This window comes from Furfurilactobacillus rossiae (genome assembly GCF_013394005.1).
GTDB lineage: Bacteria > Bacillota > Bacilli > Lactobacillales > Lactobacillaceae > Furfurilactobacillus > Furfurilactobacillus rossiae.
Genome location: NZ_CP040586.1, coordinates 1,786,432 through 1,844,102 on the forward strand (window position 1 = coordinate 1,786,432; position 57,671 = coordinate 1,844,102).

Consider the following 57,671-nt stretch of genomic DNA (forward strand, 5'->3'; position numbering starts at 1 on the left):
GCCGGTTGCGTCAATCACCTGCTCATTATCCTTAGGCGTTAAATGCTGATCAATCGCTTTAAAAACACCGTCTTCAATTCGAACATCTTGTAAATCGCTCTGATTGTTGATGTGAACCTGCTGAATAAGCATTAGTTGTAACCTCCATGTGTCAGTAATATGTAAACGTCTTCAATCTCGGTTTAGCGTAATGCTAATAAGTTTTGAATGCAAGCAAAACTATGATACAAACGGATTTGAAGCACTTTTCGAAAACGGTTTGAAACCTTTTTTCAAAAATTATCTTGATATTTGTAAATGATTTTCATATAATCAACATGTGCAACAGACAATTTATTTTAAAAGAGGAGCTTTCTAATGAAATTAGGGTTAATCGGTTTAGGCAAAATGGGTCTGAACTTAGCAGAAAACATGATGGATCATGAAAACGAAGTTGTTGGTTTTGACTTAAACAAAGACTTTGTTAACCAAGCAGTAACCGCTGGTGCTGAAGGTGCCGACTCACTTGCTGACATGGTCGCTAAATTACCATCACCAAAAATCGTATGGGTTATGGTTCCAGCCGGCAAGCCAACTGAATCAACGATTGACCAATTGTTAGACTTACTTGACGAAGGTGACTTCATCATCGACGGTGGTAACTCCTTCTGGAAAGACTCTGTTGCAGATGCTCAAAAGGCTGAAGAAAAAGGGATCAAGTTCTTCGACTGTGGTACTTCTGGTGGTCAATCTGGTGCCCGCCACGACGGTAACTTCATGATTGGTGGAAACGATGCCGCTGCCTTTAAGACACTTGAACCTTTGTATGAAGGTATCGCCCAAAAAGATGGTTACCTTTACACGGGTAAAGCTGGTTCAGGCCACTACCTCAAGATGGTTCATAACGGGATTGAATACGGTATGATGGAAGCTATCGGTGAAGGTTTCGATGTGCTTGAACACAGTGCATTTGACTACGATAACGAATCCGTTGCCCGTCTTTGGAACAGCGGTTCAGTTGTTCGTTCATGGCTGATGGAATTGGCTCAAGACGCTTTTGCTAACGATGCCAAGTTAGATAACATCAAGGGTACTATGCACTCATCTGGTGAAGGTAAGTGGACTCTTGAAGAAGCTATGAACCAACAAGTGGCAACCCCTGTTATTGCTATGTCACTATTGATGCGTTACCGCTCAATGGAAAACGATACCTTTACTGGTAAAGTGGTTTCTTCATTGCGTAACGGCTTCGGTGGTCACGCGGTTGATAAAGCTTAATTCAATAATTTTTCTATCGGATGATGCCCTCTTGGGTGTCATCCTTTTTCTTTACTTATATCAAACTGATTTAACTTCCTCGAGTATGTCAAATCAGCATACAGCATACTGCCGTTGCGCTGAGCAGAAATGCCGTTCCATGAGGACCGGTCTCAGCCTCCCAAAACCTGGAGTCTTCTACCTTGATTATGAGCCGAAAAGTTCATCGTCTCATAAGTCATCCCGCAACACTAAGCGGCAAAATTCCTGCCGCCAAGTGTTGCCGACACGAAACTCTATTTCTATTCAGCTCCACTTCTATGACAAACAGTTTGTAAATCAACATTTTTCAAGTATTATAAGCCTGCTCTCGTAATGATAATCACTATGTTAGCTGAAGGGCGTCAATAGTGATACCGAGTCGTGAAAGTGGTGGTAATGAGGTGGTTTTCCGAATTTACACCACGGACGGTCACACAGACGCGGCTTTTGCGAGACTGTATGCCGAGGTGAAAGACTCCGGTTTTTAGGTCCGGTCCCACGACGAGCGTGTCACTATTGACAACCGTAAGCGCCATTCACAGCTCTACATTAATGCCTTAGCCGAAATAAAAAAGCTGTACCTCATTTTGGAGGTACAGCAAAACAAAATTGAATTTAATTATCGAACCACCAACACAGACACTGGTGAATATTTGGCCACATAAGCTGCCTGGCTACCAAAGTACTTAGCAACCCCTTGACGCGACAATGAGCCGACAATTACAAGGTCTGGATCAACTTGTGGGATTACCTGCTTGACAATTGTTTCACCAGGATCACCTTCAGCAATCAACGTTTTAACGGACTTAACCCCTGAATTTTCGGCAACCCGACGATATTTGTCTAATCGTTCTTGAATCGTCTTTCGTTGTTGATCCAACATTTCCTTGCTTAACGCAGTAAAAACATTAACATCCTGCTCTTCAAGGATGCTAACAATAACCAGCTCGGATTTATCTTCCTTCGCCTGTTTGACCGCGTACTGATAGGCTAGTTGTGCATCCGGAGAATCATCAACACCAACAAGCACACGCTTGTAGTCGTAGACCTTCCCCTTTATGATGTCATCCTCACTTGGTACTTTCTTATTTTCACTTTTTGCCATGTTAAACAACTCCTTCACAGATAATTGTAACCGCTGACACTGCAATAAAGCTAGTCTAAACGACTAATGATTTTCAATCGGCTTAATATAATCTTGAGCTGTTGCCAAAGTATTCGCCGCTGCCTGTTTCATTGATACGGTCGCTTTGTTCTTTAATCCAGTCAACCGCTTGTGTTTTACATCAACTCGGTATTGCAAAGGCTGCCCATCTTTCGCAAAGATAAGTTGGCTCTTAAAGGCCTCGCCGCTGCGGTGATAGTTGGACGCAGTATGCTTCTTGTAGTCCGCCTCAGTCTTATAAACAGCAGTTGCCGTCGACTTTGGCACTAGAGTTAACACGTTGCCCTTTTGTGTTACTTCCCCATCTGTCACTTGTTCTTGAATACCGTTCATACTTAACGAAGTAGTGACACGCTGCCTAAATTGATGGTCTTTCGTAAAGACGACCAACAGCGTATTATTCAACATCTGCTTTTTACCTAGTGTACTTTGACGTTTGTAAGACCCCTGATAACCAAGATCTTGCCAAAAATTAGACTGTGTTTTAGTACTCTGCTTTTTTGTGGCCATCTTTGCGACTGATTGATGATGCGCTTCTGCCTTCGCGGGTTGACTGACGACACTGATAGTCATCAAACTGACTATCACTGCTAATGCGACGACCTTCATTTTACTAATGTAACGTTTTCCCCCACTTGGTGCAGATTGGTGCTGTGTACTCATACGTTATTCGTCCCTCATTTCAAAGTTTTGATGGCAATTAGGCACTATGCGCTGACCAGTTGTCATCCCCTTAACTGATTATCGAGTACTATTATCGCAAACATTTGTGCAAATTTCAGAAAAATTTAAAGAATTTAACCTCTGAATGGCTTGTACGATGTTCCTGACAATATAGAGAATTCAATGCAGTCAACGCATCTACCGTTTTCGAAACAAGAAATTACAAAATCATAACAATTTGTTCCTATTTGTGCAAAAAAACCGTTCAATTCAATTATTGAGCGGTCTTTTCTTGCATATATTTAACGGCGTCAGCCAATTTTGTAAATTGTTTAGTTTGACCAGCATTTAATTTATGAGCCCGCTGGTACACCCGTTTGGTTGGCGTAAAGTGTGTATGTGTTTTTACTTTGCGACTCGCACTCGCATACGCATTTTCTAATTTTTGATACGTCGCTTGATTGCTCGTTGCATCAATGTTAAGTCGTTTTTGGTCACTAGCCTGCAAATGATCGATGTAAACGCCCGCCTGCGGTTTAACAACCTTCATCGTCTGATTAATCGCAGTAACATTGTCCTGCTTGTTGGTCGCCAGTTGCTTAGCATACGTGCGTTCAAATTCACTAAGTGGTAGCTGATAGATAGCTAACGCAATATTGTTAGGCTTAGCCTTCTTCTTATCGCTACTGTCAAACTGATAATGAGCCACTGTTACCACCACTGCAGAACGACCAAAACTCATTGAAGTAATGGTCGCCTGCTTGTGCGAGAACGAAGCCACCCCGTGTGCCGTGACCGTCTTGCCCTTATATGTCAACGGCTGGGCCGCATCAACCAACTCATAATTCGTTGTTGTCATATTTTTATACAACACAGTGCCACCAACTGCTGCAATTGCGATCACAACAGCAACGACAATGGCACTAATCAACCATATGAGGCCCCGATTATGAACCGGAGCGTTTGTCTCTGTTTGCTTCATTACCCAAGGTCCCCTTTATTGCGCTATTTTATTCTAGAAAGCCCGCATAATGTGAAGAACTCCCTCAATGAAGAAGTAGATGCCAATCAGTGTCGCTAAGGTTAGTGCAGCCACCACTGGTTTTAGTAACAATAAAATACCAACGATAAGACCAAGCACATCTAAGCCGATGCTGACCCAGAAATACCGTTTGTCAAACGAACGCAGTAACCCCGAGGTAATTAAACCAGTCAATGAATCGACGATGAACCATATTGCAAAGAAAATTGGTAATAAGCGCATCCCGATGCCTAGATGAAAGATTAAAAATGCACCAATTACAATGTCTAAAATCCCCATAAGCAACAGCCACACAGGAGAGCGTCCCAGAAGCCGACGGACGTCATCGTGGAACCATACCTCATAAATACCTCTAAGTAATGCAACGGCCCCAAAAATGGCCACCAATGCCATTAAACTCGATGCAGGATCCACAAAAGCAATTCCCGCTGCAATGATAAATAATACGCCAAGAATGAAACTATACCAGTCAAAGGACCGACGGGTGGAATTCCAATTCATGTCATCATCCCTATCTTTACAAAATTTTGATTCACGTTCATTACGCTATCTGTGTTCAGTCTAACACTCGTATCATGACCGACCAACAGTTGCGCCCCATTCATCAACAAAAATTAGTTAATGTCCTATCAGCGTCATTTTCCGAGGAAGTATAAACGAAAAAGCATCCCATCCCCGGACAGGGAAATAGAATGCTTTCAGAATAAGGATTGCTCTCACGACTTTAAACGACGATACCAGTCCGCATTGTTCTCACCCAAAGCCGTAATGAAATCACTGCCATCTGTCCTTAAAATTTAAATTAACGGTGGTCAGTTTTACGAGCCCACAAATCACCCAAGATTTGGATGATAAACACGATGGCTAAGATAATAATCATCGCCATGATGGTGATATCATTTTCAAAACGGTCATACCCGATACTAATCGCTGTATTCCCAAGACCACCACCACCAATGGCACCAGCCATTGCAGTAAGTCCGATCAAACTGATAACCGTGACAACCGATGTCCGAATTAAATCAGGGAGCGCTTCACGTAGATAAACACGAAAAATAATTTGCATCGGTGACGCACCGACTGCTTCCGCAGCTTCAATAATGCCGCGATCAACATCGACTAAGGCATTTTGAACCTGACGTGCATAAAATGGCGCTGTACCGATGGTCAAAGGAACTAAGGCTGCGGTAGTGCCAATTGAGGTGCCCACAAGTAGCCGCGTGAAGGGCGCGATTACGGCCAACAGGATGATAAAAGGAATGGACCGGAAGATATTTACCAGTTTATCCAAAATCCAGTATGTTGTCCGATTCGCCAGAATGCCACCTGGTGCTGTAACTACTAACGCAATTCCGATAATAATTCCAAGAATGCCGGCAATTATTCCGGAGACCAGCGTCATGTAAATTGTTTCCCACGTTGATTGGATGAAGACATCCTTGTTAGCCACAACGTTTGGCATAATGGATGTCCAAAAATCTGTTGCTAAAATAGTTGTCATGCTTATGCCTCCCCTTCGGCGTTTGTGTCTGCCTCAGCAGCCTTGCGTGCGAGTTCTGCCTGATATTCTGCGACATTGATTTGCCGGACAGTCACGCCCTGTTCCTTTACGTAGGCCAATGCCTTATCTACTGCGTCGCCTTCACCGCTTAATACCAAGCCCAAATTACCAACTGGCGTATTTTGTAGAATCTCGACGTTCCCGAACAAAATATTTGGCGTAACTTTAAATTGCTCATACAGTTGTGCAATCAAGGGATCATCAGTCGATGCACCCGCATAGGACAGTACTACCAGCCTCTCATTTGCTTGTAAGTGCTGGATACTTGGCTGGGCAACAACGTTTGCCAAGGCGGCATCAATCTGAGAAGACGTTTCGATGAATTCTTTCGTCAATTGCTGAGTTGGCTTGGAGAATATCGTCAGCAGGTCGCCTCGTTCAACGATTTCTCCACTCTGCATAACGGCCACCTTGTTACAGATAGATTTAACTGCCTGCATTTCGTGAGTGATCAACACGACCGTCAACCCTAACTTTTCATTCAAGTTTTTTAACAAATCAAGAATTGACGACGTCGTTTTAGGGTCTAGTGCTGACGTCGCTTCGTCGGAGATTAAAATCTCCGGATCATTTGCCAATGCCCGGGCGATTGCCACCCGCTGCTTTTGCCCACCAGATAATTGTGCCGGATAATCATTTTTCTTTTCCGATAAGCCAACTAAGTCGAGAAGTTCATCTACCTTAGCCTGCTTATCATGCCGACTCAGTTTTGAACCCAACAATAGTGGAAACATGACGTTGTCACCGATGGTCCGCTCATTCATTAAGTTGAAGTGCTGGAAGATCATGCCAATCTTAGTTCGTGCTTGACGCAACGCCTTTCCTTTTAAAGCGCCCATGTTTTGACCACTAACGGTTACCTTCCCGGATGTTTGTCGCTGCAACTGATTAATCACCCGAACCAGCGTACTTTTACCCGCGCCTGAATAGCCAACGATACCGTAAATGTCACCCTTGGCAACTTCCAAGTCAACATTCTTGACGGCTCGCACAGTGCGGTCAGCCTCTTTAAACGTTACATCAATGCCCTTCAAATCAATAATCGGTGCGTTTGCTGCCATAATGGTTGTTCCTTTCCTAATTCGAATTCAATGCGGTTAACTAAAAATGTTCTATGTATGCAAACGTGAACTGCGAAACCAGTTCATGTTTGTCTAAATAATACAAAGGAAATTATTTAATGTCCAAGTTCCATGCTGGCTTTTCAGTGCCTTTGAAGTCCTTGTTGATGATGTCAGCAATCTTCTTGGTTTGATATGCCTTAACAATTTCTTTAATGGCTTTCTTGTTTTTGTCAGCCTTACGGGACACGATAATGTTGATGTAGGGTTTAACATTCTTGTCGATTTTTTCTGCATAAACGGCGTGTTTGATGTTCAACTTAGCGTCAACAGCGTAAGTATTGTTGACAACTGCGGCCGTGGCAGAGTCGAGCGAACGTGGTGTTTGGTCAGCAGCCACCGCCGTAATCTTCAAATGCTTTGGATTTGAGGTAACGTCCTTCGGCGTTGGTAACTTAGCATTGTCTAATTTAATCAAACCAGCGTTCTTTAATAAGTTTAAGGCACGACCTTCATTAGTTGCATCGTTAGGGATTACAATCTGATCACCCTTCTTAAACTCAGAAACCTTCTTAAGCTTTTTTGAGAATAATCCAAGTGGTGCAACAGCCGTTTTACCAACCGGTGTCAAATCTGCTTTGTGTGCCTTGTTCCACTGGTCAAGAAAGTAATAATGCTGAAAGGCGTTTAGGTCAATCTGCTTATCATTCAACGCTTGGTTGGGCTGAGTGTAATCAGTGAAGGTCACAATTTTTAAGTTAATGCCCTTCTTCTTAACATCCTGAGCAATTGGCTTCCAGATTTTTTCATCGTCGGTCCCGACAATACCAACTTTAACCGTTGTCGTCTTAGCCGAACTTGACTTACCACAACCCGCTAATACCAAACCTAACGCAAGGACTGATGCAGTGCCTAATAAAATACGACGAATTCTTTTATTCATATTAATTTACCCCTTTTTTCATCCAATTAGATGTCATTAATATCGACTCATTTTTAATTTGCCGACTTCACATAACCGCTAACTGACAAGACTGAACTTCGACAACGAAAAAAGCCCGCCTCTAATAAAAATTAGAAGCGAGCTTATCGCGTTACCATTCTAGTTCGAACTGAATTTACATTCAGTTCCTCATCAACCGACACCTAGAAAGGGTCTAGAATTCCTAAGTAGCGGTGTGCGCGGTAATGGGCGCCAAGTCATTATCACCTTACTGACAGTAGTTGCCGGTTCGACGATACCAATCGCAGGCCATTTTCATCCCAATTTAACTACCTGCTCTCAGCAAACGCAGGTTTTCTGTACAGTCTTGTTAGAACTACTTTCCTGTTCAAATTGTTTTTCGGTCATGTGAAATTGTTATTAGATTACCGCACAAAAAATCGCTTGTCAACGATTATTGTAAGAAAATAATGAGATTCGCCACGCCGTTCTCATAATTATTTTTATATAACCCAATGAGAGCACGTCAAATCCCTTTAACGGTTTAAAATACTTTCAATTCGTTCAAGTTCATCTGTCGTGAAGGTCAGGTTGTTAACCGCCTTGATGTTGCCCAACAAATGGTCAACATGTGAGGCACCAATGACAACACTTGTCACCACGTCATCATGTAATAACCAAGCCAAGGCCATTTGAGCCAAGGTTTGTCCACGATCAGACGCCAAACTATTCAGATCATTTAACTTGCTAACTACTTTATCAGTACCTTGTTTCAAAGACAGCTTATTGCTCCAGTGAATTGGCATATCTTCGGGGATACCCTGTAGATAACGATCAGTTAGCAGACCTTCTGCCAGTGGTCCGTATGCCACTAATCCTAATTTGTTTTCCTTCAGTACGTTTAGCAAACCATCATCTTCCACAGCACGATTAATCATGTTGTAGCTACTTTGGTTAACAACAAATGGCGTATGGTGTTCCTTAAACAGCTTAGTGATCGCCGCTGTTTGATCCGCAGTGAAGTTTGACACACCAACATATAAGGCCTTTCCCTGCTTAACCATCAGGTCCAACGTTTCAACTTGTTCTTCGAGTGAGGTATGTGGGTCGAAGCGGTGCATATAAAAGACATCGACATAATCCAGGTGCATCCGGGTTAGTGATAACTCCAGTGCATTCATCAATGTTTTACGCGATGAAAACTCGCCGTAGGGCCCAGGCCACATGTGAAAGCCAGCCTTTGTCGTTATAACCAATTCATTACGATATGGCTTCAGGTCCTGCTCGTAAACCTTACCGAATGTCTCTTCGGCACTCCCGTTGCTAGGGCCATAATTTGACGCGTTATCGAAACTGAAAATGCCGTTGTCAAACGCCTTCAGCATTACCTCACGGCTATTTGCGTAAGGTTGTTCGTCTCCTAGATTCCGCCACAGGCCAAAACTGACCGCTGGCAACATAAAGCCAGTGTCAGCAACCCTGCGAACGGGCATGTTTGCGTACCGTTCTTCGTTTGCTTGATACATATCAATTAGCTCCTCTCAATCTATGCTTACAGGCCTTATTTTAACGTAAAATACTGTCAAAAACGAACTTGTCTTGCTTGCGGCGCGGGGTCGGCGCCGGTTTTTGTTAGTGGTATATAAGTTAAAGTAAGAATTTGTTTATAAAAATTAAAAGCAATTCCTGTTTAGGACGTATGTGATTGTCCCTATTTTGTGGGCACAAAAAAATCGTGTATTCTGTTCGAATACCACGATTTTTTGATTTATCTTTTAAAAAACATCAATTGGTCTATCTTAATTTAACGTCCGGATTTTGTTTGCTAATAAACAATTCATCGACCGGCTGATTGTTGTGAATCCGTAAAATAGCCTCGCCAATTAAATCAGCTACCGAAATGACCGCCAACTTATCAAACTGCTTTTCGGCAGGGACTGCAATTGAATCCGTTACAATCACCTTAGTTAACTTTGATTGTTCCAACGATTCGGCCGCACGACCAGAAAAGACTGCGTGAGTCGCAACCGCATATACATCCTTGGCCCCACTGGCTTTAAGAATATCTGCCGAGACCGTCATCCGGTCCGCTGTATCAATCATGTCATCAATAATAACGGCAGTTTTACCCTTTACATCACCAATCACTGAGTCTGGCTCCGGATCAAATTCATCTTCTGAGCGGTTATCAATGATTGCAATCGGTGCCTTTAATAACTCAGCAAAGTTGCGGGCCCGTGAAACACCAGCGTGATCAGGGGCAACCACAACAATGTTATCCAGTAAGTCGTTGGTGTAAAAGTATTTCGCCAATAACGGTGCACCCAACAAATGATCAACAGGTATGTTGAAGAACCCCTGAACTTGATCGGCATGCAAATCTAACGTCAAAACACGGTCGACACCGTCAATTTGAAGAAAGTTAGCCACTAACTTGGCTGTAATTGGTTCACGGGGACGCGCTTTGCGGTCTGCCCGTGCATACCCATAGTAAGGCAGCACCACATTGATTTCACCGGCACTAGCACGCCGCAATGCGTCAACCATAATCATCACTTGCATGAACGAACTGTTCACGGGATCACTAATGGATTGGATGACATAAACTTCATCTCCACGAACGCTTTCATCAATGGTAATCGCAATTTCACCATCAGCAAACGTACTGATGGTAGTTGGACTCAGCGGAATATTAATAGACGCTGCGATTTTTTCTGCCAACGGCCGATTGGTGTTCAGTGAAAACAACTTAATGTTGCCGTTAGACTTTTCTTCACTCATGACTGCCTCCACAAATTCATTTCAATAGTCCTATTATCGCAAGTAAGCCTGCGAATGACAAGGAAAACCCGGTTAAAACCGGTTAACTTGCGAACATTTATCACACCGCCAACACTGCCGCAATCTTTTACTTGATCGGCGCTTGCTCACGGCTAGCTAAAGTGTGGTTAAACCACCAAGCAATCCCAACCAGCAAGATGCCTGTAATCATAAATAACCACTTGATTGCCACCACATCCGCTAACGGACCAAAGAACAACATTGCAATCGGATAAATTCCCGTCGAAACAATCTGAAAAATGGAAAAGACGCGGCCCATCATGTTTGACGGCACGGTTTCTTGAATCAAGATATTACTCGTCGCCTGAATAATCGGCATTGCAATGCCACTGACAAACATGAAGAACAAGTACACCGCAAATGGCTCGGGAATGCCCATCGCAAAGAACGCTACCCCGCTAACGGCCAGCGCCACCGCGATAACAGGCACTTTATGATTAATTTGTTGATGGCTACTGATCCAAATGCCGCCAATGGTAGCACCTGCCGTCCACAACAATTCGTTGAGTGTCAATAACATCACCCGGCTGCCAAACGTTTGTTTAACGAATAATGTTGATAACTGTGAACTGGGTGCCACCATGATAAACGCTAACGCAATGAGGATCATAAACCAGCGCATAAAACTGTGGTTGAAGGTAAATTTCAACCCACCGCCAATTTGGCTCAATGTCGACGTAACCGCACCTGCTGTTGCCTTCTGCTGGTCAAGAACAACCGGATCGACCTTGATTAAGGCTAGTAACAATAGCCCAACTCCGGCCGTCACCACATCCACAACAAAAATGGAAATGATTCCGAGTTTCCCTAAAATTAAACCAGAGACAATCGGCGTGATAAGCAATAATATCGCATTGATCAGCTGGTTCAGTCCATTCATACGCGTTAACTGTTTGCGCGGCGTCAATTGCGGTAATAATGCATTGCCGACGGGCATTTCCACCCCTGTTCCCATCGAGCGAACAGCGGCGATTAGTAATAAGAGCCATAAATCACGCCAGCCAAAATAAAACATCAGTGCAATGCCTAACGTCACAACGGTGACCATCCCCGTTGCCCACATAAGCAGGTTCCGGCGGTTAGACCGGTCAGCCCACACACCAGCCCATAGTGACACTAAAATTTGGGGCAAACTTTGTGCCAGCGTTGCCAACATCATCCATGTTCCAGACGACGTTTTAAGCGCAATGTACCATAAGATCGCAAAAAAGACTGAAGAAGAACCGAACAAGAAAAAATTCTGAGCGGCTAAAAACAGCCCTGTATTCCGCTGCCAGTGTTTTTCAATCGCAGCATTTACAAGACCATTCGACACATTTGAAGCAACATTTGATGAAGCCATCATTCTCCCCCGCTTACCTTAACTTTAGGCTAACCCTTTCCTGGCGCAAAATCTTGGGGCGTCAACTTACCCATTCCAATCAATGGATCGATATTGCCGCTCAGGATTAAGGCCGTCGTCAACCTTGGCTCACCTAGTGTACCGCTTTCTTCGTCAAGCGTGGTTGCAGACGACTTTTCCACATTACTGAACGCTTCTTTTGCTTTCGTTGAGGGCTGTCCTAATTCAGATATAGCTGGATCCGAGACACTTTTGTTTGCAATCGGTGCCTCTGAGTCGATTGTTGCTGCCGCACTAGAATCGGTAACAGTATCATCACGGGTTGGACTTGGTGCCGTCTGTTCTTCAACAGTGTCGTCACCCTCATGTTTGAACACCTGCCGCAACCGAGCCTGCAGAGTCGTTTGCCGGTTGGCGGATTTATTGGCAGCGGCTTCAGCAAAGGACTGTGCGTCACCAACCAGAATCAGCCATTGTTGTGCTCGGGTTACCGCTGTATAAAGCAGGTTACGTTGTAGCATCCGACGAAACTGGGGTACCAAGGGCAAAATTACTAGTTTGAACTGCGACCCCTGCGCTTTATGAATGGAGACACAGTAAGCCAACGTCACCCTGTCAAACTGGGCACGTCCATACGTAACCTCTGTTTGATCAAAGGCAATGGTTAACTTGTCAACCTTGTCTTCGTTGGTCTTATCGGTGGCTAAATCAATCCCGACGATCTCACCCATGTCGCCATTAAACACATTATTTTCCGGGCTGTTGACTAGGTGCAACACCTTGTCACCGATCCGAAAATGCTCATTGTGAGCCTCGACTTCTTTCGTCCGCGCACTCGTTTTCGGATTCAAGGTATCCTGAAGGGCCGTGTTTAACGCATTGATTCCGGCAGCCCCCCGGTACATAGGTGCGAGTACCTGAATATCCGTTTTAGCAAAGCCACGTGACTTCGCACGGGCGACGACCTGGTTAACTAACGGCACAACTTGGTAAGGCCGAGCTGCAAAAAAACTGCGGTCCGTTTGATTAACCGTAAAATCGGCTGGCAATTCACCGTGCTTGATAGCATGTGCCAAAGGAATAATCGAAGAACTGTCGTCTTGGCGATAGATCGTTGTCAATTCGGTAGACGGCAGACAGTCTGACTTCAACAAATCAGCAAACACCTGCCCCGGGCCCACGGAAGGCAATTGATCCTGATCCCCAACCAAAATCACCTGCATGTGATTAGGCACGGCCTGAACCAATGTCCTAAAGAGAAACGCATCCACCATCGACATTTCGTCCACGATGAGCAGTCCGCCCTCAAGATCTTTGTCTGAAGACTGTGTGGCCTCATCTTCACGCCCGGTCAGGCCAAGCAAACGGTGAATCGTGCTGGCAGGCAAATCTGTCACTTCACTCATCCGTTTAGCAGCCCGGCCAGTTGGCGCCGCTAATAAAATCGGAAAAGTGCCCTCCTCATACTCATTGACGTCCAGTGACAACTCATGGATCCGTGCAAACAAGGCGACAATTCCGTTAATAATCGTCGTCTTACCTGTTCCGGGACCACCCGTGAGTAAATAGACCGGTGAAGAAATTGCGGCCACTAACGCGTCTTTTTGAGCATCGTCGTACGTGATCCCCAATTGCTTTTCGACGAGTCGCACCTCATGATCCAAATCAACATCTTTAGGTAACAACCGCTCCTGCTGTTGTTGCAAACGCATCAGGTGTTCAGCACTATCCCATTCAGTATCATACAGTGACTTTAGGTAGACCTGTTGTCCATTGCCGACGATGAGCTGATCTTTCGCCATGGCAATTAATTGATTGGCCAACATATCTGGCGAAATTTGCACGTTTCGCGCCGATTCTAACAACGCCGTTGCATCGTGAATCAGTGGTTTTAGCTCGGCAAACGTATTCCCGGAAGCAAAACAAATGTCGCTGATTGTTTCCAACAGTGCTGCGCGTAACCGACCTGGTGCATCCGCATCAAAGCCCAATTGTTCAGCGATTTGATCCGCTCGTTTGAAACTCACCCCGTTGATATCTTCTACCAACTGATAGGGATTTTCTTGAATAATATGAAGCGTGTCCTGCTTGTATTTTTCATAAATCGTGCTGGCCAACTGACTGCCAAACCCGAAACCATTGAGACCGATGATAATCTGTTCCGTACCGTGATTTTCGGTCAGAACTTCAATCAGATGATCAGCAACAGACTTTTTTAAACCAATGGGCTTTAGAACATCTGGATTTTTGACGACCTTGTCGATTACGCCAGTGCCAAGAGTTTCAACGATTCGTTCCGCTGTTTTTTTACCCAGACCGGGAAATTGATCGCCAGATAAATATTTGACCAGACCTGTTTTAGAAGTCGGCGTCTCATTTTCATAATTGCTGGCATTAAACTGTTTACCATATTTCGGATGATCCACAACCTTGCCGATAAAACGGTAGGTGCCCTCTTCCGCCACGTCACCAAATGAACCGGTGACGACAATTTCGTCCTCAATCCAGTCTAAGTCTGTCTGATCCACGTGAACCAACAGAACCTTATAAAAAGAATCAGAACTACTAAAAAAAATGGCGGCGACCTTACCCACGACATAATTGGGTTGAAAACTGGTGTTGTCGTCAAATAGCGACATTGACTCGGCCATGTTGGTTACCTCCATTCGTTAATTTCAATTATTTTGCTTGTGAATCACCATCTTGATGACGTTTGTTGACCACCGTTGCGATATCGTTAACACGCTGTTGACTCCGTTTGACAAAATCAGGGTCCAAACGTTTAGCAGCATTCATAAATGGCGTGGCATCCTTCTCCAGCACCATCGCTGTCAAGCCGCGACTAAAATATACATGACCATTTTGGTCATCTGCTGCTAACGACTGATCATAAAAGTCTGCCGCCTGGTTAAAGTTCCCCATGGCCATCAAAATATCGCCCAGTAAAGCATTAACACTTGCATCCTTTGGCTTTGCATCGTGAACCGTTAATGCAAACGCAAAGGCTTTTTGATACTGATTTTGTTGCATCGCAGTTTGGGCCATCATCTGATAAGCTTCCAAGAGCAGCTTTTCGTCTTTTACTTTGCTAAACGCAGCCACGGCCTTATCGTAGGAAGCCGCCTGATAGTACACGTTACCTAAACCATAGTTCAGTAATGATTGTGCAACATCATCTTTGACAAACAATCCCTGCGCCTTCATCAACAACTCCTCGGCCTGCTCATAATCCTGCATTTCTGTCAGCACCGTGGCCAATTGGTAGTACAAATGAAAATCGTTGGGGTTCGCGTCAATTTGTTTCACCAAACGTGCAACCGCCTGCTTGGCCTCTGCCTGAGCAGCGTTTGCTGTCTGGTCATCATGTTTTTCACTCATGTTGTTGTGTGCCCGTCTCCTCGTTAAATCGTGTTGGTGGCATCTGGCGATTCCTCTAGGTACGCCGTCAGATTGCGAACCAGCAACTTAAAGTGTTGTCCACCGTCCACCGTTTCAAGAATTGTGGTACTGGTATTCGATAAACCGCCCTTAGCACGCATTTGCGCCAACGGAATGTGCAGTAGCCCGTTAATGCCGGCATTCAAAGCCGCTCCGTGTGAAACAAACAACAGGTTGTCATTGTCATCAGGGTGACAAGCGGCCGCCCGCCGAATGACAGGATCCATCCGCGCAATGACATCTTCAAATGTTTCACCGCCAATGGCAGTCGGGTCGTAGTTTTCCGCATGAAAACGAAAACCATCGTACTCCTCAGGAAATTGCCGTTTGACATCATCGAAATACATGCCTTCCATTTTACCCAGTTCAAACTCACGCAAACCGGAATCTAATGTCAGCGGCACACCCTGATGAAGACCTGCCATTAAGTGGATGGCGGTCATGCGCGCACGTTTAATTGGACTAGCATACACGTGTTTAAACGGAACGTCATGCAAATAATCCGCCAACTGATCGATTTCATCATAACTGCTCCGCAGCAATGGTGAATCGCCATTAGCACCTTGATAACGCCCCTCTAAATTCCATTGTGTTTTACCATGTCGAATAAAGTACAGTTTAGTCACAGTAACCCCGCCCTAAAGTAAATAATGTGCCTATATTATGTCACAAAAAAGGCCGTCAAACCAGCTCAACTGGTTTGACGACCCCTTTATGTTTGCAAAACCAACTTAAGGCTAAAACAACCTGGATTGATGTTTACAAACAAGCTTTAAATGTATTGTAATTCACGTGCTTCGTTGTATGCTGCGTCAATGATACCGCTACCTAAGCACTCGTCGCCATCATAGAAAACAACTGCCTGACCGGGCGTAATCGCACGAACCGGCTGATCAAACGTCACGGTCGCAACCGTTCGTTCATCATTCAAATGAACGGTCACACCAGTATCCCTTTGACGGTAACGGAACTTGGCGGTCACGTGGAAATCATTGTCATCACTCGGGTTAACCCAGTTCAGATCTGACGCAGATAACTTGGTTGCCAACAAGTGCGGATTATTGAATCCTTGGCCTACATACAAAACGTTCTTTGAGAGATCCTTGCCGATCACAAACCATGGCTCATCGCCTTGCTTTTGACCGCCAATGCCGAGTCCTTTACGCTGGCCAATCGTGTAATTCATCAAGCCATAATGAGTGCCCATCTGCTTGCCATCAAGGGTCATCATCTTCCCCTCTTGTGCAGGCAAATACTGGTTCAAGAAACCTTTCCAGTTCTTCTCACCAATGAAGCAGATACCAACAGAATCCTTCTTCTCGGCAGTTGCCAAACCGGCCTCTTCCGCGATTTCACGAACCTGTGGCTTCTCCATTTCACCCAGTGGGAATAGAACTCGATCCAACTGGTCAGAAGAAAGCTGACTCAAGAAGTACGTTTGATCCTTATTGCCATCTAAGCCACGCAATAAGTGACTGTGACCATCCTCATCGTGAGTCACACGGGCATAGTGCCCCGTTGCAATATAGTCAGCACCCAACTCTAACGCGTAATCTAAGAAGGCCTTGAACTTGATCTCCTTGTTACAAACAACGTCTGGGTTAGGAGTGCGGCCCTTTTTGTACTCATCCAAGAAGTACGTGAACACACGGTCCCAGTATTCCTTTTCAAAGTTAACAGAGTAGTAAGGAATGCCAATCTTGCTGGCCACCTTAGCCACGTCCTTGTAATCTTCTGTCGCCGTACATACGCCATTGTCATCGGTGTCGTCCCAATTTTTCATGAACACACCGACCACGTCGTAGCCTTGTCGCTTTAGCAACAACGCTGTAACTGACGAATCTACCCCACCACTCATGCCGACGACAACACGGGTATGTGAATGATCAACTGCTTGATCAGTCATGGTATCACCATCATTTCAATTAGATTCTGAGAATCAACGATTTGAAGGTCGTTATTATCAGTGCTTAACAGTATAACAGGACGCACTTACAAAATTCAAGTGACACCTGTTGGTAGTAGACGGTGTCACATTTGTGTGTTGTAACACGTTGCAAACAGTAAAAATGACCGCTTGCGGTTGTCAATTTTGAAACGCCGCTGTGTGGACCGGTCTCAGCCCGCTTTGCGGTCTTTGACCTCGACTTGAAACCTCAAAACCCATGAGTTTTCAAGCTCGTCCGTAACCTAAATTCGGATAGCCCACCGAATTAACGTTACTCTCACAGCTCTGTTTCAAAATTGACGCCCTTTCGCTACTTTTTTGTGATTTGGCCATATTCCATCAGATGTATCCGTCTAACTTGGCTTCGCTTATTTTGCATAACATGTCTAAACTTCAATATCTAAAAAAGAAGCTAAGACATCATGCCTCAACTCAATTTCTAATAAATTGCCGCAAACGCGAGACATAACACTGACTTTTGTTCATCTAACACGAATGAGGCATTCATGGGAAAAACACCCCATAAATGCCTCATTCGCGTTACTTGAGAAGGCCAAAACGTGTTATGTCCTGCTCTCGTTTATTTTGTTTGAACTGCAATCACATGGCGCTCGACCAAGTTATCAATTTGATAACCATACTGTTCGACCAATTCATCATGATTAGCGTTGGTATAGATGTTCACGTTACCTGTACCACTGGGATTGACGGTGCCCATTTTAAACCCGTTCAATTGTTTGTTGATCAACACGCGCAGTTTGATTGATTTAGCTAACCCAGCAGCCGGATCCAGTGGTCGTTCCAAACTGAAGCCGCCAGCATTAGTTTCCATAAACCCAAGATCGCGCAACGTGTACTTCTTCAATTGATCACTGAGGGTAAAAATGCGGTCATCCCCGGGAACCTGAACCGTTTGTTCAAATGCCATTAAAGCCCCTTCCTTCCTGCCATTTGTGGTTGTAACCGAGCAGTCATCGCTGCCATCGCCTCAATAAAGGCATCCAGATCCGCGGTTGTCGTGTAACGGCCAAAGCTCAATCGGATCGATTGCATGACGCGCGGATTATCCTTGCCAAACATTGCGACTAGAACATGACTAGGGTCTAAAGAACCTGCTGTACATGCTGAACCAGCGGAGACCGCAACACCGGCCAAATCAAGATTGGTTAGTGTGACATCGTTGGGAATTCCCTTAATCCACAGATTAATCACATGCTGCAGATTGTCCGACTTCAAACTGCCATTAAGTTCGAAATCAACCTGAGCCTTTGTTAAGCCATCAATAACATACTGTTTAAACCCAGCATACTTTTCTTGACGATGTGCTTTTTCCGCAGGTGTCAAAGCTTTCACAGCTGTCGCAAAACCAGCGATGGCCGGAATGTTCTCTGTGCCGGCACGTCGTTTGTCTTCTTGGTCGCCACCCTTTATGAAGCTTGGAAATGATACGCCATCGCGACGATATAGAAAGCCCATCTGCTTGGGGCCGTTGATTTTATGTGCCGAAGTTGACAGCATATCGATATGATCACGTTTAACATCGATGTCTAATAATCCAAAAGCTTGAACCGCATCTGTATGGAACCACGCCTGATGATCCTTCAATAACTCGCCAATTTCATGAATCGGCATCGTTGACCCAACTTCGTTATTTCCTGTCATGATGGAAACTAAAATTGTATCATCTGTTAACGCGGCCTTTAAATCGGCCATGTTAATCTCGCCTTGTTCGTTGACCGGCAGATACACAATGTCATAACCGTTATCGCCAAGCCATGCCGCTGTTTTCATAATGGATTCGTGCTCAATCGCAGTCGTAATAATTCGCCGACCAAGATTCTTGCGGGCAATGGCCGTTTGCATCCACGCCGTATTATTACTTTCTGTACCACCAGCAGTAAACACAATCTCATCGTCATTCGCATTAATACTTTGTGCAATCACATGGCGCGCATCATCCAGCACCGACCGGGCTTTCCGACCAAATGCATGGACAGAACTGGCATTACCAAAGTCGTTTTTCATCTGGTCCATCATGGTTGCGACCACCTCGTCACTCATTGGCGTGGTGGCAGCGTTGTCTAAATAAATATGCTTCACAATCCTGCCTCCTGTTTTATTGCTGGAGTGGTACCGGGCTTCGGCATCACTCTTCTTAAACGTGCACCTGTCGCTCAAGGTCCTGCGCACAACCCAAAGCTGTCATCCCACAAACAAAATGCGCTTGCACGCTGCCACCTTTACGTTGTTGCTCGGACCTTCCCGAGCTTCGGCATCACTCTTCTTAAACGTGCACCTGCCGCCCAGAAGCCTGCGCATAACCCGAAAGCCGTCCCATTCGGAAACCCACCGAATGCTTCGTCTTCCACGTTATTGCTCAGCTTCTCCCAGGGCTTCGGCATCACTCTTTACTTTGCTTCCCGCTCAAAAAAGTTTAATAACATGTTAGCAGAACGTTTGCCGGCCTCGATGATAAATTCATCGAAAGAAACACCAGCGTCACCGTTACCTGTGTCACTCATAGCGCGAATGACCAAGTATGGCACATCGAATTGATGCGCCACTTGTCCAACGGCAGCGCCTTCCATTTCACAACTTACCGCTTCAGGGAAATGTGTTTTGATCTCTTTGATGGTTTCATCACTCGCAACAAACGAATCGCCCGTGACGATTAAGCCACGCTTAACGGCTAAACCAGTAGCATCAGCCGCCTTAATGATTTCATTGGCCCATTTCTCTGAGGCTGTAAACCGAGCTGGCTGTTGTGGCAGTTGCCCATATACATAATCAAACGCCGTTGCATCAACATCCCAGTAAGCTGTTTCATCAGCGATAACGACGTCACCCACCGTTAATCCAGTACCGATACCACCAGCAGAACCACTGTTAATGACCACGTCGACGTCAAAGTTCGTAATGAGCAGCGCCGTTGTTAGACCAGCTTCAACCTTACCAATACCTGAGCGGACCAACACGACATTGCTACCATTAATTTGACCGCTGAAAAAATCAACTTTGCCAACCGTGGTCGTTGTTTCATCGCTCAACTGTGCCTTTAATTCCTTGATTTCTTCATCCATGGCACACAAAATTCCAAATTTCATTCATTTTCTCCTTGTTGTTGACGTTGGGACCACACGACCATCACCTTTTCGCCCAACTTCTGAATCCGCAGTCAGGCATCAATCCGCCTTTTAACCCACAAATCTTAAAATGAGATAAACAAGCACGATTAATACAACCAAAACAATGATGGCAATGTTCAAACGATGCGCCAACCGTTTTTGTTTTTGCTCAGGGGTCAGTGGCCCCGTGGCCTGCATTCGACTTGTTGGCTCATCACCAGGCTGAGAGGTTCCACCGCCAAATGATGGATCAACCTCTGGTTCCGACGCCGATGTTCGCCGTTGACGATGCAAACGACTCCGAGTTGGTTCATCTTCGCCTTCACTGTCCGGCTGACTATCATAATCAGTCTGCTGAGTACTTTGTTGACGGTACTGCTCACGCGTCAAATGATCCTTATTCTGATCGTCGTTCATATCTTCATCCCTCGCAAAAATTTCAGCTACTTGTGTTTTGATTACGCTAATCTTTAGGCTTAACCAATCCAGCTTCCAGCAATTGCCAGTAGTACACTGCGGTAATCGTCTTCTGATCTTTTAGTTTGCCATCGTCCAACAACTGCTTGGTCTCTGCCAACGTGTATTCATGTAACACAATGTTTTCATCTGCGTCCTGGGGCAACTTTGTTGTGACGGGTTTTAATCCCGTCACTAAATACAGCGTCATGTACTCGTCCGTGAAACCAGCCGAAGTATAAAAACCGCAAACTTCGTGAATTTCACTTGCAGCGTAACGGGTTTCCTCGTTTAGCTCTCTGATTGCAGCAGCCTTAGCATTATCACGGTCACGATCATCCAACTTACCAGCCGGAATTTCTAATGTCGTTTCAGCAACCGGTGCCCGCCATTGTTCTTCAAAAATGGCCTTTCCATCCTCGGTGATGGCCAACATGGCGACCGCATCCGCATGGTGAACAACGTCGCGATGAGCCGTCTGTCCATTTGGCAACATCACCGTTTGATTTTCAACATCGATAATTGCGCCATGGTATTTAGGTGCTACCGCTGTAACTTTCTCTTCGAAATTCATCCTTGGTCTGCCTCCGTCTCTGTCACACGTTTAACTTTCGCTGCCTGAGGTCCGCGAATACCCTCGACAACCACAAATTCGACATGGTCGCCAGGTGTCAATGTTTTATAACCTGACTCCTCAATTGCAGAAAAATGCACGAACACATCGGGATTGCCCTTCACAGCGATAAAACCAAACCCTTTTTCCTGGTCAAACGTCTTCACGACGCCATGTTCACGACCATCAGTAAATTTTGCCATTATGTTCTTCTTTCCAGTTAGACTTGATAATAAGTATATGAAAAATTCAGCATTTTTTCCACCTTCAGCGATATCAGATCACAAACTTAACGTTCAAGCGAAAAACTTTGCAATTTTTTAATACATTTTCTTAAAAAGTGACTCAGAACCCTTTAAAACCCTACTAAAACAGCATTATTAGTTAATTAATATTTGTGAAAAGGTTTTACTTATGTTATACATTGCCCTGTATAAACGCCGACTTAGACCCTTTTTTATTGCAAGTACTTGCCTTACTAAATCATTTATTCGGAAAACCAAGTGACAAAACAAGTTGCGTTTTTACCACACACTTGTATAATTTTCTTGTTTCCATAGATTCACAAGCACATCAACCACAATTATAGGAGGTGGCTAACTTGTTGGGAGTTTTATTAAAAGAACAGCGGCTTGGCAAGCACATGACGTTAAGGCAGTTGGCTGCAACGTTAAACGAACGCTATGGACTTAATTTATCAGCAGGCATGCTGTCTCGTTACGAGAATGGCACTAATGTTTCGACTGGTAACTTATTTTTCATTGCGGACTTTTTTGAAATTGACCTCACCGCATTCGCGAAGTCATTCGTTGAAAACCGCCGCGCTGAAATAGTTGATTAAGTGTTCTTTATAAAAAAATCGATTTCCTTGGAGATGATAACATCTTCAGAGAAATCGATTTTTTTGTTAACCAGACTACCGTTGTGTAGCCAGCAATACGTCAAAACCACGTAACTGCCGAATCAGTTCAACATTTAACCGTTGAACGCTACTTGGTACGTCAAATGCGTGGGTCAACGCATAACGACTTAACAAGCCTTGCAAGTGCCGTAATTCGGTGCCATAATCGCCAGAATTTAAACGCCCTCGTTGTTGTTGCAATAAGTGCGTCAATTCAGGACGATCTGCTACAGTCGGATCATCAAGTGCTGCTTGCATCTTACCCAAAATGACCTGGATGGACTGAATACTCGTCGTCATGGTTTTAACCCCCTTCGTCACTGTGCTATCGAGCTTTTCCCTCAATAACAACCTCAATCACTCTTTTACCGAAGCTATTGTAACACCTTAGTTCAATTTTGCATGGTCAAACGACTTACACAATGTAAGTTATTAATTAGCATAACTGTTTGAATCCGACTCAAGAAATTTTGCCCCTCCAAAAAAGGTTCATTTTAACTTTTAAACCAAAAAGATTTCATTCCAAACAAAATCAGGAATGAAATCTTTTTTATATCAAGAATCATATTTAGAGATAACCAGTCTAATTAACCAATTCTAATCATGCAAAGATCGGTGACGAACAGTTTACTTCTCTAATCCTTCGGCAACTGATTCAGGATATTCAGCACGAACAATCTTTGCACAACGGTCACATAAAGCTGGGTAAGCATCGTCAGAACCAACGTCCTGCTTGATCATCCGGCATCGTTGACAAACATCACCGGCGGCATGGCTTACCACGACCGCAACGTCTTCATATTTGTCAGCTGTTTCCGGTGCTTCTGACAATGGGTGAACCTGAAGTTGAGACACAATGAGCAATTGTGCCACGTTACTGTGTAAGTGCTCCAGCATCTCAGCATTGTGATCGCTCACATACAAGTCCAGAGCAGCTTCCATTGGACGGCCAATCAGCTTAGCGTCACGCGCCTCCTCTAGTGACTTTAGGACGTCGGAACGTAGTGTCATAAAGTCCGCCCAGCGACCGATCAGAGCCTCATTTTGCCATTCAGGTTCGACATTCGGCATTTCTGCTAATTGCGCAAATTCTGGTTTTTCATGCAAGAATGGCCAGATTTCTTCAGCCGTGTGTGGTAATAGTGGTGTCATCAAGGTCGTCATCCGAACCAGCACTTGATAAAGCACTGTTTGCATGCTCCGACGCGTCTTTGAATCGGCTGCATCGATATACAAAATATCCTTGGCAAAGTCAAGGTAGAAGGCTGACAAATCATTGGTTACAAACGATAAGAGCAGTTTGTATAAATCAATGAAGTCGTACTTCTCATAATCTGCGCGCACCTGTTCTACCAGATCGTTCAACCGGCTGAGCAAGTAACGGTCCGCCCCAGCCAAATCAGCGTACGGTACCGTGTTCTTGGCCGGATCAAAGTCAGTTACGTTTGACAACATAAACCTCATTGTGTTCCGTAACTTCCGGTAACTTTCGGAAATTTGCGTAAAGCTTTCCATCGAGACCCGCACATCAGCAGATGAGTCAACGGATGCGACCCACAAACGGAGAATTTCAGCCCCCATCTTTTTGATGATTTCGTCAGGTGCAATCGTATTTCCGATCGACTTGCTCATCTTCTTACCGTTCTTGTCCAGCGTAAATCCTTGGCTCATAACAGCCTTGTACGGCGCCTTACCAGAAACAGCGACAGACGTGATCAAACTAGAATTGAACCAACCACGATACTGGTCTGATCCCTCAAGGTACAGATCAGCTGGATACGTCAACTCAGGCCGTGCTGCCAGCACAGCTTGGTGACTGGATCCAGAATCAAACCAAACATCCATGATGTCAGTTTCCTTCGTAAACTGGCCATTTGGCGAATGTTCAGATGTAAAGCCATCAGGCAACAATTCTTTAGCATCATGTTCAAACCAGTAATTGGAACCATGTTCGGCAAAAAGATCAGCAACATGATCGATTGTTTCTGGTGTCATGATTGGCGTGCCATCTTCGGCGTAGAAAATTGGTAATGGAACACCCCAAGCCCGCTGACGTGAGATAACCCAGTCACCACGATCTTTGATCATGTTATACAGACGACGTTTGCCCCAATCTGGGTAGAATTTCACATCATCTAAAGCATCCAAAATGTCTTGTCTGAAAGCAGAAACACTGGCAAACCATTGTGGTGTTGCCCGGAAGATAATTGGTTTCTTTGTCCGCCAATCGAATGGGTAACTATGCGTATATGGCATGTACTTAAGTAACAGGTTCTTTTCCTTCAGTTTGTCCAAACTGATTTGATTAGCGTCCTCGTAGAAGACACCTTCAAAACCAGGTGCATCGGCAGTCATCTTCCCTTGACCATCAACTGGTGAAAAGACAGGCAAGCCGTACTTAGTGCCGACATTGAAGTCATCTTCCCCAAATCCAGGTGCCGTGTGGACCAATCCAGTCCCAGCATCCAGCGTGACAAAATTACCGTTCATGACCAGTAAATCACGATCGTAATAAGGGTGATGAGCAGTCATCTTCTCAAGTTGAGCACCCTTTAAGGTTTGCAACGTCTTAACGTCTTCCCAACCAAGCGTCTCAGAAACTGAACTGAGCAATTGTTCGGCAACAACAAACTTGCGAGTTTCGCCCTTGGGCTGCACAACAGCATAATCAAACCCGGCATCAACCGTAATCCCCTCGGAAGCTGGAATAGTCCATGGCGTGGTTGTCCATACAACGAAGTAAGTGTTGTCATCTAATAAACCGTGCCCATCCTTCACTTGTTCAGCAAAGAATGCCGATGGCGATTCAACGTCTTTATAATCAACTTCGGCCTCAGCTAAAGCAGATTCTGAGGACCATGACCAGTACACTGGTTTCTGGCCACGGAAGATGTAGCCCTTCTTCACGAACTCAGCGAAGACACGGACTTGGGCGGCTTCATATTCAGGCTGTAAGGTAATGTATGGGTGATCCCAATCACCAGCCACACCTAAACGTTTGAAACCATTTCGTTGTTTGTCAATTTCTTTAAGCACAAATTTGCGACAAAGCTCACGAAATTCGGCAGTTGACATTGACTTACGGTCGACACCTTGGTTAGTCAGTGCCTGTTCGGTTGGCAAACCATGTGTATCCCAACCGGGAACGTATGGTGCGCGGTAACCACTCATCGACTTGTAGCGAACAATAAAGTCTTTGCTGATTTTATTCATCGCATGGCCGATATGAATGTCACCATTGGCATATGGCGGGCCATCGTGGAGTACAAACGTTGGTTTCCCTTCATTTAATTTTTGACGTTGCTCATACACTTTATTTTCAGCCCAAACGGCCTGACGCTGAGCTTCCGTAACGGGTAAATTGCCCCGCATTGGAAAACCTGTTTTATTCAGGTTCAAGGTCTCTTTAATGCGCATTTAATCGTCCTCCTTAATTTAAAATCATGGTTAATATTGTGCACCACCAGGATGACATCAAATAAAAAACTCGTCCTGTATATAATCAGGACGAGTTTATCGTGGTACCACCTAAGTTTGAGTTTAGCTATAGCCATTGAAAAGTCAATCATCAAAAAAACACAATGATGGCGTTAACAATTAGCCAAACTCCTTGTTTCCGGATAGCGGACGGCGCCGGTTGTTCTTACTACCAATGACGGCGTTCAGAACAGCATTACCTAAAATGATAACTTAAACGACGGTGCCGGCTAAACTCTCACCATAATGTCAGCTCGCTGTTCGGACGCCGATTAAGCATTGTTTTTAGTGTTCAAATGAATACTTATTTAATTGAGTCATCTGATGCAGACGTAGATTCGGCGTCACGAGTTACTGATTGCGCCTCACTTGCGTTACTGCCAGTGCCACTGTTTTCAGGGAAGATCACAACCGTTTGTGGTTGATCAGCAGTTACCGGCGAATTATCGCTGGTTGGTGCTGGTGATGTTTGACCAACAGTTGCTGGCGATGATGCCAAGTGTGACGGACGCGTCTTCGAAATAGCATCCTGTAATTCAGGATAACTTTCTAATCCAGTTGGCTGCAATAATTCATTCCAGTTGTCCGAATGAACAAGATCCAATTGTGATTGCAACATAGCGGCCAAGCGTGATTGGAACGTCTTCGTTTCTTCACGTAAAGCGTTGCTTTCGTTGTTCAAACGAGCAGCGTTGTTAGCTGCATCAGACGTAATTTGACCAGCCTTAGCTTGAGCTTCAGCCACAACGGCCTGAGCCTGTTGTTGAGCCTCACGAGAAACACTGTTGGCTTGAGTGTTAGCTTCCTGTTTAACTTTGTCGGCAGCCTCTTGCGCAACCAAAATTGATTGATTCAATGAGTTCTTCATTTCATCGTACTGACTCAAATTATGGTTGGCTTTATCAAGTTGATCCTGCAAGTCTTTATTTTGGTTCAAAACTTGTTGATAACTGGCGATAACTTCATCTAAGAAATCATCGACCTCCTGAGCGGCGTAACCATTACGCCCCTTACGTGTAAACTCTTTATTGTGAATATCCATTGGACTTAATGCCATAGTGACTTCCTCCATCCGAAACGAAATCCGTAATTAACTTACGTTTTCATACACTCCTAAGCATAAATTAACTACGCACGACTGACAAGTCGATTTTTATTTTATCTTTACGAGTTTTACCATTTACGGCATCTAACCGTACCCGACCAAAGTGACGAACTGAAATCATGTCGCCAGCCCCAAGCGCTGCATCGGGATGTTGGTTTGTCATCCAATTTAACCGCACATCACCATTTTCAATAATGCTTTTAACACGGTTACGTGACAAATTGAAGCCCTCAGCGACGACTGCATCGAGTCGCAACGAAGCAACCAGACCAGACGCCTGCTCCCAATCAATCTTGGGTAAAACCACATCGGTCAATGCCCGCTCGCTGAGGTGAACCTTGATCTTACCGATGTGGTCAACTTGAAGCTTAAAAAACGAAGCCATATTTTCAGCAACAAATACCTGCCAGATACCATTATCAGAAACAATATCGCCGAAAATCGTTGAATCAATACCCAAATTGGCAAGTGTGCCTAAAATTTGTGAATGATGCAACTCTGCGAACTTAGTTGGATAAACGATTTCAAATAATTGTAACTCAAAATCGGTCGTCTGTGGCACATAATAATCAGGATAAACGAGCGCCCGCTGTTGCTCTGCCGATGAGTACCCACCATTAAAGTGAACCCGAACGCCATCCTGACCATTAACCAACGTCTGCAAAATATAAATTTGACGTGGATTTAGAAAACCGGTTAAATACGGTCGATACTGACTAACCGCAGTCGCAATCCACGTCTCTGCCTCTGTAATGAACGGCGCTTCTTCAGGTCGGAAATGTTGATTAATATTCTCCTGAACATCCATAGTCTACTCCTAAAGGCTCGTAACCGTCGACAATACCCCAAACAATCCGTATTGTACTAAACCCAGCACGATAATTGCGACGACCGGTGCAAAACTTAAACCAAAGATTGGGGGAATGAAATCAAAAAGTCGTAGATAAGGTTCACAGATTCTTGCTAAAAACTGCCCAAATGATGTCGCATAGGCTCCGGGAAACCACGATAACAACACATAAACAATAATCGCAAATGTGTATAACTCAAAACCCCAGTTAAGGATGGTAAATAAAAAACTAATCACTTACGTTTCTCCATTCGCGGCGATTCCATTGTGACTTACTTAAAAGCCGAAGCATCCTGATCAAATCGAGAACTCAGATCACCAGAAACTTCGAAATTATTGGGCGTGCATAGAAAAATAGTATCGCCAACCCGCTTTATTTCTCCACTAATGGCAAACACTGTTCCCGTCAAAAAATCAACGATTCGCTTGCTGGACTGATCATCTAACTTATCAAAGTTAATGATTACCGCCTGATTTTCTAATAATTGTTGCGCAATTCCCTTCACGTCAGAATAAATCCGGGGTTCAAACAACGCAATATGATTGGTTGACGCACTTCGACCACTCATATCCACAACCTTAGCTGGTCGACGACCATTGACAGAAGACGGTGAACTCACTGTCTTATCGGCCGTTTGCTGTTGTGTCGGTTGATTATCAAGTTCATCAGTACCAAAGAAATTACTAAAGCTAAATGCCATGTTCATCCCCTCTAACAATAAAGTCACTCAATGCATGAGTGACCTGAAGTTACCATTAAATTAACGATTTTTACAGCAGACCGCAAGTGTTTTGACTTGAACTTTACCTAAATAGCAAGGTTTAGTCTTTATTACGATTCCGACGACGGCGTAAGAATGGTGGTAAATCTAACCCATCATCTTCGCTTTGATCCTCGCTGCTGCTACTTTCTGAACTCGCAGCAGAAGTATTGAAAACGTCAAAATCTGGTTTTTCAACACCGGCAAACTCACTGCTGTCAGCCTGTTGACTAACCGGACGGTTGTTTGTCGTTGGTTGCTGACGGATATCCCAATTACCAAACGGATCGTTGTTAACGGGTGCCGCTTCGCTCGGCGCTGCTGAACCAGCAGAACCAGCCGGCGTACTATCGAATGGCGTACGACCAGTCTTGTTTTCCTGGCGTGTACCCGCCTTTTTATGATCAATACCAGTTGCGATAACAGTAACTCGCACTTCATCGCCCAAGTTTTCATCAATTGACGTCCCAAAAATAATGTTAACGTCAGTGGTTGCAGCCTGTGCCACGATGTCTGAAGCTGTTTGCGCTTCAAACAAGGATAAGTCAGGACCACCGGTGATGTTAAGCAAGACTTGTTGAGCACCATCAATAGCAACTTCCAGAAGTGGTGATGAAATGGCCGCTTTAGTAGCATCGGCAGTCCGGTTTTCACCAGAAGCTGAGCCAATGCCCATCAGTGCTGTCCCTTGATCCTGCATCACTGTCTTAACATCGGCAAAGTCCAAGTTAACGTAACCAGGTGATGTGATCAGGTCTGAAATACCTTGAACACCTTGACGAAGCACGTTATCAGCCTCTTTAAAGGCATCCATCATCGGCGTCTTCTTATCAACCATTTCCAACAATCTGTTGTTGGCGATGATGATCAGCGTATCAACGTTTTCCTTTAAATTGGCAATCCCTTCGGCAGCAAAACGGCCACGACGAGGTCCTTCAAAGGTAAATGGCCGGGTCACAACACCAACCGTTAAAGCGCCCTGTTCTTTAGCAATCCGGGCAACGACAGGCGCAGCACCATTCCCAGTGCCACCACCCATACCAGCGGTGACAAAGATCATGTCAGCGCCAGCAAGTGCTTCTGCTAAGGCATCTTCACTTTCTTCGGCAGCCTTTTGGCCAACCTCTGGATTAGAACCGGCACCCAACCCACGAGTGAGTTTTGGTCCTAATTGAATTTTCGTTGCGGCATTACTTGCGTTCAATGCCTGTAAGTCAGTGTTGGCCACGATAAAGTCAACACCGGCCACTTCTTCATCGATCATTCGGTTGACGGCATTACTACCCCCGCCACCAACACCGATGACCTTAATTTTTGCGCCAATTGGTTGGCTCTGGTCCACTGCGTTTTCCATTTATGGTTCCTCCAAATGCTTAATCAAAGAAGTTGCGGATAAAATCGCCAACACGGTTCGTGCGAGATTTCTTTTCCTTTGACACCTTAGGTTTTGCTGACGGTTGTTGACTTGCTTCATTAGCAACCTGCTGACGTTGTGTGCGTCCATCGGCTACTGGTGCCTGACTTGTCTGGGCCACAAATTCGCCCATCAACGCATCTTTCACCAGACGGCGAGTTTCTGACTGACGACCACTATACGTAATCAAGGATAAAGCAGTCGCATTTTGTGGATGCCGCAATCCCATTTGTTCAGGGACGTAAATCCGTACGTTAACACCCAAAATGTCTTCAGCCAGTTCAACGATCCCAGGCAAGGCAGCAACGCCACCCGTCAAGACCACACCACCTGGTAATTCTAACGCGGAAACCTCATCTAATGAAGCCCGAATTGTTTCAAAAATTTGTTGTAACCGAGCTTCGATAATTTCCGCTAAATACTCTTCACTAACTTGAACAGGCTTATTTTGACCAACAACCGTCACCGGAAACTGGTTTTTATCACTAGCATCCTCTGTGTTGGCAAAACCATAATCCCGTTTAATCTTTTCAGCATCTGCCAGTGAGGTGTTTAACACGACTGAAATATCCTTGGTGATATAGTTACCACCTTCTTGATCAACTGTCGTGTATTTTAACTTGTGATCATGAATAACCGCAGCAGTGGTTTGACCACCACCTAGATCAATAATCACTGTACCGAAGTCTTGTTCGCCATCGTTCAACACAGTCTGGCCCAAAGCAACGGGCGTAACCGTGACATCTGCAACATGTAAACCAGCTTGCTCAACAGCCTTTTTGGCATTGTGAACAATCGTCTTGGGACCAGTATACATAGTGCCATGCATTTCCAAACGAACACCCATCATCCCACGGGGATCCTGAATGTCATCGAATCCATCGACCACAAACTCATCTGCTGTAATTGAAATTATCTCACGTTCAGGTGGTAAACTTTGTAAAAGCGCCGCATTCGTCACGTTCTGAACATCGCGATCTGTAATTTCACGAGTTTGGTTGCCTTCTGAAACAGCCACCATACCACTTGCCGGTTCGATTTTGAGTTGATTAGCCGGAATGCCTAAAATCACAGAGTCAATGTGAACATTAGCCTTTTGTTCAGCTTGCTCAATCGCTGCGTGAATCGCACCTGCAGCCTGGTCAATATCAACAATCACGCCACGGCTGAGACCACGTGACGGTTGCGTGCCAGCGCCAATTACATTCATTTCACCATTATTGCTTTCTGCAACAATGACTTTAATCGCGGTGGTTCCAATGTCTAGCCCAACGAAAATTTCCGCATTATCCATCCTACCGGAACCTCCCATTTACTTTTTTTGTTTCATGAAATTTAGTCCATTTTAAGTTTCATATTTTTGCAGTTACATGGCGAATCACAGCGTTTTCGCTCCGACACCAATTAATTAAAAGTTTACCATACTTAGACGCTTTTTCGCACCCGGATTTAAAAAAACGCCGCATAAGAACGGCGTTTTAAACAATTTTTTCTATTCTGGCCAAATCCTGACTAAATTGTCGTCAATTTAGTGCGAACTTTGTTGATTGACAGCACTGCTAGCTGCATTGCCAGTCGTTGTTGCCACACTGCCGGCAGCAGTGTTTTGTGAGCTCAAGTTGTTACTGTCACTGCTTGAAACAGCGTTATCATCAAATCCAAATGGATAAGAATAAGCACCAACTTCGAGATTAATGATTCCCTTACCGTTCATCTGAGCAACAATCTCCGGATAGTATTTCATTTTTGAACCAAACGTCGCGGCCGTCGCATAAACCTCATTGCCATCATTCATGAACATATGAAGGCGTTCGGGATTACTCTTCGTCGGCGACAAATCAATTTGTGAAATACCACGTTTAATGTCACTACTTAATCCAGCATACTGTTTGATCACAGTTGCAAACGTATCGTCGTGACTAAAGCCACTGTACACAGGATAACCAGCTACTGGCCGGGATAGGGCAGTCGATAAGATCCGTCCATTTTCAATGACAACGTAATACTTTCCTTTACGTAGCAAATAGCCTGCTTGGCGATACTCTTCGACGTTCAACTTAACGCTGCGGAAACCATCACGAGAAATGGTTAAGTGATGAATCATATCGTTGTTCGCCTTAGCCGTGTTAAAAATCTTCTGTTGATGTCCCCAAACAGTCCACAATGGCTGGCCCACCTGTAAACCGCTCGCACGGACGATTTGTGTACCTGTCAAATTGCGGGTTGCTGGCGCACTAATTTTGCTAAGTGAAAACAACGGTGAACCAATAATCGCCAGAATCACAATCACGGTCATAAACCCACCAGTCATCACATTACGCCGGTGACGATTCTGCGCATCCGGACGTGGCGGTTTAGGCAACGACTTTTTAATCGGTTTCAGTACCTTTTTAGAGCCTTTACCACCCTTTTGAGGATCACCCTTCGCGACACTAATTGTTCGTTTTCTCTTGCGCCAGTGAAACCACCGGTGGCGGGGCGGTCGTTTGTTCAATTCAACACGGTTAGCGATGTCCGCCACCTCCTTTACTGTTCAGTCCGCAATTTTAGGTAAATGGACAATTACCTGATTACTTTTGGTGTGTCAATTTGATGACTGCTGCCAATAATTGATCAGCAGCATCAGGAACTCCCATCTTTTTAGCGGCAACCGCCATCTGCTGGCGTTTATCATCGTCTTTCATCAACTGATCCACGACACTCATTAAGTGATCGACCGTCAAACTATCCTCGGTAATCATTTCAGCCGCGCCAACATTGACCAAGCTACGAGCGTTCTTTGTTTGATGATCATTGGTAACGTAAGGACTCGGAATTAAAATTGAAGGAATCCCTAACGCCGTGATTTCAGCAAGACTGGTGGCTCCAGCTCGACCAACGATGGCGGCCACACGTGGCAACACCTCTGGCATGTTGCTGATGTAAGGCTTCACAACAACATTAGCAGCGGGCGTAATGTCATCTTTCTTCATCTGAGCAACAACATCGTCGTAACGCTTTTGACCCGTCACAAAGACAACTTGATAGTGTCGATCATTAAATTTAGGAATTGCTTGTTCACTCACCGCATTGATCTTTAATGCACCCTGGCTACCACCAAAAATAAGCAATGTCGGCACATTATTCTGCAGGCCATAACTATCCCATTGGAAGTCACTGTGCATTTGAGCAACTTGCTGTGCCCGCGGATTACCCGTAAAAATCACTTTTTTACCAGGAAATTGACTTCGAGCATCTTCAAACGCAATGGCAATTTGATCAACGAAATGTGACAAGAACTTGTTTGTCACACCGACCACTGAATTTTGCTCATGAATTAGCGTTGGAATATGCATACGACTAGCCGCATACAAAACTGCAGAGCTCACGTAGCCACCAGTGCCGACCACAACGTCCGGCTGAAAGTCCTTGATGATTTTTCTTGCGTCACGAACACCGCGTAAAAACAAATTTACTGTTTCAATGTTGGTCGTCAGTCCGTGCCAATTCAGTTTGCGAGAAAAGCCTTGCAGTTTAATTGTTTCAAACGGAATCCCGCGAGCAGGAACAATTTTGCTTTCCAATCCGCGGTGCGTGCCAACGTAACAAACCTTCGCCGTTGGATCCTTGGCGACTAAGTCATCTATAAGCGCTAATGCCGGATAAATGTGACCACCGGTACCACCGCCAGATACCATTAACCTCATGCCTGTTGCTCCTTTTCTCCACTAAGTTGTTCGACTGCCTTGATGAATTTATCACCCCGTACTTCAAAACTAGGAAATTGATCCCAGGAAGCATTGGCTGGTGACAGTAACACAACATCCCCCGGTTGACTCAACTTATAAGCTTCAGGAACTGCTGCAACCGCATCCTCTGCAAAGTGAATTTCCGTAATGCCAGCTTTTTTAGCTGCATCAGCTAGCAGGTCCTTTGTTTGACCAAACAACACAACGGCTTTAACGTGTGCTTTCAGATCATCGACTAACCGATCAAACGTAAAGCCACGGTCCAAACCACCAGCCATCAACACAACGGGCTGTTTAAAACCGCGTAAGGCCATTTGAGTCGCTTCAATGTCAGTTGCTTTAGAATCATTGTAGAATTTACGGTCATTGTACGTTAATACATATTGCAGACGGTGCCGCACACCATTGAAGTGACTTAGTGTGGTGGCAATCGCTGCGTTACTTTGACCAGCCACTTTGGCAGCGGCTAAGGCAGCTAAAGCATTTTCAACATTTTGAATTCCGGGTACGTTAATTTGGTCAACTGGTAAGATAGCTTCATCCCGCCACATTAATTGACCATCTGCAACGTAAGCATCCGCACCAGTTGCGCCCTTTCGAGAAACCTTAATGATCTGTGCTTTGGATTGCTTTGCCAGTTCATGTTGTTCAGGCAAATCCCAATTCATCACCAAAAAGTCATCGGCCGTTTGGTTCATCGTGATCCGCATTTTTGCAGCTACATAGGCTTCACGGCTGCCATGCCAATCAATGTGTGCTGTGTACATGTTAGTGATCACAGCAATATGTGGGTGCAACGTTTTAATGCCCGTTAACATGAAACTGGATAATTCAGTCACCATCACATCATCCTTGGTCAAGGTCTGGACAACTTGGCTGGCCGGCACACCAATATTGCCGGCAAATTTGGCCTTTCCCACAGGACGATCTTGATTCAACATTTCGGTAATCATCGTGGTAACGGTCGTTTTGCCGTTAGTTCCAGTCACGCCAATAAGTTCTGCATCATTAACTTGGGCAGCTAATTCTACCTCTGTGATGATTGGAATGTTGCGCGATTGAGCAGCTTGAATCAGTGGATTTGAATAAGGAATTCCTGGATTTTTAACAATCAGACTAAAGTCTTCGTCCAGCAATGAAACCGGATTACTCCCCGTGACTACTTTGATGCCATCACTAACCAATTCCTTAGCATCCGGGTTTTCATCAAACGGTTTAGCATCATTAGCTGTGACAAACGCACCTAGTTTTTTAAGTAACCGAGCCGCGTTCACCCCGCTCTTAGCTAATCCTAAAACCAATACCTTCTGATTCTCATACGTTGTTACTTGCTTCACACTGATCGCCCTTTTCTCTTCTATATTAGTTTAACCATACCACGATGCCGATCATGACGGGATACCCCTTAACATGATCGGCATAAAAACTTATATGTACTGCGGAGGTTCCCGCATTTAAATAGCAAAACGATATTTACCACATTGCCCAGACACCAGTTGCGGCAAACACGGCGCCAATTGCCCAGAAAGTAAGATCGATCCGCCATTCACCCCATCCGTCCAATTCAAACTGGTGATGAATTGGCGTCATCTTAAACAACCGTTTGCCATGAGTAATGTGGAAATAGCTCACCTGAATCATGACTGTTGCTGTTTCGATGACGAACACGCCACCGACCCATAACAAGGATAATTCGTGGTGAAGTAGCAATGACACTGCGGCCAACGCGCCACCAAGTGCCAACGACCCCATGTCACCCATGAAAATCTTGGCAGGTTTATGATTCCAAATTAGGAAAGCGGCCAACGCACCAACCACCGTCAAACAGAAAACCATTACGCCATATTGACGCTGATGTTGGGCGATAATGCCATAAGCTAAGAAAGCAATAATTGACAGTCCCGTTGCCAAACCATCCAAGCCATCCGTTAAGTTGACAGCGTTTGAAAAGCCAATCAGCCAAATGATGGCAAACAAGACATAGCCGACCCCTAAAGGCACATCACCAATAAATGGGACGCGAAGACTCATTGAGAATCCTTCATAAGAGAACACAATGATGAAAACAATGGCCCCAACGATCTGACCAAGCATTTTTTGCCAAGCCTTTAATCCGTCATTTTGACGATTAAACACCTTAATAGAATCATCCCACATCCCTAGTAATCCGTAGAATACTAACGTAAATAGAAGAATTCCTGCACTACCATTCAACACGTGTTGCCAGATACCAACAATTAATGTTGCCACAACACTGGCAGTAATAAACATCAAACCGCCCATTGTCGGCGTGCCGTTTTTCTTTTCATGCCAACTCAAGCCTTTTTCCCAAATCGTTTGGCCCTCGCCGTGTGCTCTGAAATAACGAATCAAAAACGGTAGAAAAATTGCGGTCACTGCAAACGCAATGATTAACGACCAAAGCCAAATACGAACTTGCATAACTCTACTTACCCCTTTAATTGTGCGGTTGTTAGGACAATCCGCTTTTAAATACACTGCCGAAATTAAGGCCTTTACGTTGTTGCTCGGACCTTCCCGAGCTTCGGCATCACTCTTCTTAAACGTGCACCTGACTTCTGAATCCTGTGCATAAGCCACAAGTCAAAGCATTCGGAAACCCACCGAATCATTCGCCTTGTTTCTTATTGCTCGGATTCACCCGAAGTAAGGCATCACTCTTACTAAACGTGCACCTGTCGCTCAAGGCCCTGTGCACAACCCAAAGCTGTCACCCCACAAGCAAAGTGCGCTTGCACGCTGCCACCTTTACGTTGTTGCTCGGACCTTCCCGAGCTTCGGCATCACTCTTTTATTTTACACGAAAACAATTGCGGTGTTACTTAAATTTCACAGTCACACCGGTTCCTTCCTGGATGGTGCGACCAGCCGGCAAACTTTGACTTGTCACATACCCACTACCAGAAGTTTGCACAGATAATCCCGTTAGCTTGGCAAACTCAAGGACATCGCCCATTGACCAGCCTTTCATATCTGCCATCGTCAAATTGTCACCAGCGCGAAGGAAAATCCGCTGATTGGTCAGCGTCTTTTTGCCCTCAGAAGGCGATTGTGCAGTGACCTTGCTGCCATCACCAATTACTACCGGTGTCAGTGAAAGATCACTAACTTGCTGTTTAGCATCATCAACACTCGTGCCCACTAACTTCGGCACCTTAGTACTAGTTGCTTTGCCGGGTAATGCCGTGTCCTTATCCATTGCCAAAGCTTCTGTCATGACGGGACTAAAGACATCATTTTCCCATTGTGTAATCAGCTTGTCCGGCACTTTCTTAGGCTGATTAACGGTTACGTACATCAAGTAACGTGGATTCTTCGCAGGAACCATTCCCATCACAGAGTTCAAAGTTGAATCCATTCCGTCCATGTATTGGCCATTGTCACCAACCACTTGAGCCGTCCCAGTCTTGGCCGCTACTTTGTAACCAGCAATCTTGAAGTCTTTCCCCATTCCGTAGGATTTGTACACGTAGTCTGTCATGTGTTGACGCACCTTTTTGGCCGTCTCGGCACTAATTGGATTGCCAACAACCTGCCGTTTGCCACGATAAACGACCTTTCCGGTATTGGGATCAACAATTTTGTTTATATAGTACGGCTTCAGCATCTTCCCATTATTGGCAACTGCGGTATACGCCTGCATGAGTTGCATTGGTGTCACGGTAATCCCCTGACCAAACGCTGTGTTTGCCTGCTCGATTGGTTGCGTGAATTGCATGGCACCGTGAGCTTCGTTTGGCAAACCGCTGTTCGTTGATTTTAAGAAGCCAAAATTCTGAATGTACTTTTTCCAAGTGCTGGCTCCCATTTGTTGTTCCAAATGTGCCATCGCCACGTTACTGGAAAGATCGAATCCCTTGGAATAAGTAATTGTGCCCCAACCGGCTGGGTTCCAGTCAGGGACCACGGCGTTACCAATCTTATATCGGCCAGATTGATAGGTGTCACTGCCCTTAAAGTTACCAGAGTCAATTGACGCTGCTAAGGACATACTTTTCATGGTCGAACCGGGTTCATAAGGATCTGAAACCAGCAAGTCATTCCACTGGTCGCCCAGGCCTTGCATCGTCGACGCGTTAAACGTTGGCCGCTGAGTAGCCGCCAAAATTTTTCCAGTCTTGGTGTCAATCATCATGGCAACCATGTTTTTAGGCTGCAACTTGCTGTACAAAATCTGCATTTGATTTTCTAACAGGTTCTGCAGATCAGGATTCAGTGTCGTATAAACATTGTCACCATTCTTCACACTGCGCTTATTCCGCTGTGAATTGGGCAAGGTATAACCTAACGAATCGTGCTTAATCTGCTTAACACCATTTTCACCAGATAATTGCCGGTTCAACTGCTGTTCAATCCCCATTTTACCAATCAATGAACTGGCCCCGTTGGCCAAAGTGGTCGGCTGTGCGTAACCAATCATATGACTGGCAAAAATTCCATTAGGATATAACCGTGCACTTTGTGTCGTGAAGGCAATCCCATTTAGATTAGCTTTCTGAATCGCTTGCTTAGTTGCCACAGACAAATCCTTACCGGCTGATCCAAACTCTACCTGGAAGGTGTTTTTATTGCTGGGGTTTAGGATCTTTAAAATCTCGCTCGAGCTCATGTTGAGCGTTTTGCTAAGTACCTTAGCCACTTTATCTTTGTCTGTTACATAAAGCGGTTTGCCCGTAGTTGAGACCTGATGTTTGTTTAGCACGGCATACACCGTGTACGTATTGGTGTCCATTGCAATTGGATTGCCGTCAGCGTCATAAATGGTCCCCCGCTTAGCGTGGATCGTTTGCTGTTCGGTGTAGAGTGCCTGCGCTTGTTTGGACAAACTCACATGCTGCACATGTTTGCCAACTGCAATATAAACAAAACGAACGCCCAGCAGGATAAACACCGCAAGAATTGCAACAAGCAATACGTTACCGAAGTGACGTCTGTTTGAACGGGTGTTATCTGGACTGGACATTCGTTTGGAATCTTTATTCATTATTTACTGACATTCCTTATGTTTTGGCTGGTTAAGGTCAATCCATTTTTCTGTGCCACTGCGTCCAACCGAGAACGGCTCGACAGCTCGCTAATTTCTTGAGTCGCGGAAGCATTGGCGTTATTGACCTTTGTCAATTGTGTTTGTGTCGTTTGCAAATTACGCTGTGCATTCGTAATCTCGATTTGAGAATGAATGATGTTCACGGCGAAACATACAACAACAATACCACAAATTATACTCAATAGAATCTCGAATCCTGAAATTGGGAGCCGTTTCTGATGAACGGCTGGTTGTTCGGCCGATTGGGGCTGATGGAGCGGTTTGGCAACACTAGGCTGCTCATATGGTTGTGATTGTGCTAAATTCTGTGCCATGTTAATCAACTTCCTTAACTATGTAAGTCTGGACGACAGACGATTTTTTAATGTAATGACAAACGACTAATTTATCTACCGACTATCTCAACAGTGGCTGTTTTAAATCGGTATTTGTTTCATTACGCTCGATCACACGCAACTTAGCGCTATGCGCCCGACGGTTAGCGGCTAATTCAGCCTCGCTGGCCTCAATCGGTTTACGTGTAATCAAGTGGTAATCCGGTTGCATGTCTGCTGGAATCACTGGCAATCCCGCTGGCAATTCTGGCACTGTCGTTTGCTCCTTAAACATCGTTTTGACTAACCGATCTTCTAGGGACTGAAACGTAATACAACTGATACGACCACCGGGATTTAAAAGCGCTAAGGACTGCTCTAACGACGTTTCCAATGCGCCCAATTCATCGTTAACCGCAATCCGAATGGCCTGGAATGTCTTCTTTGCTGGATGACCGCCATGACGGCGAGCGGCAGCCGGAATCGCGGATTTAACTAAGTCAGCTAGCTGAATGGTTGTTTCAATCGGAGCCACCGCACGTTGTTGCTCAATTTTCCGTGCAATTTGTTTGGCAAACTTCTCTTCGCCATAACGATATAAAATCCGAACTAACTGCGCGTAATCCCACTCGTTAACGACTTGCATAGCGGATAAATCCTGTTCCTGATTCATCCGCATATCCAGAGGTGCATCCAGCCTGTAACTAAAACCTCGCTGCGCGTCATCAAACTGTGGTGAACTCACGCCGAGATCATATAACACGCCATCTACATGCTGGACACCACGTTCAGCAAGTTCCTGAGTAATATTTCGAAAGTTAGCTTGAATCAAGGTCACCTGGTTATTAGCAATTGCAGTTGCCAAATGTTGGCGATTGTAAGCTAAGGCCGTTTCATCTTGATCAAAAGCATATAAATGACCGGTCGTTAATTCAGAAAGGATTTTGGCGGAATGACCACCGCCACCCAATGTGCAATCTACATAAATACCGTCGGGTTTCACGGCCAAACCTGCGACTGCTTCATTCAATAAAACAGTTACGTGATTAAATTCTGCCATGTCACCCCTCCTTTGCACATTCTTTGTTAAGCCCATTGTGTTTAGTGCTCTATTATCTAAAAGCTAAAAGTCAAAGTCGCCCATCGATTCCGAAATGTCATCAATGTTAGCTTCGGTTGACTCATTGTATTGTTGCCATGTGTCAGCGTCCCAAATTTCAAACCGGTCAGAAACCCCAACGATGACACAGGCTTTAGTCAGTTTTGCGTGGTTCCGTAACGGGGTCGGAATATTGATGCGGCCCTGTTTATCGAATTCACACTCTGTCGCGCCAGAAAACAAGAAACGAGAGAATGCACGTGCGTCACGTTTAGTTAATGATAATGTCTGGGTCTTTTCGACCAACGCAGACCATTCTGCTTCTGGATAGCCAAACAAACAGCCATCCATCCCGCGAGTGACCATAAATTTTTCGCCCAGTTGATTGCGAAACTTAGCTGGGATGATGAGACGACCTTTATCGTCAACATTGTGTTGAAATTCTCCGATAAACACGCCCGATCACCATCCCTTCCATTTTTTAAGTCAACTGACGCTGTGAAAATCAAATGAAAACGGTTTAACAACAGTTAAATCAATCATCCTTCTCGCTATAAAAAAGTCTACCACAATCCCCCACTATTCACCACGCACTTAGAAAAAATGTAGTAATTTTGTCACAGAACGTGGCTGTAAAAAAAACGGGTCGTGAAAGACTGCTGAAATAGCAGTCTTTCACGACCCGTTTAACTCACCTTTCCTAAAGTGGGGATTGGTGGGGAAAAATATTCAAATACACACGTTTTAGTGGTGAATAATGGCACCGATAATCGCTAAAATATAAATCACCAGCCACACTAAGTCACTCACACGCCAATAAATCAATAAAAACGTACGGTAGCGAACGAGTTGACGGCCACGAAAAGTTCGCCACACCACACTCACACCAATAATCAGCCACAGTGTCACGGCCCAAAGAAATAACGGCCGCACGCTCACCGCAGATAACACGATGGCACTCATTACAATTAACACTGGCAACAACACATCAAGTGGATGAATCCATGTCGGCCAATTATTTTTAGAAATCATTCGTAACACTGACAGAATGATGTACAGTAATATCAATGTTAGAATTTGAATTAATAGTTGATTTGTCCATCCCACTGCGGTCACCTCATTTCTTTTCAACAGTGTTAGTATACTGGTTTGAAATTTGACACGCAATTCGTGGATTCAGCGTGCTTCGCTTAATTACCAGTAACACGCTAACTTACCCCGGAGGCTCCTATGATTGAATACTATGCAAACGATAAAAACGGCAATTTGATTCCAGTCAACTCACCCCAACAAGACTGCTGGATCAACGTTGAGCGCCCGACTCATGACGAAATCAGTCAACTTGCTCACCGCTATGATTTTCCAGAAACCTATATTAGTGCTATTTTAGATGATCGGGAGAATTCTCGAGTCGACGGAATTGATCCGCAACGCCCCGAACGACCGCTGCATCTGTTACTTCAATTCCCGAAATATGAAGTGAGCCCGCTAGGCTACCTCAGTTTTACAACCTTTCCGTTTTCATTTATCCTCACTGACTCTGCCGTTATCACAGTATCTAAACAGCCAGCTACCTTCATTAACGATTTCATCATGAATCCGGATAACGCAACGATTAGAATTGCTGATCGACAAGATTTTATCCTCCGTTTCGGCTGGTACATCGCCCATTCGTTTGTTCACGCCCTGTCGCTCAGTGAACGGGAAACAACTAGTCTTGAACGTGAGTTGACCACGGCCACCCGTAATGAACAAATTTATAAAATTATGGGATTGCAAAAGTCGCTCGTTTTATTCGATAGTGCATTAAAAGACAACCGACCAATTTTAGATCAGATCTCGTCTGCACAAGATTATTTTAATGGCCCTCATTTTCACGAATTGCTGGCGCAAATTATGATTGAAACTGATCAGGCCCAGTCGATGACCATTATTCAAAATAACATTTTGGAACAGTACAGCAACATGGTTTCCTCCGTTGTTTCAAATAACTTAAACGAAGTCATGAAACTATTGACCTCTGTTACACTGATCATGACCATTCCAACCATCGTCGGCGGCATTTACGGAATGAACGTCGACCTTCCATTCGCCCACATTGCGCATGCATTCTCACTGGTAATGGGCTTTACAATCATTGTCTGTGCGATTACTGCTTGGATTCTCAAACGTCACGACTGGTTTTAGCTTTTCACATCAACATTTTTGTTGCCCCTTGTACTTTTGTACGGAACACGGTAACATTAAGGATAAATTTTTAAGACAGTATAGACAATTAAGGAGACAGGTAAAGTTATGCAAGGTAAAAAGAAACGCAGTGGCTTCGAAAAACTCACAATGGTCGTCGTTTGGGTCATGATCATCCTTACACTTGGTGGGGTTGTATTGGCAGCCTTGCAGCCACTTAACTTGTTCTAACCCTAAACATGCTAACAACTTAAAACAGTCCGTTTGAAATGTGCAATGTACATTTCAAACGGACTGTTTTGTTTTACCACTAAATCAATTAGTAATGATGTCGTTTTAGATTATCAATTATGAGAACTCAAAAGTCGGTCCTTAACAAGATTTAAATCCTAGCAAGCACCACTACTACTCTTAAGCGTCATTTTTCGAGAAAACTTGGCGCGGTCGCGAACCATCGGCCGGACCCACAATGCCGCGGGCCTCCATGTCATCAATCATTCGAGCAGCCCGGTTATAGCCAATTCGGAAGCGACGTTGTAACAACGAGGTGGATGCCTTTTGTTGATCTTGAACAAAAGCAACGGCGTCGTTATAAAGTTCATCAACTTCGTCCGCCCGGTCCTCATCGCTGTCTTCCTTCAGTTCCTCGTCGCTAACCTCCATGCTACCGTCGTACTCAGCCGTCTGTTGTTGTTTGATAAAATCAACAACTGCCGCGACATCCTTATCAGAGATAAATTCACCCTGTACACGCGTCGGTTTGTTTTGATCAATCGGTTCAAACAACATATCTCCACGACCAAGCAACTTTTCAGCACCGTTGGCGTCCAGAATCGTGCGTGAATCAATACCACTAGAAACCGCAAACGCAATTCGTGACGGCACATTTGCTTTAATCAATCCAGTAATGACATCAACAGACGGCCGTTGCGTTGCCAGAATCATGTGAATGCCGGCTGCCCGGCCCATCTGGGCAATCCGAATAATGGCATCTTCAACCTCGGATGAAACGGTCATCATTAAGTCAGCCAGTTCATCAACAATGGCAACCACATACGGCAAACGTGTCTGTGCCACATTATCCTCAGAGTTAGCATTGTTTTGTTCAACTAGTTTGTTATAACCATCAATATTACGAACACCAAAGTTCGCAAACAGCTCATAACGACGTGTCATTTCATCAACCACTTTATGCAGTGCCTTGGCCGCCCGCTTGGGTTCGGAAACAACCGGCGTCAGTAAGTGAGGAATATCATTATAAACGGATAGTTCCACTCGCTTTGGATCAATTAGCATAAACTTTACTTCATTTGGCTTTGCCTGCATGAGTAGACTGGTAATGATCCCGTTAATTGCCACTGACTTTCCTGAACCAGTGGATCCAGCAATCAACAAATGCGGCATTTTCGTTAAATCACACATCACAATATTCCCCGTCACATCACGACCCAATGGCACGCTCAGCACCTTCCCAGGATGAGCCGGCTCATGCTCAGCAACATCACGAAATGAAACAGTCGAAATCTGCTTATTAGGAACCTCGATTCCAATCAACGATTTACCGGGAATGGGTGCCTCAATTCGAATATCCTTAGCTGCCAACGCTAACGCTAGGTCATCAGCCAAGTTAACGATTTTCGACACCTTGACCCCAATGGCTGGGTGCAATTCATACTTCGTCACTGACGGCCCTAAACTGACATTCTTAACTTCTGCATCAACACCAAAACTGGCCAGTGTTTTTTGCAATGTTTGCGAATTTTTCTCAATCGCGTTGAGTTCGTCTGTCTGATCAGTTTGCGGAATCTTGGTGAGCAGATCTGGTGTTGGCAATTTATAGTCGCTCAAATCCTCACTCTGGTCGCCAAGGTCCAGCTCCTCCTGTTTGGGTGCTGGCGCACTCTCTTCATTTTGATCAGCAGCAACAGTAATCACCGGTGCGGCAGGCGTTTTCGGGGCTACACTATCAGCTGTTTCTACCGGTCGCTGGGTAGCGCGGTGAGCCCGTTTAGGTGCCGTCGAAGTAGTTTGACTCTCGGGCTGCGATTGTTCCGGCTCTGTCGACTGCGCGTCGATCGGTTGATCCGGGGTCGCGTTTTTCTCAACCGCCGCATAAATAAAGTCGTGCAATCGTGAGCTACCTTGTTTTGTCCACATCACGAGGTGTTGACAAGTGACCACAATGCCATGACCAATCACGGCAAAGGGAATATTCAGTAGAAACATTGCGCCGACAAATAACAAAATCGTCGAAAAAATTGCCGTCCCCAGGTTAGCAACTAAATGTTCACTGCCTGCATAAACGTACGCAGCAATCATGCCACCACCGACTTTGCCATTTAAGGTACCGCCCGCCAAATTATCACCGAGCATCCCCCACGTCAATGAAACAAAGTGAGCGTGGTAGTTTAAGCTAGTGAATAATCGCAAATGGTCATACACAAGGACGCCCAGATAAACGAGTAATCCACCAATAACCCGTTTGGCAGGTAACTTGGGCCATTTGCCAGTAATCCCGACGAACACCCCAATGGCAATGAGAATAATTGCGAGCACCTGATTGGTATTGCCGACAAAGATCGAGAGAATGTTGGCTAGAAATACTCCTGCGACACCTAACCTTAACAAGGCAAACAGCGCAAGCAAAGCTACGGCAAAGCCAATAATATTCTTTGTATATTTAAAATCCTGTTTTTTCTTAGTTGTTCGCGGCCGTTTGGTCGTTTTTCTGCGCGTCGTTTTTTTTGCTGGCACGCTGTCAGACTCCTTTCAACACGGTACCTGTGAAGGCTACTTTAGTTTATCGTTTTTATACCAGTGTGTTTGTTCCAATTGGTTGAAGCCCTGCTGACGAACGACTTCGTAGATGACAATCGCAGCTGAATTAGATAAGTTCAACGCACGGATATGTGAGTCATCCTGAGGAATTCGAATCGCCTCATCAGGGTGTTGCCGCATAAAGGGCTCTGGCAATCCTGTCGTTTCCTTGCCAAACAGGAACCAATAATCATGATCTGACTTCGTATAGTCAGGATCAACATACGTTTGTTTAGCAAACTTCGAGACAAGAAACAGTTCGTCCCCCTCTGGAATGGCAGCCATGAAGGCTTGCAAATTTTCATGGTACGTAATAGCCACTTTATCCCAATAATCTAATCCTGCGCGCTTCAAATGTGCGTCATCGGTGGAAAAGCCCAATGGTTCAATTAGATGCAAAGCAGTATCCGTCCCAGCACAAGTGCGGGCAATATTACCTGTATTAGCAGGCATCAATGGCTCAAATAAAGCAATGTGATTCGTCATTATCTTTCTCCTTATTAACCTTTATGACCTTTTTGGCACATCTATATCCATCATTGTAACTTACTTCGGCTGCTCAACTTCGATAATTTCAGCACTCTTAAATAGTCCTCAATTACTGACGATAGCCTGTCTAACACTAAAGTCATTACAATCAGGCGAGCACCTCAATATCAGCAATTGTAAGATGCAGCCAGCACCCATCATCATAACAACTATTTATACTGATACTAAAGTGATATTTTTTGAAGCAGAGACTAAAAAAACGTAGTCATCTCGGTAATGGCATACGGCGAGACGCTACGTTAATGAAGTCCGAATCTGAAAGCCACTAACGAATCTGTTCGATATTGACCTCCAAATGATTCCATAAGCATATTAGCACTAGTTTGTTAACTTCGCAAGCGGTCTGGACCTGCAGTCAACGCCTGTCTGACAGTCCTCAGCCGCCCTTGCTCCAACATCTACGACATTTGAACGGTTAACACACTAACGTCAACGGTCACAGCGTCCACTGGATTGGCCAATAACGCTGCACGATGAGCGTCGTCACTCCCCCAACTTAACGGTGTCATTGCCATCATATCGGCAATGCGGGCCTTGCCGATGGGAAAGTCATAACTCACTGTCATTTGCTGCATAGTTGGATAGTGGTCGGCAAACAGCTCCACCACCCGATCATTTGTGTACTGATACTGCGGGGCAGACTCGTCATATAAGGCATGCCGCAACTCCACTAAGTAGTTCGCATTAGGCACCACTTTAACTAGTTTGCCGCCCGGTCGACAAACGCGTTCAAATTCACGGTAAGCCGATGGGGAAAAGAATTCCATCACCGTATCAAACGCATTATCTGTAAATGGTAGTTGTGCCAAGTCGGCAACACAAAAGAAGGCTTTAGAAACCAGCTGTGTCGCAAGGTTAATCCCTGCTTTAGACAGGTCAAACCCAATTAGGACATCATCAGGATTGCTGCGTTCCTGATCCAATTGCGCCAGCGGTGTTCCTTCTCCGGTGCCAACATCAAGAATCCGTTGACCCTGTGATGGCAATTGTTGATTGACGGCTTTTACAATCGGCGCAAACAGGCCTGCTGTCAGCATCCGCCGTCGGGCAGCCAACATCGGTTCATCATACTCAGTCACCACATTGTGTTTGAGAAATGTGGCACTGCCCTTTTTATTTAAATCTAATGTATGGCCATTCGGGCAACTAAGTGTATGACCACCGATTTTTTCATAAGGCGTCTCACAAACCGGACAACGAAACATTGCCAAATGTTCTTGTAGGTAAGCAGCGCCACGATCAATTTTTTTCATGATGCTCATTATACCATGATGCCGCCTACCCCACTAGTTGCAATAAGCTTCGTCAACGGCCACATAATCTGTCACAACAGCGATCTAAACTGTTTACTCATCGACATCCTGTTTGCGGTTTGCATTGGCCGAATTTTCATCGGCTAAAACGCTACTATGACGGTCTTCCTCATCAAACCACTGCGCATGTTCCCGCCAGTATTGGTACAAGTGGCTCACAATTACCTTTAACACCGCGTAACCGGGAACACCGAAGATAACGCCCATGACACCAAAAATCTTTCCTGCTGCCAGCAATACGATAATGATCGTCACTGGATGAATTTTAAGTGATGAGCCCAACACCAACGGTGAAATCAGTCGCCCTTCAATTGTTTGTTCAACTGCAAACACAATAAGCACCTGAATTAGCATCCACGGTGACACAAACGCACCTACGACTACCGCAGGAACCATTGCTAAAAACGAGCCCAAATAAGGAATCAAGTTTAAAATTCCGGCAACAATCCCTAATGTTAATGCGAATTTCAAACCGATGAGTAAATAGCCTAGATAAAACATTAAGGCGACAAAGAAGGCAACGGTAAGCTGACCACGGATGTAATTGGAGACTTGATCATTAATTTCTTTTAAAACGGTCAAAAACGATTTTTGTAAACGTTGCGGCAGTAAGCGTGACACATATTCCGGGAATTGGTGGCCATCACGTAACATGTACCATAATAAAAACGGAAATGTTACAAGAGCAACAATAACCGTTGTCACACTGCCAACAATACTACCCAAGCCGCCAACAGTGTTACTGGCGGTATTCTTCAACAGACCGCTCAGTCCCTTTTGTAACTGGGTATCATACTGATTTAAAATATCGCGCAACCACTTCATATCCGAATTCTGCCAAAATGCCGTTGTCGAATTAATAAGACTATCCCAATAATGCGGCCAGTCTTTGATTAACCCAGTAAGTTGATCCTGAATGAGTGGCACAACCAAAACCACGCCCAGAACAACCAATGCAAGAATCACGGCAAACAGGCCAATAATTGTCCAAGGCCGGTGAATGTGAAACTTGCTTTTTTCCAAACGGTCCACTAGTGGGTTCATCAGGTAGTAAAAGACCCCTGCCAGAACCACTGGACCCCCAATAATACTGAAAAATTGTTGCAGCGGTGAAAAGACCCAATTTACCTTATTCAAGAGCCACAAAATCAACAATACTAACACTACAATCACTAAACGCAATGCCAGTTGACGTAAGCGACTAACAGGTCGTTGTCGCCGAGTAACGGTTTGTTTTTGCATAGCGGCCTCCTTACGTTTTCGCCCAGTTGCTTATTCCGGACGATGCTTCACTTTGCGTTAGTATAGCATAGTCGCCGAGCATTCTTCGCCCTTGGCGCCTGTCAAAAAGCAGACTGATGCAACCGTTTGCAAGGTACTGTTAAGGAATCGTTTTCATTATGATATACTCAAGTGGTGAAACGCAGATTAAACGCAGAACTCTGTGGCATTGCATACATTGAGGAGGAAGCACGCATGTTAGAAAAATTCTTAGTAGGAACTTATACCAAAAAAACCAGTCAAGGTGTTTATGAAATGGCGCTCGACACCACGTCTAATGAACTAACGTCACCAACACTGGTTGCTAAGGCAAGTAGCCCAACTTATCTGGCCCTTTCCAAAGCAAACAAGCTTTACACTGTTGACGGTGACAAAGCGGCTGGAATGGGAGGAACCTCAGCCTTTGACCGCTCCACTACCCCAGCAACTTTGCTAAACCACGCCTTTTCAAAAGGTACTAGCTCAGCCTACGTGGCAGTTGATGAAGCACGTCAACTCGTCTATGAGGGTAACTATCACATGGGGACGCTGAAAAGCTTCGCCATTCAGTCTGATGGTTCATTGAAATTAGCTGATGTTGTTACTCATCAGGGTGAGGTTGGTCCACTACCTGAACAGGCCGATGGTCCCCATGTTCATTACACGAATTTAACGCCAGACAATCGGTTAATTGTTTGTGACCTCGGCATGGATCAAGTAACTGTCTATGATGTCGCTGACGATGGTAAATTTAGCCTCGTCTCAACATACCAAGCAGAGCCAGGATTTGGCCCCCGCCATGTGGTCTTTAACCCACAAAAATCTATTTGCTACCTTGCCGGTGAGTTGAGCAGCAACATCTCCGTACTGAAGTACGACGAAGCTACGGGTACGCTTACGCATGTTCAAACGTTAAAGACCATTCCAGCAGATTGGACTGCTCATAATGGTGCCGCTGCAATTCGCATTTCAAACGATGGTCAGTTTCTTTACGTCAGCAACCGTGGTTTCAATAGCTTAGCCGTGTTTGCCGTGGGCGAAGATGGTACACTATCATTACGTCAGCAAATCAGTACAGAAGGCGACTTCCCACGAGACTTTGACCTAGACCCTTCTCAACAGTTTGTTGTCGCTGTTAATCAAAATACAGATAACGCAACCTTATACAGCCGCAACGCCACCACAGGTCAATTAAAATTGATTCAAAAGGATGTTGCCGTTCCTGAACCGGTTTGCGTTCTGTTTGAAAACTAGCTAATTGTTTTAGTTAGCCACAAACATCAAAGGAGCCAATTGTGAACACACCATTATTTAAAGAAGTTGCTATCGAAAATTATACTGATCTTCCCGCTGCCATCGCGGCCGGGGCTAACCGCATCGAATTAAACGACAACTTGGCCGTCGGTGGCACAACGGTCAGTCGTGGTGTTATGAGTGAAAGCAGTCGTTACGCTGCTGAACACCACATCCCCCTCACCGTCATGATTCGGCCACGCTGTGGCAATTTTGTCTACAACGATACCGAAATTAAAATCATGGAAGCTGACCTATTTTCTGCCCAAGAGCTTGGCGTAGATGCGGTTGCTTTTGGTGCCCTAACGCCAGACAACAAGTTAGACACCGACGCACTAGAACAACTCATGGCAGCGGCTGGTGGCATGAGCGTTACTTTCCATATGGCCTTTGATGCAATTTCGCCTGATGATCAGCCAGCCGCTCTCGACTGGTTAGCTGATCATGATGTTGATCGAATTCTCACGCATGGTGGACCATTAACGACGCCAATCGACCAAACATTGACACATTTAAAAACACTGGTTGAAACGGCATCTGGTCGGCTGATTATCATGCCAGGCGGCGGAATTACGGTAGACAATGCTGACCATATTGCGGAAGTGCTCAGTGTTAGGGAAGTTCACGGTACGCATTTACTGAAATATTGATATTTTCACGGTTTAAAAAAGCGCTTGGCAAAAATTGCCGAGCGTTTTTATTATGGTTATTTTGAAAGTGAGTTGCTTACTTTGAATCAAAAATGCGCGTTACACCAAGTTAATTAGTTTCAAGATCCGTGTTCAGTTGCTGCATGACATTATCAACATTAATTTCATAACGTGTGAGCAATTGTTGTATATCTTCTGCCAGTGGCGCAGTTAATTGCCGTTGAACGCCAGCAAACGGATCATAAAAGCCTAGCCGTTCACAAGCCAACGCTTGACGATTCAAACCTTGATGCAAATCTCCCCCATACAGCTGATCACCGACTAACGGATATCCTGCACCGGCAAAGTGAACCCGAATTTGATGCGTCCGACCAGTGTGGAGTTTAACCTTCACTACTGAAAAATCGCCAGCTGTTGCCAGGACCCAAAATTCGGTCCGGGCAGCCTGTCCAGTCTCCCCCGTTTGCCGTTTGATAAACGATGTCGGGTCGCGTTGAATTGGCTGGTCAAAATTACCATGTTCTGGCAGACCAGTGCCACTGACAACGGCCAAGTAGGTCTTTTGTAATGAGTGTGCTTTCAACTGCTGATCTAAAACGGAATGTGCCATGTGATGCTTTCCGAACAGCACCAACCCGCTCGTATCCTTGTCCAGCCGGGTAACAATATGAGGCACCTGTAACGGAATACCATGAGTAATGAAATAACCCTTCGCCCGGTTAACCAGCGTATTATTAGCATAGTGATGAGCCGGTACGGATGCCACTCCAGCAGGTTTATTAACAACTAAAAAATTATCGTCCTCATAGACAATTGATAACGGTAGATCTGAAATGGTTACCGCTGCATTCGCTGGCTCCGGCGGCAAGATGATCGTAACGACATCGTTAGGACGAACATCATCCACGCTCCATGCCGGTCGGTGATTGATTGACATCGCACCACCGTGAAACTTGATCTGGATTAAAACGGCATGGGAAACGCCGTGTGCACTCAAAAAGGTTCGCAGCTTTACCGTTTCGTGCGTTTGATTACGCCACTCGAAGCGTAACGGATACGCCATTACAACACGTCCCTGATAAAGGACTCACGAACACGCTGCCAGAATGCCGTATGCCGATACTCTGCGAAATAAATCCGTTGCTGTGATACCTTAAACGTAATTTCTTTAACCAATCGTTCTGGTGTTAAAAATTGATCACAACTGATGGCAAAATTGTCAGCATCCTCTGACCGTAACGTCACCCATTCATCCTTACCGATGATAAACGAGGCACCTAACGTCCGGAACACCCGGTTGTTGATGGATGCAATTTCTGCCATTTGAATGGCCTCGATACCAGGATGAATGACCGCACCACCCAATGATTTATTGTATCCCGTTGAACCAGTTGGTGTTGAAAAACACAAGCCATCCCCACGAAAACGTTCTAATAATTGATCTTTAATATACACGTCACAAACTAAGGTCTTGGCAGCTTTTTTGACAGTTGCTTCATTGAGCGCCAAAAACTGATGCGGCGCTGTTTCACCTTTGTAAGTGATGTTGATATCTAAAAGCGGATAGCTGACACTTTCACCATTATCATGCGCCAGACTATTCACGAGCTGGTCCGTTTCATAATCACGCCAGTCCGTATAAAAGCCAAGGTGCCCTGTATGCAATCCGACAAAACGAATTTTTGCCAATTCTGCCCGATAGTGATGAAAAGCTGACAGCAAAGTGCCATCCCCACCGACTGAGACCACCACGTCTGGGTGCTGGTCATCAATCGGTAAGTGCGCCTTGTTCAAAGCTGTCGTCAACCGTTCAATGACAGCTCGCGTTTCATCGTTTGGATAATAACTATAAATCGCAACTTTCATACTTTGTTCTCTACTCTCTCGATTACATATGATCGTCTCGCCGTACGCAGCAAACACCGATCACACAATTATTTGGTTTCATTCGGCGTCGAAGAAACGTCGTCATTACTCTGCTGACTTGCACCATCAGACGGATTGTTCGTATTCTCGTGTGGTTGTGCTTCCGAAATATCTTCTCGAATTGCAGACATTTCTTGATCCAATCTGAATGCCGCCTCACCAGCTCGTTCCAAACGACCTTGCAACTCCTGAGGAAATTCACCCTGATATTTGTAATTTAGGGAATGCTCAATGGTTGCCCAGAAATTCATGGCCAATGTTCGCACCTGGATTTCTGCTAGGATTCGTTTTTCACCTGTCAGCATCTGAACCGGATAAGAAACCACGATATGATACGAACGGTAGCCACTAGGTTTGACGTTTGAAATGTAATCACGCTCTTCCAAGATGGTCAAATCCGTTCGTTTGCGCAATAAGTCGACGACCTGATAAATGTCGCCAACAAACTGACACATAATCCGTAGTCCAGCGATATCCTGCATGTCCTCTTCCAGACGATCTTCGGCGACATGACGACGAACCATTTTTTCCTTAATACTGTCAACAGGTTTCACCCGTCCGGTAACAAACTCAACGGGTGACTGTAAACCGGCATCTTTATATTGTTTACGGATGCCTCTCAATTTTATTTTTAATTCCTCGACCGCTTGCTCATAAGGAAGCAAAAAGTGGGACCAATCCTCAATCATCGAATGACCTCCTTGATGATTCATCGTTTGTTGAACAACCTCGCGGCGGCCAACTAACTGCCAACAGTTTACCATACTTTGGGTCACCAGCGATGAACCGCCAGCGAACCCTCGCGACACACGATTCGAAACGTTTAACTTTACATTTCCGGTAAAATCGGGCATGATAGTCCCAGTTAAGAAACGCACAGTGGCGCAGTTGTGCTAATGCGCAACCGATTGCCTTATTAAGTAAAACGTTTCATTATTATCGTATTTATATTCTATGACTTTTTATTTAATTTTTTAAGATTGTTGATATGGAGGATATCCCGTGTTAGAAATTTATCTGTTTGTAAATCCACTCGGAACAAATTGTTATGACTGTGAGAAGCAGATTAACCAGATCTCTGCCCAAACTAAGCGCAAACTTCAAATTCAGTTTGTCCCAATGCTTAATTTACAGACGATAAGTGATACATTTCACCGACTGGCAACGGATCACCCAGAATTGGACCGTAACACGTTAGCTGAACAGATGTATCAGATTATCCTAGATTACAAAGCCGCTTCCTTTCAGGGCAAACGTCTTGGTCGCCAGTACTTCCTTCGTTTGCAGGAGCACATTCTGGTCAACCACGAAGCTTACACAGAAGAGCTTGGCATCACCGTTGCTCATGAATTAGCATTAGACACAGCAATGTTTATTGATGATCGTCGAAGCAAGCTCGCTGAAGACGCATTCGGCGCCGACCAACGTTTGGTCTCTGAAATGGGCATTGAACACCCAAGTCAAACAGTTATCTTCGATGTTGAAGACTTTGATTGCGGCTTGCTGATGGAACATTTCGATTACGACACGTTATTAGAAATCAGTGAACATACAGTTAATAATAAATTAACAACGTTGCCGCAAGCCATTAAACAAAATCACGACAAAGTTAATTTACGAATCCTTTAAGCCAAACGGAACATTAAATGAAGAGCCTTCAATCAGTCCAATACCGATTGAAGGCTCTTTTTAATCAACTGAAGCATAGATAAAACAGGTTATTTTTGCGAATCGTCAATTAACTTTTCAAATTCATTCAAACGTTGTTCAAAAACATCAAATGCTCGGCGCAAGTAATCTGGCTTCGTCATATCAACTCCTGCCATCTTCATTACGTCCAATGGATATTGTGAACTACCGGCCTTTAAGAAGTCCAAATAATGATCCAGGGCTCCTTGTTGATGACTGGTAATACCATGTGACAATGTCGAGGCAGCAGCGAACCCAGTTGCATATTGGAAGACATAGTAATTGTAATAGAAATGTGGAATTCGTGACCACTCCAAAGTAATCTCCGGGTCTGGGGTTAAATCTTTCCCATAGTATGTTTGATTCAGCTTGCCATAAAAGTCTGACATCCGACTAGCAGTCAACGGATGACCCGCGGCATCTTCCTGGTGGATCCAGTGTTCGAATTCTGCGAATTGTGTTTGCCGATAAACAGTTCCTTTAAAACCATCCAGGTAGTGATTCAAAACGTAGGCCCGAACTTTAGGGTCGTCATTATTATCAAGCAAATATTGAGTCAACGTATTTTCATTAGTTGTCGATGCAATTTCCGCTACGAAAATAGAGTAGTCGCCATACTGATAGGGTTGATTATGACGCGTGTAATAACTGTGAATGCTATGGCCCATTTCGTGAACTAAGGTAAATAATTCCTCTAAATTATCCTGCCAGTTCAACAAAATATATGGATTAGTATCGTAAACACCAGATGAAAACGCCCCACTCCGTTTGCCTTTCGTTTCGACCACATCGACCCACCGATTATCAAAGGCCTCTTGAACATGGCTAACGTAATCTGGGCCCATCACAGATAAGGCGCGTAATGCCTCTTGTTGAGCTTCAGGATAGGTGTAACTCAGCGGTGAATCCCCAGTAATTGGAGTATACAGGTCATAAGAATGCAAATGATCAACACCTAAAATACGTTTGCGCAAACTAACATAACGATGTAATAGGTCAAGATGGTTATTAACCTCTTCAACAAGCGTGTCGTAAACACTTTCAGGAATATTATTTTCTGCTAATGCCGCAGCACGAGCGGTTGGGTAATGATGCACGCGCGCTGTATAATTATGTGCCTTAACGTTGCTAGACAGCGTCGAAGCAAACGTATTCTGGAACTGCTTGTACACCTTATATAGTTGTTTAAAGGCCGCACCACGAACAGAACGATCTGTTGATTGCAACAGGACGCCGTATACTCCCTGAGTCAAACGAACATCGTTGCCTGCCTCATCTTTCACGATTGGGAACTCTAAATCCGCGTTATCCAAAACACCGAACGTTTTTGCCGAAGCTTGGAAAATATCTCCAGCTCCCGCCAATAATGCTTCTTGATCTGCCGGTAATGTATGATCACGTGCGCGATCTAAGTCCTCAAAGAAATGTTTGAACGGCTTTAACTCAGTCGTATCCAGCCATTCATTGAGCGTCTTTTCTGGAATGGCCAAGACTTCTGGCTGAAACCAAGCTAATGCGCTGGCAACCTTAGCCACCAAGTCATTAGCTTGGGCAGCCAATCCTTGTGCTGCTTGATCACTAGTATCTTGTTCTTGTTTCAATGACGCATACACATCGACATTTTCCAATTCATGGTAAACATCAAGTAGGTAAGCCACGCCAGCTACAAGTTGCTCTGGTGATTCAGCTAAATGTCCTTGATATGACGTTACTTGTTGTAGTTTTGACTCAATTTGATGATAAGCGTCTGTCCACGCCGCATCAGTTGCAAAAATTTGAGTTAAGTCCCACTTTAGCGTCTCTGGAACTTCATCTCTAGTAGGTAATTGTTTTACGTCTGCCATAACGACCTCCAACATTTAAAATAAGAAAGTTAATTGTATTTTAATCACTTTTTAACTTTACCATACTTTTCTATTAGTTGGATAGTCGGACAACTGTTTTACATGCTCACTACTAAAAAATGCTTTACATAACTGAATGCTCATCCGCTGTCGCATCCGTTCATCAGCCAGCTGTAAGTTTGGCAACCACTGGATTCTGGGCAAACCAATCCTCGTCCAAGCAAACTGACATTGACGTGATGACGCATTTTGATGGCACCACCACCATAAGTAAAGCGGAATCCGCCAGTCTAACGGTGAATTTATTGAAATCGGCATCTCATAAACATCCCCCAGCACCCATTGCGGTAATATTGTTAGACTAGTCCCCGCCTGATAGCACAATGCTTGCCAGCGCATAAAATTAGGCTGTCGGTGATGTAAGCCTAACGCAATGGCTTGTTGTCGATGACTCAAATTTGCTCTGCTAACTGAGTGCATCTGAGACTGCGTTTGCTGTTGTGACCAGTCCATCCAAGAAGCCCAAGTATCAAATGACTGTTGGGAATAAGTGATCGGCAATAATGCCGCTTTACCTAAATGATGCAAAACGATCAGTTGACGGCGTTGTGTATGCCAGAACAATAAATATGCGCCAGTTTTTCCACCCCAGCGAATAAACTTGGCAACTTTGCTCAGTGACAACCGCGGTTTAGGCCAATACGGTTGACCAAGAAGCCATATTTGATGAAAGTCGTGTTCACGATACCCTACCACTCGTTCAGAAAATCGCTGTAAATCAATTGGACTACATTGAAACTCAACGGCCGTTTGATTGTTGACGAGCAGATCTGGCCGTTGGTGAATCACCTTCAATGATTGTTCCAGCATAACTTCATGATCCTGTTTTTGTAGCCACTCAGATAACTGCCGTTTGCCCAACAAATGTTCAGAGGTCTCACCCTCTGAAAAGGTCTGACAATCTGCCAAACGTTCATGTGCAAAATAGGGCTGCCGCACTCGCCCACGTCGCAAATGGACGGGCGCATGGCAAGCAGGACACTGATATTGCTTTTGCTCGGCCACACTAGCCGCCACCAGTTCACCACCCTCGCAACTCAAAGCCATCAACATTGATCTCACCTCCACCTATTACATACGAAAAGACGGTGTGATTTGTTCGTAAAGATCAAATTGAGGATTCATTTTGTCCGCGTACTCACGAGACACTGCTAAAGTTTAATATTTTCAACGTTTCCTCTTGCTCACTCCATAGATTAAATTTTAACTGTCACGATACCTTCAGTCATTTTTGATAGATAAGCACATTAATTGTTTACTGACGCTTTATTTGAAATAATGTGTGTATCGGTAAATGTCACTAATGCAATAGGAGGTCTCGATATGAGTACAGAAGATAAAATTGATAGTACAAAACACAAGGTCGCTGGTAAAGCTAAAGAACTTGAAGGAAAGGCAACCAACGACAAAGGCCGTGAAGCAGAAGGCAAAGCTGAAGGATTGATGGGTAAAGCCAAAGAAAAGCTAACCGATGCCGTGGATAACGTTAAAGACAAGATGGATAAGAAATAATCTTTGGAAGAAGGCTTTTATGCCTTCTTTTTTTGTGCTTGTACCGGCATTCTCCATCTGCCTATCAAACGTTCTTAAAATTAATCTTCTTATCATTTAAAAGTTATTTTCTTCCACTATACTGAATGCAGGGCTATAAAGTATCATTTCCCATGTTAACATCTATAGCCTTAACAGCTACTGCTCTATTATGTTTTGAACGATTAGCGACTGAAAAGCCTAATTTAATACAGTAGCCGCTACAATAAAATTCCAATTTTCAAAATCCTATGAAATTTCAGAGTTTTACCACTCACTTGAGGCAATAGCCTACTAAAATCATCTAGAGATTAGCAACATGAAAAATTAGCAAATTTGGAGATATGTTATGAAAAAATC

The 57,671-nt window shown here is 44.7% G+C and carries 56 protein-coding genes and 1 other annotated feature (2 of these 57 only partly in view); of the genes, 9 read left to right on the top strand and 47 right to left on the bottom strand.

Annotated elements, in window-relative coordinates; all coding sequences use genetic code 11:
* On the bottom strand, positions 1-132 hold the beginning of the coding sequence (gene codA, locus LROSL1_RS08570) for a cytosine deaminase (protein ID WP_017262846.1). 1,104 nt of this gene lie to the left of the window's left edge; 132 of the gene's 1,236 nt are visible here — the first part of the coding sequence; it begins with the start codon at positions 130-132; its stop codon lies beyond the left edge, outside the window.
* 225 nt (positions 133-357) lie between these two features.
* Between codA and gnd the strand changes: the two genes are divergently transcribed.
* Positions 358-1,257, top strand: coding sequence for a phosphogluconate dehydrogenase (NAD(+)-dependent, decarboxylating) (gnd, locus tag LROSL1_RS08575; protein ID WP_017262845.1), 900 nt, complete (start codon positions 358-360; stop codon positions 1,255-1,257).
* A gap of 640 nt (positions 1,258-1,897) precedes the next feature.
* On the opposite strand, the gene LROSL1_RS08580 is transcribed toward gnd, so the two are convergent.
* The 20 genes from LROSL1_RS08580 to LROSL1_RS08675 form a co-directional block, all read right to left on the bottom strand.
* Positions 1,898-2,383 (bottom strand): universal stress protein, encoded by a 486-nt coding sequence (locus tag LROSL1_RS08580; RefSeq protein ID WP_017262844.1) that lies wholly within the window; start codon positions 2,381-2,383, stop codon positions 1,898-1,900.
* Between the two features lie 63 nt (positions 2,384-2,446).
* Positions 2,447-3,106 (bottom strand): hypothetical protein, encoded by a 660-nt coding sequence (locus LROSL1_RS08585; protein WP_017262843.1) that lies wholly within the window; start codon positions 3,104-3,106, stop codon positions 2,447-2,449.
* A gap of 274 nt (positions 3,107-3,380) precedes the next feature.
* Positions 3,381-4,088 carry a hypothetical protein gene (locus LROSL1_RS08590; protein ID WP_017262842.1) on the bottom strand — a complete coding sequence of 236 codons (708 nt, stop codon included), beginning with the start codon at positions 4,086-4,088 and terminating at the stop codon, positions 3,381-3,383.
* Positions 4,089-4,121: 33 nt separating this feature from the next.
* Positions 4,122-4,649 (bottom strand): HdeD family acid-resistance protein, encoded by a 528-nt coding sequence (locus LROSL1_RS08595; protein ID WP_017262841.1) that lies wholly within the window; start codon positions 4,647-4,649, stop codon positions 4,122-4,124.
* Positions 4,650-4,950: 301 nt separating this feature from the next.
* Positions 4,951-5,649 (bottom strand): methionine ABC transporter permease, encoded by a 699-nt coding sequence (locus LROSL1_RS08600; RefSeq protein ID WP_017262840.1) that lies wholly within the window; start codon positions 5,647-5,649, stop codon positions 4,951-4,953.
* 2 nt (positions 5,650-5,651) lie between these two features.
* Positions 5,652-6,770, bottom strand: coding sequence for a methionine ABC transporter ATP-binding protein (locus LROSL1_RS08605; RefSeq protein ID WP_017262839.1), 1,119 nt, complete (start codon positions 6,768-6,770; stop codon positions 5,652-5,654).
* A gap of 112 nt (positions 6,771-6,882) precedes the next feature.
* Complete coding sequence (locus tag LROSL1_RS08610) at positions 6,883-7,701, bottom strand: MetQ/NlpA family ABC transporter substrate-binding protein (RefSeq protein WP_404825831.1); 819 nt, start codon at positions 7,699-7,701, stop codon at positions 6,883-6,885.
* Between the two features lie 142 nt (positions 7,702-7,843).
* Positions 7,844-8,114 (bottom strand) — a binding site (T-box leader).
* Between the two features lie 135 nt (positions 8,115-8,249).
* Positions 8,250-9,239, bottom strand: a complete 990-nt coding sequence (locus LROSL1_RS08615; protein WP_017262837.1) for an aldo/keto reductase — start codon at positions 9,237-9,239, stop codon at positions 8,250-8,252.
* A 268-nt stretch (positions 9,240-9,507) separates the two neighbouring features.
* Positions 9,508-10,494, bottom strand: coding sequence for a ribose-phosphate diphosphokinase (locus LROSL1_RS08620; RefSeq protein WP_017262836.1), 987 nt, complete (start codon positions 10,492-10,494; stop codon positions 9,508-9,510).
* A gap of 127 nt (positions 10,495-10,621) precedes the next feature.
* Positions 10,622-11,896 (bottom strand): MFS transporter, encoded by a 1,275-nt coding sequence (locus LROSL1_RS08625; protein WP_225440578.1) that lies wholly within the window; start codon positions 11,894-11,896, stop codon positions 10,622-10,624.
* 29 nt (positions 11,897-11,925) lie between these two features.
* Entirely contained in the window at positions 11,926-14,547 is a 2,622-nt protein-coding gene (recD2, locus tag LROSL1_RS08630) for an SF1B family DNA helicase RecD2 (protein ID WP_178914364.1), read from the bottom strand.
* A gap of 28 nt (positions 14,548-14,575) precedes the next feature.
* Positions 14,576-15,274 (bottom strand): tetratricopeptide repeat protein, encoded by a 699-nt coding sequence (locus LROSL1_RS08635; RefSeq protein ID WP_225440516.1) that lies wholly within the window; start codon positions 15,272-15,274, stop codon positions 14,576-14,578.
* Between the two features lie 23 nt (positions 15,275-15,297).
* Positions 15,298-15,960, bottom strand: coding sequence for a histidine phosphatase family protein (locus LROSL1_RS08640; RefSeq protein WP_017262832.1), 663 nt, complete (start codon positions 15,958-15,960; stop codon positions 15,298-15,300).
* Between the two features lie 146 nt (positions 15,961-16,106).
* Positions 16,107-17,240, bottom strand: a complete 1,134-nt coding sequence (gene mnmA, locus LROSL1_RS08645) for a tRNA 2-thiouridine(34) synthase MnmA (protein ID WP_178914365.1) — start codon at positions 17,238-17,240, stop codon at positions 16,107-16,109.
* A gap of 622 nt (positions 17,241-17,862) precedes the next feature.
* Positions 17,863-18,210 (bottom strand): DUF1831 domain-containing protein, encoded by a 348-nt coding sequence (locus LROSL1_RS08650; RefSeq protein ID WP_178914366.1) that lies wholly within the window; start codon positions 18,208-18,210, stop codon positions 17,863-17,865.
* Positions 18,210-19,382 carry a cysteine desulfurase family protein gene (locus LROSL1_RS08655; protein WP_017262829.1) on the bottom strand — a complete coding sequence of 391 codons (1,173 nt, stop codon included), beginning with the start codon at positions 19,380-19,382 and terminating at the stop codon, positions 18,210-18,212. Before LROSL1_RS08655 ends, LROSL1_RS08650 begins: the two co-directional genes overlap by 1 nt.
* A gap of 308 nt (positions 19,383-19,690) precedes the next feature.
* A complete protein-coding gene (locus tag LROSL1_RS08660; RefSeq protein WP_017262826.1) occupies positions 19,691-20,386 on the bottom strand; it encodes a 5'-methylthioadenosine/adenosylhomocysteine nucleosidase in 696 nt (231 codons plus the stop codon).
* Positions 20,387-20,476: 90 nt separating this feature from the next.
* The gene (locus LROSL1_RS08665) at positions 20,477-20,824 is read right to left on the bottom strand and encodes a hypothetical protein (RefSeq protein WP_178914367.1); all 348 of its coding nucleotides are present in this window, start codon (positions 20,822-20,824) and stop codon (positions 20,477-20,479) included.
* A 46-nt stretch (positions 20,825-20,870) separates the two neighbouring features.
* Positions 20,871-21,437: an NUDIX hydrolase gene (locus LROSL1_RS08670; RefSeq protein WP_017262824.1), complete on the bottom strand. Its 567-nt coding sequence runs from the start codon at positions 21,435-21,437 to the stop codon at positions 20,871-20,873.
* Positions 21,434-21,679, bottom strand: a complete 246-nt coding sequence (locus LROSL1_RS08675) for a cold-shock protein (RefSeq protein ID WP_017262823.1) — start codon at positions 21,677-21,679, stop codon at positions 21,434-21,436. Before LROSL1_RS08675 ends, LROSL1_RS08670 begins: the two co-directional genes overlap by 4 nt.
* A gap of 398 nt (positions 21,680-22,077) precedes the next feature.
* Between LROSL1_RS08675 and LROSL1_RS08680 the strand changes: the two genes are divergently transcribed.
* Positions 22,078-22,317 (top strand): helix-turn-helix domain-containing protein, encoded by a 240-nt coding sequence (locus tag LROSL1_RS08680; protein ID WP_178914368.1) that lies wholly within the window; start codon positions 22,078-22,080, stop codon positions 22,315-22,317.
* A 75-nt stretch (positions 22,318-22,392) separates the two neighbouring features.
* On the opposite strand, the gene LROSL1_RS08685 is transcribed toward LROSL1_RS08680, so the two are convergent.
* The 17 genes from LROSL1_RS08685 to LROSL1_RS08765 form a co-directional block, all read right to left on the bottom strand.
* Entirely contained in the window at positions 22,393-22,677 is a 285-nt protein-coding gene (locus LROSL1_RS08685; RefSeq protein ID WP_017262821.1) for a bacteriocin immunity protein, read from the bottom strand.
* 327 nt (positions 22,678-23,004) lie between these two features.
* Positions 23,005-25,794 (bottom strand): isoleucine--tRNA ligase, encoded by a 2,790-nt coding sequence (ileS, locus tag LROSL1_RS08690; protein ID WP_178914369.1) that lies wholly within the window; start codon positions 25,792-25,794, stop codon positions 23,005-23,007.
* 364 nt (positions 25,795-26,158) lie between these two features.
* Positions 26,159-26,911, bottom strand: a complete 753-nt coding sequence (locus LROSL1_RS08695) for a DivIVA domain-containing protein (RefSeq protein WP_017262819.1) — start codon at positions 26,909-26,911, stop codon at positions 26,159-26,161.
* Positions 26,912-26,978: 67 nt separating this feature from the next.
* Positions 26,979-27,767 carry a YlmH family RNA-binding protein gene (locus LROSL1_RS08700; protein ID WP_178914370.1) on the bottom strand — a complete coding sequence of 263 codons (789 nt, stop codon included), beginning with the start codon at positions 27,765-27,767 and terminating at the stop codon, positions 26,979-26,981.
* Between the two features lie 9 nt (positions 27,768-27,776).
* Positions 27,777-28,046: a YggT family protein gene (locus LROSL1_RS08705; RefSeq protein WP_017262817.1), complete on the bottom strand. Its 270-nt coding sequence runs from the start codon at positions 28,044-28,046 to the stop codon at positions 27,777-27,779.
* Positions 28,047-28,081: 35 nt separating this feature from the next.
* Positions 28,082-28,510, bottom strand: a complete 429-nt coding sequence (locus LROSL1_RS08710; RefSeq protein WP_017262816.1) for a cell division protein SepF — start codon at positions 28,508-28,510, stop codon at positions 28,082-28,084.
* A gap of 121 nt (positions 28,511-28,631) precedes the next feature.
* Complete coding sequence (ftsZ, locus tag LROSL1_RS08715) at positions 28,632-29,924, bottom strand: cell division protein FtsZ (protein WP_178914371.1); 1,293 nt, start codon at positions 29,922-29,924, stop codon at positions 28,632-28,634.
* A gap of 19 nt (positions 29,925-29,943) precedes the next feature.
* Complete coding sequence (gene ftsA / locus LROSL1_RS08720; RefSeq protein ID WP_178914372.1) at positions 29,944-31,278, bottom strand: cell division protein FtsA; 1,335 nt, start codon at positions 31,276-31,278, stop codon at positions 29,944-29,946.
* Between the two features lie 234 nt (positions 31,279-31,512).
* Positions 31,513-32,505 carry a cell division protein FtsQ/DivIB gene (locus LROSL1_RS08725; RefSeq protein WP_178914373.1) on the bottom strand — a complete coding sequence of 331 codons (993 nt, stop codon included), beginning with the start codon at positions 32,503-32,505 and terminating at the stop codon, positions 31,513-31,515.
* Positions 32,506-32,554: 49 nt separating this feature from the next.
* Positions 32,555-33,670: an undecaprenyldiphospho-muramoylpentapeptide beta-N-acetylglucosaminyltransferase gene (gene murG, locus LROSL1_RS08730; RefSeq protein WP_178914374.1), complete on the bottom strand. Its 1,116-nt coding sequence runs from the start codon at positions 33,668-33,670 to the stop codon at positions 32,555-32,557.
* Positions 33,667-35,049 (bottom strand): UDP-N-acetylmuramoyl-L-alanine--D-glutamate ligase, encoded by a 1,383-nt coding sequence (gene murD, locus LROSL1_RS08735; protein ID WP_017262811.1) that lies wholly within the window; start codon positions 35,047-35,049, stop codon positions 33,667-33,669. The genes murG and murD overlap by 4 nt, the downstream gene beginning before the upstream one ends.
* Positions 35,050-35,185: 136 nt before the next feature.
* Complete coding sequence (gene mraY, locus LROSL1_RS08740; RefSeq protein ID WP_161004392.1) at positions 35,186-36,154, bottom strand: phospho-N-acetylmuramoyl-pentapeptide-transferase; 969 nt, start codon at positions 36,152-36,154, stop codon at positions 35,186-35,188.
* A 397-nt stretch (positions 36,155-36,551) separates the two neighbouring features.
* Positions 36,552-38,717, bottom strand: coding sequence for a penicillin-binding transpeptidase domain-containing protein (locus LROSL1_RS08745; protein WP_017262809.1), 2,166 nt, complete (start codon positions 38,715-38,717; stop codon positions 36,552-36,554).
* Positions 38,717-39,094 carry a cell division protein FtsL gene (ftsL, locus tag LROSL1_RS08750; protein WP_178914375.1) on the bottom strand — a complete coding sequence of 126 codons (378 nt, stop codon included), beginning with the start codon at positions 39,092-39,094 and terminating at the stop codon, positions 38,717-38,719. Before ftsL ends, LROSL1_RS08745 begins: the two co-directional genes overlap by 1 nt.
* Positions 39,095-39,176: 82 nt before the next feature.
* Positions 39,177-40,154 carry a 16S rRNA (cytosine(1402)-N(4))-methyltransferase RsmH gene (gene rsmH / locus LROSL1_RS08755; protein WP_017262807.1) on the bottom strand — a complete coding sequence of 326 codons (978 nt, stop codon included), beginning with the start codon at positions 40,152-40,154 and terminating at the stop codon, positions 39,177-39,179.
* Positions 40,155-40,217: 63 nt separating this feature from the next.
* Complete coding sequence (mraZ, locus tag LROSL1_RS08760; RefSeq protein ID WP_017262806.1) at positions 40,218-40,649, bottom strand: division/cell wall cluster transcriptional repressor MraZ; 432 nt, start codon at positions 40,647-40,649, stop codon at positions 40,218-40,220.
* 288 nt (positions 40,650-40,937) lie between these two features.
* Positions 40,938-41,300 carry a DUF3397 family protein gene (locus tag LROSL1_RS08765; protein ID WP_178914376.1) on the bottom strand — a complete coding sequence of 121 codons (363 nt, stop codon included), beginning with the start codon at positions 41,298-41,300 and terminating at the stop codon, positions 40,938-40,940.
* A 123-nt stretch (positions 41,301-41,423) separates the two neighbouring features.
* Between LROSL1_RS08765 and LROSL1_RS08770 the strand changes: the two genes are divergently transcribed.
* Positions 41,424-42,380: a magnesium transporter CorA family protein gene (locus LROSL1_RS08770; RefSeq protein ID WP_178914377.1), complete on the top strand. Its 957-nt coding sequence runs from the start codon at positions 41,424-41,426 to the stop codon at positions 42,378-42,380.
* Between the two features lie 108 nt (positions 42,381-42,488).
* Positions 42,489-42,611: a DUF4044 domain-containing protein gene (locus LROSL1_RS08775; RefSeq protein ID WP_017262803.1), complete on the top strand. Its 123-nt coding sequence runs from the start codon at positions 42,489-42,491 to the stop codon at positions 42,609-42,611.
* Between the two features lie 180 nt (positions 42,612-42,791).
* Here LROSL1_RS08775 and LROSL1_RS08780 read toward each other — a convergent pair whose 3' ends face one another.
* The 4 genes from LROSL1_RS08780 to LROSL1_RS08795 form a co-directional block, all read right to left on the bottom strand.
* Positions 42,792-45,134, bottom strand: coding sequence for a DNA translocase FtsK (locus LROSL1_RS08780; protein WP_178914378.1), 2,343 nt, complete (start codon positions 45,132-45,134; stop codon positions 42,792-42,794).
* A 36-nt stretch (positions 45,135-45,170) separates the two neighbouring features.
* Positions 45,171-45,683: a tRNA (cytidine(34)-2'-O)-methyltransferase gene (locus tag LROSL1_RS08785; protein WP_017262801.1), complete on the bottom strand. Its 513-nt coding sequence runs from the start codon at positions 45,681-45,683 to the stop codon at positions 45,171-45,173.
* Between the two features lie 461 nt (positions 45,684-46,144).
* Complete coding sequence (locus tag LROSL1_RS08790) at positions 46,145-46,999, bottom strand: methyltransferase domain-containing protein (RefSeq protein WP_026017225.1); 855 nt, start codon at positions 46,997-46,999, stop codon at positions 46,145-46,147.
* A gap of 93 nt (positions 47,000-47,092) precedes the next feature.
* Positions 47,093-48,301: an AI-2E family transporter gene (locus LROSL1_RS08795; protein ID WP_178914379.1), complete on the bottom strand. Its 1,209-nt coding sequence runs from the start codon at positions 48,299-48,301 to the stop codon at positions 47,093-47,095.
* A gap of 234 nt (positions 48,302-48,535) precedes the next feature.
* Between LROSL1_RS08795 and LROSL1_RS08800 the strand changes: the two genes are divergently transcribed.
* The gene (locus LROSL1_RS08800; RefSeq protein ID WP_178914380.1) at positions 48,536-49,573 is read left to right on the top strand and encodes a lactonase family protein; all 1,038 of its coding nucleotides are present in this window, start codon (positions 48,536-48,538) and stop codon (positions 49,571-49,573) included.
* A gap of 41 nt (positions 49,574-49,614) precedes the next feature.
* Complete coding sequence (locus tag LROSL1_RS08805) at positions 49,615-50,262, top strand: copper homeostasis protein CutC (protein WP_178914381.1); 648 nt, start codon at positions 49,615-49,617, stop codon at positions 50,260-50,262.
* Between the two features lie 109 nt (positions 50,263-50,371).
* Here LROSL1_RS08805 and LROSL1_RS08810 read toward each other — a convergent pair whose 3' ends face one another.
* The 3 genes from LROSL1_RS08810 to LROSL1_RS08820 all read right to left on the bottom strand — a co-directional run bounded on the left by LROSL1_RS08810 (position 50,372) and on the right by LROSL1_RS08820 (position 52,877).
* Positions 50,372-51,325, bottom strand: coding sequence for an RluA family pseudouridine synthase (locus tag LROSL1_RS08810; RefSeq protein WP_178914382.1), 954 nt, complete (start codon positions 51,323-51,325; stop codon positions 50,372-50,374).
* Positions 51,325-52,128 (bottom strand): NAD kinase, encoded by an 804-nt coding sequence (locus tag LROSL1_RS08815; protein ID WP_178914383.1) that lies wholly within the window; start codon positions 52,126-52,128, stop codon positions 51,325-51,327. Before LROSL1_RS08815 ends, LROSL1_RS08810 begins: the two co-directional genes overlap by 1 nt.
* A 68-nt stretch (positions 52,129-52,196) precedes the next feature.
* A complete protein-coding gene (locus tag LROSL1_RS08820; RefSeq protein WP_178914384.1) occupies positions 52,197-52,877 on the bottom strand; it encodes a GTP pyrophosphokinase in 681 nt (226 codons plus the stop codon).
* Positions 52,878-53,190: 313 nt separating this feature from the next.
* On the opposite strand from LROSL1_RS08820, the gene LROSL1_RS08825 reads away from it, so the two are divergent.
* Complete coding sequence (locus tag LROSL1_RS08825) at positions 53,191-53,817, top strand: DsbA family protein (RefSeq protein ID WP_017262793.1); 627 nt, start codon at positions 53,191-53,193, stop codon at positions 53,815-53,817.
* Positions 53,818-53,906: 89 nt separating this feature from the next.
* Here the strand turns inward: LROSL1_RS08825 and pepF are convergent, their stop codons facing one another.
* Both pepF and LROSL1_RS08835 read right to left on the bottom strand, forming a co-directional pair.
* A complete protein-coding gene (gene pepF / locus LROSL1_RS08830; protein WP_178914385.1) occupies positions 53,907-55,721 on the bottom strand; it encodes an oligoendopeptidase F in 1,815 nt (604 codons plus the stop codon).
* A gap of 57 nt (positions 55,722-55,778) precedes the next feature.
* Positions 55,779-56,834, bottom strand: a complete 1,056-nt coding sequence (locus LROSL1_RS08835; protein ID WP_178914386.1) for a competence protein CoiA — start codon at positions 56,832-56,834, stop codon at positions 55,779-55,781.
* Between the two features lie 270 nt (positions 56,835-57,104).
* Here LROSL1_RS08835 and LROSL1_RS08840 point away from each other — a divergent pair, with 270 nt between their 5' ends.
* Both LROSL1_RS08840 and LROSL1_RS08845 read left to right on the top strand, forming a co-directional pair.
* Entirely contained in the window at positions 57,105-57,293 is a 189-nt protein-coding gene (locus LROSL1_RS08840; RefSeq protein ID WP_017262790.1) for a CsbD family protein, read from the top strand.
* A gap of 367 nt (positions 57,294-57,660) precedes the next feature.
* Positions 57,661-57,671: the start of a hypothetical protein gene (locus LROSL1_RS08845; RefSeq protein WP_225440517.1), read on the top strand. Its footprint extends 1,129 nt past the window's final position; the window shows 11 of its 1,140 coding nt (coding positions 1-11); its start codon is at positions 57,661-57,663; the stop codon falls past the right edge of the window.

Excerpts from the sequence above, each read along its gene's own strand:
- LROSL1_RS08795 (WP_178914379.1), bottom strand. The coding sequence starts at position 48,301 with ATGCAAAAACAAACCGTTACTCGGCGACAACGACCTGTTAGTCGCTTA.
- LROSL1_RS08670 (WP_017262824.1), bottom strand. The coding sequence starts at position 21,437 with ATGAATTTCGAAGAGAAAGTTACAGCGGTAGCACCTAAATACCATGGC.
- LROSL1_RS08840 (WP_017262790.1), top strand. The coding sequence starts at position 57,105 with ATGAGTACAGAAGATAAAATTGATAGTACAAAACACAAGGTCGCTGGT.
- LROSL1_RS08745 (WP_017262809.1), bottom strand. The coding sequence starts at position 38,717 with ATGAATAAAGATTCCAAACGAATGTCCAGTCCAGATAACACCCGTTCA.
- LROSL1_RS08785 (WP_017262801.1), bottom strand. The coding sequence starts at position 45,683 with ATGACGAATCACATTGCTTTATTTGAGCCATTGATGCCTGCTAATACA.
- mraY (WP_161004392.1), bottom strand. The coding sequence starts at position 36,154 with ATGCAAGTTCGTATTTGGCTTTGGTCGTTAATCATTGCGTTTGCAGTG.
- LROSL1_RS08800 (WP_178914380.1), top strand. The coding sequence starts at position 48,536 with ATGTTAGAAAAATTCTTAGTAGGAACTTATACCAAAAAAACCAGTCAA.
- LROSL1_RS08625 (WP_225440578.1), bottom strand. The coding sequence starts at position 11,896 with ATGGCTTCATCAAATGTTGCTTCAAATGTGTCGAATGGTCTTGTAAAT.
- LROSL1_RS08580 (WP_017262844.1), bottom strand. The coding sequence starts at position 2,383 with ATGGCAAAAAGTGAAAATAAGAAAGTACCAAGTGAGGATGACATCATA.
- ftsL (WP_178914375.1), bottom strand. The coding sequence starts at position 39,094 with ATGGCACAGAATTTAGCACAATCACAACCATATGAGCAGCCTAGTGTT.
- LROSL1_RS08815 (WP_178914383.1), bottom strand. The coding sequence starts at position 52,128 with ATGAAAGTTGCGATTTATAGTTATTATCCAAACGATGAAACGCGAGCT.
- LROSL1_RS08650 (WP_178914366.1), bottom strand. The coding sequence starts at position 18,210 with ATGGCATTTGAACAAACGGTTCAGGTTCCCGGGGATGACCGCATTTTT.
- murG (WP_178914374.1), bottom strand. The coding sequence starts at position 33,670 with ATGAGGTTAATGGTATCTGGCGGTGGTACCGGTGGTCACATTTATCCG.
- LROSL1_RS08810 (WP_178914382.1), bottom strand. The coding sequence starts at position 51,325 with ATGGCGTATCCGTTACGCTTCGAGTGGCGTAATCAAACGCACGAAACG.
- LROSL1_RS08835 (WP_178914386.1), bottom strand. The coding sequence starts at position 56,834 with ATGTTGATGGCTTTGAGTTGCGAGGGTGGTGAACTGGTGGCGGCTAGT.
- LROSL1_RS08770 (WP_178914377.1), top strand. The coding sequence starts at position 41,424 with ATGATTGAATACTATGCAAACGATAAAAACGGCAATTTGATTCCAGTC.
- LROSL1_RS08615 (WP_017262837.1), bottom strand. The coding sequence starts at position 9,239 with ATGTATCAAGCAAACGAAGAACGGTACGCAAACATGCCCGTTCGCAGG.
- ftsA (WP_178914372.1), bottom strand. The coding sequence starts at position 31,278 with ATGGATAATGCGGAAATTTTCGTTGGGCTAGACATTGGAACCACCGCG.
- LROSL1_RS08605 (WP_017262839.1), bottom strand. The coding sequence starts at position 6,770 with ATGGCAGCAAACGCACCGATTATTGATTTGAAGGGCATTGATGTAACG.
- pepF (WP_178914385.1), bottom strand. The coding sequence starts at position 55,721 with ATGGCAGACGTAAAACAATTACCTACTAGAGATGAAGTTCCAGAGACG.
- LROSL1_RS08710 (WP_017262816.1), bottom strand. The coding sequence starts at position 28,510 with ATGGCATTTAGCTTTAGTAATTTCTTTGGTACTGATGAACTTGATAAT.
- ftsZ (WP_178914371.1), bottom strand. The coding sequence starts at position 29,924 with ATGGAAAACGCAGTGGACCAGAGCCAACCAATTGGCGCAAAAATTAAG.
- ileS (WP_178914369.1), bottom strand. The coding sequence starts at position 25,794 with ATGCGCATTAAAGAGACCTTGAACCTGAATAAAACAGGTTTTCCAATG.
- LROSL1_RS08700 (WP_178914370.1), bottom strand. The coding sequence starts at position 27,767 with ATGGATGTTCAGGAGAATATTAATCAACATTTCCGACCTGAAGAAGCG.
- gnd (WP_017262845.1), top strand. The coding sequence starts at position 358 with ATGAAATTAGGGTTAATCGGTTTAGGCAAAATGGGTCTGAACTTAGCA.
- LROSL1_RS08665 (WP_178914367.1), bottom strand. The coding sequence starts at position 20,824 with ATGAACGACGATCAGAATAAGGATCATTTGACGCGTGAGCAGTACCGT.
- LROSL1_RS08660 (WP_017262826.1), bottom strand. The coding sequence starts at position 20,386 with ATGAAATTTGGAATTTTGTGTGCCATGGATGAAGAAATCAAGGAATTA.
- mnmA (WP_178914365.1), bottom strand. The coding sequence starts at position 17,240 with ATGACTGATCAAGCAGTTGATCATTCACATACCCGTGTTGTCGTCGGC.
- LROSL1_RS08695 (WP_017262819.1), bottom strand. The coding sequence starts at position 26,911 with ATGGCATTAAGTCCAATGGATATTCACAATAAAGAGTTTACACGTAAG.
- LROSL1_RS08595 (WP_017262841.1), bottom strand. The coding sequence starts at position 4,649 with ATGAATTGGAATTCCACCCGTCGGTCCTTTGACTGGTATAGTTTCATT.
- LROSL1_RS08620 (WP_017262836.1), bottom strand. The coding sequence starts at position 10,494 with ATGAGTGAAGAAAAGTCTAACGGCAACATTAAGTTGTTTTCACTGAAC.
- LROSL1_RS08775 (WP_017262803.1), top strand. The coding sequence starts at position 42,489 with ATGCAAGGTAAAAAGAAACGCAGTGGCTTCGAAAAACTCACAATGGTC.
- recD2 (WP_178914364.1), bottom strand. The coding sequence starts at position 14,547 with ATGGCCGAGTCAATGTCGCTATTTGACGACAACACCAGTTTTCAACCC.
- LROSL1_RS08685 (WP_017262821.1), bottom strand. The coding sequence starts at position 22,677 with ATGACGACGAGTATTCAGTCCATCCAGGTCATTTTGGGTAAGATGCAA.
- LROSL1_RS08820 (WP_178914384.1), bottom strand. The coding sequence starts at position 52,877 with ATGATTGAGGATTGGTCCCACTTTTTGCTTCCTTATGAGCAAGCGGTC.
- LROSL1_RS08635 (WP_225440516.1), bottom strand. The coding sequence starts at position 15,274 with ATGAGTGAAAAACATGATGACCAGACAGCAAACGCTGCTCAGGCAGAG.
- LROSL1_RS08590 (WP_017262842.1), bottom strand. The coding sequence starts at position 4,088 with ATGAAGCAAACAGAGACAAACGCTCCGGTTCATAATCGGGGCCTCATA.
- LROSL1_RS08585 (WP_017262843.1), bottom strand. The coding sequence starts at position 3,106 with ATGAGTACACAGCACCAATCTGCACCAAGTGGGGGAAAACGTTACATT.
- rsmH (WP_017262807.1), bottom strand. The coding sequence starts at position 40,154 with ATGGCAGAATTTAATCACGTAACTGTTTTATTGAATGAAGCAGTCGCA.
- LROSL1_RS08675 (WP_017262823.1), bottom strand. The coding sequence starts at position 21,679 with ATGGCAAAATTTACTGATGGTCGTGAACATGGCGTCGTGAAGACGTTT.
- LROSL1_RS08600 (WP_017262840.1), bottom strand. The coding sequence starts at position 5,649 with ATGACAACTATTTTAGCAACAGATTTTTGGACATCCATTATGCCAAAC.
- LROSL1_RS08790 (WP_026017225.1), bottom strand. The coding sequence starts at position 46,999 with ATGAAAAAAATTGATCGTGGCGCTGCTTACCTACAAGAACATTTGGCA.